General features: G+C 46.1%; 39 protein-coding genes and 1 CRISPR repeat array (1 of these 40 running past the window's edge). Of the genes, 28 read left to right on the plus strand and 11 right to left on the minus strand.

Annotation, left to right across the window (positions count from 1 at the left end; translation table 11 throughout):
* Window positions 1-592: 592 nt before the first annotated feature.
* Window positions 593-1,888 (plus strand): MDR family MFS transporter, encoded by a 1,296-nt coding sequence (locus tag JOC27_RS10095; protein ID WP_205007170.1) that lies wholly within the window; start codon window positions 593-595, stop codon window positions 1,886-1,888.
* A 100-nt stretch (window positions 1,889-1,988) separates the two neighbouring features.
* On the opposite strand, the gene JOC27_RS10100 is transcribed toward JOC27_RS10095, so the two are convergent.
* Together JOC27_RS10100 and JOC27_RS10105 are read right to left on the minus strand one after the other, a co-directional pair.
* Window positions 1,989-2,810, minus strand: a complete 822-nt coding sequence (locus JOC27_RS10100) for an ABC transporter permease (protein ID WP_205007171.1) — start codon at window positions 2,808-2,810, stop codon at window positions 1,989-1,991.
* Window positions 2,810-3,796 (minus strand): ATP-binding cassette domain-containing protein, encoded by a 987-nt coding sequence (locus JOC27_RS10105; RefSeq protein ID WP_205007202.1) that lies wholly within the window; start codon window positions 3,794-3,796, stop codon window positions 2,810-2,812. The genes JOC27_RS10100 and JOC27_RS10105 overlap by 1 nt, the downstream gene beginning before the upstream one ends.
* A 265-nt stretch (window positions 3,797-4,061) precedes the next feature.
* On the opposite strand from JOC27_RS10105, the gene JOC27_RS10110 reads away from it, so the two are divergent.
* From JOC27_RS10110 to JOC27_RS10120, 3 genes are all read left to right on the plus strand, one after another.
* The gene (locus JOC27_RS10110) at window positions 4,062-4,955 is read left to right on the plus strand and encodes an ROK family protein (RefSeq protein ID WP_205007172.1); all 894 of its coding nucleotides are present in this window, start codon (window positions 4,062-4,064) and stop codon (window positions 4,953-4,955) included.
* Window positions 4,956-5,280: 325 nt separating this feature from the next.
* Entirely contained in the window at window positions 5,281-6,237 is a 957-nt protein-coding gene (gene manA / locus JOC27_RS10115) for a mannose-6-phosphate isomerase, class I (protein ID WP_205007203.1), read from the plus strand.
* Window positions 6,238-6,254: 17 nt separating this feature from the next.
* A complete protein-coding gene (locus JOC27_RS10120) occupies window positions 6,255-6,641 on the plus strand; it encodes a hypothetical protein (protein ID WP_205007173.1) in 387 nt (128 codons plus the stop codon).
* A gap of 67 nt (window positions 6,642-6,708) precedes the next feature.
* On the opposite strand, the gene JOC27_RS10125 is transcribed toward JOC27_RS10120, so the two are convergent.
* Window positions 6,709-7,569 (minus strand): NAD(P)-dependent oxidoreductase, encoded by an 861-nt coding sequence (locus tag JOC27_RS10125; protein WP_205007174.1) that lies wholly within the window; start codon window positions 7,567-7,569, stop codon window positions 6,709-6,711.
* A 155-nt stretch (window positions 7,570-7,724) separates the two neighbouring features.
* Here JOC27_RS10125 and JOC27_RS10130 point away from each other — a divergent pair, with 155 nt between their 5' ends.
* On the plus strand, window positions 7,725-8,633 hold the full coding sequence (locus tag JOC27_RS10130; protein ID WP_205007204.1) for a U32 family peptidase: 909 nt from the start codon (window positions 7,725-7,727) through the stop codon (window positions 8,631-8,633).
* 174 nt (window positions 8,634-8,807) lie between these two features.
* Entirely contained in the window at window positions 8,808-10,043 is a 1,236-nt protein-coding gene (locus tag JOC27_RS10135; protein WP_205007175.1) for a peptidase U32 family protein, read from the plus strand.
* 143 nt (window positions 10,044-10,186) lie between these two features.
* On the opposite strand, the gene JOC27_RS10140 is transcribed toward JOC27_RS10135, so the two are convergent.
* On the minus strand, window positions 10,187-10,627 hold the full coding sequence (locus tag JOC27_RS10140; protein ID WP_239530247.1) for a DUF2383 domain-containing protein: 441 nt from the start codon (window positions 10,625-10,627) through the stop codon (window positions 10,187-10,189).
* Between the two features lie 113 nt (window positions 10,628-10,740).
* On the opposite strand from JOC27_RS10140, the gene JOC27_RS10145 reads away from it, so the two are divergent.
* Complete coding sequence (locus tag JOC27_RS10145; RefSeq protein ID WP_205007176.1) at window positions 10,741-10,920, plus strand: hypothetical protein; 180 nt, start codon at window positions 10,741-10,743, stop codon at window positions 10,918-10,920.
* On the opposite strand, the gene JOC27_RS10150 is transcribed toward JOC27_RS10145, so the two are convergent.
* On the minus strand, window positions 10,897-11,430 hold the full coding sequence (locus JOC27_RS10150; RefSeq protein ID WP_205007177.1) for a tyrosine-type recombinase/integrase: 534 nt from the start codon (window positions 11,428-11,430) through the stop codon (window positions 10,897-10,899). The two genes, JOC27_RS10145 and JOC27_RS10150, sit on opposite strands and share 24 nt — an antisense overlap.
* A gap of 188 nt (window positions 11,431-11,618) precedes the next feature.
* Here JOC27_RS10150 and JOC27_RS10155 point away from each other — a divergent pair, with 188 nt between their 5' ends.
* The 14 genes from JOC27_RS10155 to JOC27_RS10220 all read left to right on the plus strand — a co-directional run bounded on the left by JOC27_RS10155 (window position 11,619) and on the right by JOC27_RS10220 (window position 43,145).
* The gene (locus tag JOC27_RS10155; RefSeq protein WP_275587826.1) at window positions 11,619-12,209 is read left to right on the plus strand and encodes a DUF1819 family protein; all 591 of its coding nucleotides are present in this window, start codon (window positions 11,619-11,621) and stop codon (window positions 12,207-12,209) included.
* Between the two features lies 1 nt (window position 12,210).
* Complete coding sequence (locus tag JOC27_RS10160; protein WP_205007206.1) at window positions 12,211-12,795, plus strand: DUF1788 domain-containing protein; 585 nt, start codon at window positions 12,211-12,213, stop codon at window positions 12,793-12,795.
* 18 nt (window positions 12,796-12,813) lie between these two features.
* Complete coding sequence (brxC, locus tag JOC27_RS10165; protein WP_205007179.1) at window positions 12,814-16,365, plus strand: BREX system P-loop protein BrxC; 3,552 nt, start codon at window positions 12,814-12,816, stop codon at window positions 16,363-16,365.
* Window positions 16,366-16,383: 18 nt separating this feature from the next.
* The gene (gene pglX / locus JOC27_RS10170; protein ID WP_205007180.1) at window positions 16,384-19,914 is read left to right on the plus strand and encodes a BREX-1 system adenine-specific DNA-methyltransferase PglX; all 3,531 of its coding nucleotides are present in this window, start codon (window positions 16,384-16,386) and stop codon (window positions 19,912-19,914) included.
* A gap of 27 nt (window positions 19,915-19,941) precedes the next feature.
* A complete protein-coding gene (pglZ, locus tag JOC27_RS10175; RefSeq protein WP_205007181.1) occupies window positions 19,942-22,506 on the plus strand; it encodes a BREX-1 system phosphatase PglZ type A in 2,565 nt (854 codons plus the stop codon).
* An 18-nt stretch (window positions 22,507-22,524) separates the two neighbouring features.
* Window positions 22,525-24,555 (plus strand): protease Lon-related BREX system protein BrxL, encoded by a 2,031-nt coding sequence (gene brxL / locus JOC27_RS10180; protein ID WP_205007182.1) that lies wholly within the window; start codon window positions 22,525-22,527, stop codon window positions 24,553-24,555.
* Between the two features lie 311 nt (window positions 24,556-24,866).
* Entirely contained in the window at window positions 24,867-28,121 is a 3,255-nt protein-coding gene (gene cas9 / locus JOC27_RS10185; protein ID WP_205007183.1) for a type II CRISPR RNA-guided endonuclease Cas9, read from the plus strand.
* A complete protein-coding gene (cas1, locus tag JOC27_RS10190) occupies window positions 28,093-28,995 on the plus strand; it encodes a type II CRISPR-associated endonuclease Cas1 (protein WP_205007184.1) in 903 nt (300 codons plus the stop codon). The genes cas9 and cas1 overlap by 29 nt, the downstream gene beginning before the upstream one ends.
* A 4-nt stretch (window positions 28,996-28,999) precedes the next feature.
* Window positions 29,000-29,308 carry a CRISPR-associated endonuclease Cas2 gene (cas2, locus tag JOC27_RS10195; RefSeq protein ID WP_205007185.1) on the plus strand — a complete coding sequence of 103 codons (309 nt, stop codon included), beginning with the start codon at window positions 29,000-29,002 and terminating at the stop codon, window positions 29,306-29,308.
* 152 nt (window positions 29,309-29,460) lie between these two features.
* Window positions 29,461-33,296: a CRISPR direct-repeat array (repeat unit 36 nt; unit sequence ATCGTATCACATCAAGTTTTACAGGGGAAGTATGGC).
* A 209-nt stretch (window positions 33,297-33,505) separates the two neighbouring features.
* Window positions 33,506-34,966, plus strand: coding sequence for a TIGR02677 family protein (locus JOC27_RS10200; protein ID WP_205007186.1), 1,461 nt, complete (start codon window positions 33,506-33,508; stop codon window positions 34,964-34,966).
* 141 nt (window positions 34,967-35,107) lie between these two features.
* The gene (locus tag JOC27_RS10205; protein ID WP_205007187.1) at window positions 35,108-36,253 is read left to right on the plus strand and encodes a TIGR02678 family protein; all 1,146 of its coding nucleotides are present in this window, start codon (window positions 35,108-35,110) and stop codon (window positions 36,251-36,253) included.
* Complete coding sequence (locus JOC27_RS10210) at window positions 36,253-40,365, plus strand: TIGR02680 family protein (protein ID WP_205007188.1); 4,113 nt, start codon at window positions 36,253-36,255, stop codon at window positions 40,363-40,365. The genes JOC27_RS10205 and JOC27_RS10210 overlap by 1 nt, the downstream gene beginning before the upstream one ends.
* Entirely contained in the window at window positions 40,352-41,611 is a 1,260-nt protein-coding gene (locus tag JOC27_RS10215) for a TIGR02679 family protein (protein WP_205007189.1), read from the plus strand. The genes JOC27_RS10210 and JOC27_RS10215 overlap by 14 nt, the downstream gene beginning before the upstream one ends.
* 175 nt (window positions 41,612-41,786) lie before the next feature.
* Window positions 41,787-43,145, plus strand: a complete 1,359-nt coding sequence (locus JOC27_RS10220) for a D-serine ammonia-lyase (protein ID WP_205007190.1) — start codon at window positions 41,787-41,789, stop codon at window positions 43,143-43,145.
* A gap of 7 nt (window positions 43,146-43,152) precedes the next feature.
* Here the strand turns inward: JOC27_RS10220 and JOC27_RS10225 are convergent, their stop codons facing one another.
* Window positions 43,153-43,302, minus strand: coding sequence for a hypothetical protein (locus tag JOC27_RS10225; RefSeq protein ID WP_205007191.1), 150 nt, complete (start codon window positions 43,300-43,302; stop codon window positions 43,153-43,155).
* A 269-nt stretch (window positions 43,303-43,571) separates the two neighbouring features.
* Here JOC27_RS10225 and JOC27_RS10230 point away from each other — a divergent pair, with 269 nt between their 5' ends.
* On the plus strand, window positions 43,572-44,111 hold the full coding sequence (locus JOC27_RS10230; RefSeq protein WP_205007192.1) for a VanZ family protein: 540 nt from the start codon (window positions 43,572-43,574) through the stop codon (window positions 44,109-44,111).
* 278 nt (window positions 44,112-44,389) lie between these two features.
* Complete coding sequence (locus JOC27_RS10235) at window positions 44,390-46,504, plus strand: methyl-accepting chemotaxis protein (protein ID WP_205007193.1); 2,115 nt, start codon at window positions 44,390-44,392, stop codon at window positions 46,502-46,504.
* A gap of 187 nt (window positions 46,505-46,691) precedes the next feature.
* On the opposite strand, the gene JOC27_RS10240 is transcribed toward JOC27_RS10235, so the two are convergent.
* Window positions 46,692-47,924, minus strand: coding sequence for an aminopeptidase (locus JOC27_RS10240; protein WP_205007194.1), 1,233 nt, complete (start codon window positions 47,922-47,924; stop codon window positions 46,692-46,694).
* 120 nt (window positions 47,925-48,044) lie between these two features.
* On the opposite strand from JOC27_RS10240, the gene JOC27_RS10245 reads away from it, so the two are divergent.
* On the plus strand, window positions 48,045-48,143 hold the full coding sequence (locus JOC27_RS10245; RefSeq protein WP_205007195.1) for a YjcZ family sporulation protein: 99 nt from the start codon (window positions 48,045-48,047) through the stop codon (window positions 48,141-48,143).
* Window positions 48,144-48,276: 133 nt separating this feature from the next.
* Here the strand turns inward: JOC27_RS10245 and JOC27_RS10250 are convergent, their stop codons facing one another.
* Window positions 48,277-48,825 (minus strand): GNAT family N-acetyltransferase, encoded by a 549-nt coding sequence (locus tag JOC27_RS10250; protein WP_205007196.1) that lies wholly within the window; start codon window positions 48,823-48,825, stop codon window positions 48,277-48,279.
* 41 nt (window positions 48,826-48,866) lie between these two features.
* Window positions 48,867-49,925 carry a ribosome small subunit-dependent GTPase A gene (gene rsgA / locus JOC27_RS10255; RefSeq protein WP_239530248.1) on the minus strand — a complete coding sequence of 353 codons (1,059 nt, stop codon included), beginning with the start codon at window positions 49,923-49,925 and terminating at the stop codon, window positions 48,867-48,869.
* Window positions 49,926-50,412: 487 nt separating this feature from the next.
* On the opposite strand from rsgA, the gene JOC27_RS10260 reads away from it, so the two are divergent.
* The 4 genes from JOC27_RS10260 to pfkB all read left to right on the plus strand — a co-directional run bounded on the left by JOC27_RS10260 (window position 50,413) and on the right by pfkB (window position 55,261).
* The gene (locus JOC27_RS10260) at window positions 50,413-51,450 is read left to right on the plus strand and encodes a YkvI family membrane protein (protein ID WP_205007197.1); all 1,038 of its coding nucleotides are present in this window, start codon (window positions 50,413-50,415) and stop codon (window positions 51,448-51,450) included.
* Between the two features lie 264 nt (window positions 51,451-51,714).
* The gene (locus JOC27_RS10265; RefSeq protein ID WP_415641073.1) at window positions 51,715-53,055 is read left to right on the plus strand and encodes an Nramp family divalent metal transporter; all 1,341 of its coding nucleotides are present in this window, start codon (window positions 51,715-51,717) and stop codon (window positions 53,053-53,055) included.
* A 325-nt stretch (window positions 53,056-53,380) separates the two neighbouring features.
* Window positions 53,381-54,136 carry a DeoR/GlpR family DNA-binding transcription regulator gene (locus tag JOC27_RS10270; RefSeq protein ID WP_239530249.1) on the plus strand — a complete coding sequence of 252 codons (756 nt, stop codon included), beginning with the start codon at window positions 53,381-53,383 and terminating at the stop codon, window positions 54,134-54,136.
* Between the two features lie 180 nt (window positions 54,137-54,316).
* The gene (gene pfkB, locus JOC27_RS10275) at window positions 54,317-55,261 is read left to right on the plus strand and encodes a 1-phosphofructokinase (RefSeq protein ID WP_205007198.1); all 945 of its coding nucleotides are present in this window, start codon (window positions 54,317-54,319) and stop codon (window positions 55,259-55,261) included.
* Window positions 55,262-55,514: 253 nt separating this feature from the next.
* Here the strand turns inward: pfkB and JOC27_RS10280 are convergent, their stop codons facing one another.
* Entirely contained in the window at window positions 55,515-56,264 is a 750-nt protein-coding gene (locus JOC27_RS10280) for a DeoR/GlpR family DNA-binding transcription regulator (protein WP_205007199.1), read from the minus strand.
* Window positions 56,265-56,599: 335 nt separating this feature from the next.
* A protein-coding gene (locus tag JOC27_RS10285; RefSeq protein WP_205007200.1) for a PTS transporter subunit IIC crosses the window boundary here: on the minus strand, window positions 56,600-57,671 show its 3' portion. It continues 335 nt past the right edge of the window; only the last 1,072 of its 1,407 coding nucleotides appear in the window; its start codon lies off the right edge, out of view; it ends in the stop codon at window positions 56,600-56,602.

Here is a 57,671-nt window from a genome sequence, read left to right on the forward strand (position 1 = left end):
TAACTATTCGCAAGTTCGGTCCAACTCCTGATCTTCGGTCTAACTATTCACAAGTTCGGTCTAACTTTTGCCCGCTTCGGTCTAACTATTCATGGGTTCGGTCTAACTTCTGAAGTTTGGTCTAACTATTCACGAGTTCGGTCTAACTTTTGCCCGGTTCGGTCTAACTATTCGCAAGTTCGGTCCAACTCCTGATCTTCGGTCTAACTATTCACAAGTTCGGTCTAACTTTTGCCCGCTTCGGTCTAACTATTCATGGATTCGGTCTAACTTCTGAAGTTTGGTCTAACTATTCACGAGTTCGGTCTAACTTTTGCCTGCTTCGGCCTAACTATTCGTGGATTTGGTCTAACTTTTGCCCGGTTCGGTCTAACTATTCGCGGTTTCGGTCTAACTCCTGATCTTCGTTCTAACTCTTCACGGTTTCGGTCTAACTATTCATGGGTTCCGTTTACAAAAATCCTGACGCAATTTATCTGGGTAAAACTGAAGCGCGCGCACGGATTTTGTGTTAGAGTAGTTAAGGATTTGCGCGTTCCGGCTACCTGACCGGGAGTGCGCCTTTTTATTCTTTTGAAATGGGGATTTTTTGATGAAGTGGCGCGACTGGGATATTAATCTCAAAATACGATTGATTGGTGAAGGATTATTTAATTTACTGTTCTGGATGTTTTTCCCGTTTATGGCAATATATTTTTCTGAAGTATTTGGCCAGCGGACCGCGGGCTTATTGTTGACGCTTGCCCAATTATTTTCAGCAGCAATTGGGCTGATGGGCGGTTACTTCAGTGATCATTATGGAAGAAAGCGGATGATGGTACTTTCCGCGGCATGCCAAGCGGTTTGTTTCTGCTTTTTTGCCCTGGCGAACGCGCCGTGGTTTTCCTCACCTGTCATTACCTTTATAAGTTTTACGATGCTTGGTGTTTTCGGTCAGCTCTATCATCCAGCGGCAAGTGCGATGATTGCTGATATTGTCGCTGAACGGTACAGAGCGCGCGTTTTTGCTGTTTTTTATACACTGACCAACATTTGCGTGGTGATCGGTCCGCTGCTCGGTGGCTTGCTTTTTTTCAAACATCGTTTTCTTACACTCATCCTTTGTTTTGTGGTTTGCGCCGCTATTGCGCTTCTCTTGGCGAAAAAAACGCATGAGACAGCGCCGCTAAAGTCATCCGCACAGGCTGCGTTGCCCGACGGCCGATGGTATGACTATCTGGGCCAGCAACTTGCTGATATGAAAAAAATTGTGACGGATCGGCTGTTCGTGCTCTATATTTTAGCGGGGATTCTTGTCGCTCAGACATTTATGCAACTTGATTTACTGATTGCGATTTATTCAGCGAACCATGTGCCGAACCAGACGTTACTTGGATTCGGATCGTGGAATTGGACAATCGGTGGCAGCAGTTTATTCAGTCTAATGGTTTCGCTGAATGGCTTGATTGTTGCGCTATTGACGGTTGTTGTTTGCCGCTGGATGGAACGGTTCAACGAACGCGGCGTCTTCATGTGTTCTGCTTTCTTCTACGGGACTGCGATGATTCTGATCGGTTCCACAGTCAATGCCTGGATGCTGCTTTTAGCAGTCGGCATCATGTCATGGGCGGAAGTGATGACAGTTGGTGTGCAGGACAGTTTCATCGCCAAGATTGCGCCGTTACAGATGCGCGGGCAGTATTATTCATTCGCTGGGTTGCGCTTTTCGATCGGGCGCTCAATTGCGCCGTTGTCGCTGACGCTTGCGATATGGGTTGGCTATTTTCATGCATTCCTCGTGCTTGCCGCGATTGCTTTTGTCGGTATGGCGCTTTACGGTTATATTTTTACACAATATGAAAAGAGTGGCTTGCGGCAGCAACAACAAAAATGGGTAAGCCAGAACTAAGCAATGGCAGATAAGAAAACCAGGCTATGAATCTGAATCTAAGAAAAACTCCCGAAATCATCAAATGATTCCGGGAGTTTCTTGTTTTTGGTAGCAATTTTTACTTTCGGCGGTATAGGCGCATCGTGATTGGCGCGAAGACCGCGATGAAACAGGCGGAGGCGACAAAAACCCAGCTGATCGCTGCCCAATCGAATTGATTGTGCATCAATTCACGGACGGCGGTCGTCAGCAATGAAACTGGATTAATCGTGACCAAAGCGCACAGCCAGGAAGGCATCGTGACTGGATTCACAAGAATATTGCTGACAAAGGTAAAAGGAAGCAAGAGCGTCATGCTAATTCCCATCGTTGCTGCCGACGTCCGCATGACGAGACCGATGGTGGTAAACACCCAAGAAAGGCTGAAAGCAAAAACCAGGACAAGAACGATCGCCGCAGCAATCGCGATAATATCGGTTGTCGGGCGAAAGCCAAGAACCAGACCAATAATTAGCACAACAACGGACGCCATCGCGTAGCGGACCGCGTCAGCAAGCAGTCCACCAACGAGCGGGGCAGGACTCCAGACAGGCATCGAACGGATTCGGTCGTTGACCCCCTTGGCTATATCAGTATTGAGCGAGACGCCAGTGAAAACCGTTGTGAAAATAACGGTTTGAACGAGTATGCCCGGTATTAGAAATTGCAGGTATTGGCTTGTTGATCCAGCAAGCGCGCCACCAAATAAGTAAGTGAACATCAAGGTCATCAGGACAGGGAAAAAAGTGACGTCGAGCAATTGCTCGGGCTGATAACGAATTTTCAGCAGCGCGCGACGAGCGAAAGTCAGCGAAACGGCTAGCTTTCCGGGACTTCCGGGACGGTTTTCCGTTTGCAAAGTTTTTTGCAGCTTATCGCTTGAAAAATGAACAGACTCCATCAGGCCTTTACCTCCTCTTTCGGTTCAGCAGTTTGACCCGTTAGTGTCAAAAAGACTTCATCAAGGCTCGGCCGACCAAGCGAAAAGTCGGTGACTTCAATAGAAGCGGCGGCGAGTTCGCCAAGCGCGCGAATGGCAAGCTCAGGCTGCTGGATTTGGGCAGTCAGCAGCAACGGATCGGTTGCTGAATGAACCGGTGACTGAAGCACCGATGCGAGAATTTCCTGAGCCCTCGCGCGTTGGTCGGCCTGTTGCAGCCGGACATGAAGCATGCCGGACCCGATCGAGGCCTTCAATTCGCTGCTCGTGCCTTCGGCAATGATTCGTCCGTGATCAATGACGGCAATCCGATCAGCAAGCTGATCCGCTTCCTCCAGATATTGCGTGGTGAGCAGCACGGTTGTTCCCGAAGCAACAAGCGCGCGAACAATTTCCCAAATCTGATTGCGACTGCGCGGATCGAGCCCCGTCGTTGGTTCATCGAGGAAAAGCAGATCCGGTCGGACAACGATACTGGCGGCGATATCAAGGCGCCGCCGCATCCCTCCTGAATACTTTTTCGCCTGAACAGATGCGGCATCAGTCAAGCCAAAGGCTTCAAGTAGCTGATCCGCGCGCTTTTTGGCTTGTTTCGCGTTATAGCCCATCAACCGGGCGATCATGATCAGATTTTCTCTTCCTGAAAGTATTTCATCAACCGAAGCGAACTGTCCCGTCAGACTGATATGACGGCGCACGGCATCGGGTTCTTTCATTAAACGATGACCCATAATCAACGCTTCTCCAGCGTCTGGTTGTAATAAGGTGGCTAGCATCCGAATCGTTGTCGTCTTACCGGCACCATTTGGTCCAAGAAAACCATAGACCGTACCGCGCGGAATCGCCAAATCCACACCGTTCACAGCGACCTTTTTGCCAAATTGTTTAACAAGGCCGGAAGCAAGCACCGCATAATCGCTGCTTGACCCTTGCGGCATATCTAACATGTCACTCATCCTCCGTTCCACTCTGCCCGAATCGTTGGATCGATACAAGATTCGACAAAGCTCTCTTTTAGTATAAGAAAATAAATGAATCTGCTCAATTTTAACCACTTGATTCGTAGAAAAAATACTTGGAAAATCCTAAAGAGAGTTTTTGATTCTTTCCCGGGAAAAGTTGCGCCAATTTACTGTGCTTCACCGGTAATTTGATATAATAGGAAGAGATAACGCTTACATATATAGAGAACAGATAGGGTGTGATGGGAGCATGTATCTTGGCGGACTTGAAGCGGGGGATACGAATTTTGTCTGCGCCGTTGGTGACGCGGACGGCAATGTACTCGTTCGCGAGAGAATTCCAACGGCAGATCCGCAAACGACCATGGCGCAAGTCATTCGCTTCTTTGAAAATTTCAAAATTGTTTCGATCGGCGTCGGCACGTTCGGCTCAATCGACTTGAATAAAGAAAGTGCGACTTATGGTTCGATCACGGCGTCACCGAAACGAGGCTGGGCGCACTATCCGTTGTTTAAAAGTTTATCCGAAGCGGTGGGTGTCCCGATGGGCATTACGACTAATGGGAATGCGGCAGCGCTCGGCGAATTGCATAAGGGTGCGGCGCAGGGGCTCGATGGCTGCTTGTATATGACAGTAGGCACCGGGATCAGCGCGGGTTTGATTATGGAAAATCAATTTTTACATGGACTCACGCATCCGGAAATGGGGCACATTTTGCTCAGGCGGCACCCAAAGGATGCCTTTCAAGGGCTCTGCCCGCAGCACCGGGATTGCCTCGAAGGACTGGCTTCGGGACCGGCGATCGAAGCGCGTTGGGGGAAAAAGCTCACGTCGCTCGACGACGATCATCTGGCGTGGTCTATTGAGGCGACTTATTTGGCGCAGGCATTGATGCACTATGCGCTAATTATCTCACCGAAACGGATTATTCTTGGCGGCGCTGTGATGAAACAAAACCAGCTCTTTCCACTGATCCGTACTCAATTGCAGCAATTGCTTGCCGGTTCGATTGACTGCGCAGAATTGAAGGATCAAATCGATAGCTACGTGGTGCCGCCGGCGCTTGGCGAAAACGCCGGAATTATCGGCGCGTTGATTTTGGGGCGGGAAACATATCGGCAACGCAGCGGGAAAATCGCCTGAAGTTCTAGGGACCCATTGTGAAAAAAGCCTTCTGGATTTCGGAGCAACTTTTCGTGATTTCGGAACAACTATTGCTCGGTTTGGTGATACCTAAATATCGGTTCTAACAAGATCTATTGAAAATGGTCGTTCCGCGATCGCGGAACGTTCGGATTCAGTGTTCGAGTATCCAGACTGTCTTGATCTTCGGTCTAACTTTTTAATTTGAGGTTTTGGAGCAATGTTGAATCGATCATTTTTCTTCGCTTGGGGTCCATTTTTCAGAGAAGAAAGAATGCTATAATTGAAAAAGATAAATTTGCAGAGTTTAGGAGAAGTGACAATGATCAATCAGACACCGCTTTTTTTACAGCCAGCGCTTCATGAGAAAATTTGGGGCGGCACGCGTCTCCGCGATTTGTTCGGTTACGCGATACCGAGTGAAAAGACCGGCGAATGCTGGGGAATCTCAGCGCATCCGAACGGGCCTGCGATTATTAAAAACGGACCTTTTGCTGGACAGACATTGGCTCAGGTTTGGCAGAGCAACCGCGAACTTTTTGATAATTATAAGGGCGAAGACTTCCCGCTTTTGACGAAGATTCTCGATGCGCGTGAAGACTTATCCGTACAGGTGCATCCGGATGATGTTTATGCGCAGCAGCATGAACATGTGCCATTCGGCAAAACAGAGTGCTGGTACATTATTGATTGCGATCCAGGTTCAGAAATTGTTTACGGTCATACGGCGGCAACGCGCGCGGATTTCCGCCAGGCGGTCGCGGACAAGCAATGGGATCATCTGCTGCGGCGCGTCAAAGTCAAACCGGGCGACTTTTTTTATGTGCCAAGCGGAACGATCCACGCGATCTGCGGTGGCTGTCTGATTTTGGAGACGCAGCAGAGTTCCGACACGACTTATCGGGTCTATGATTATGATCGGCCGGGAACAGATGGCAAGCCGCGTGAACTGCATATTGAGCAGTCGATTGATGTGGCCAATTGTCCACATATTGACCCGAAACTTACCTATCACGTCCGCCAGGAAGCCGAAGCGAAATATACAGAACTGTTGCGTGAAGACTTGTTTACCGTGTCCCATTGGGAAATTCGCGGCGCTTCCTCGATGATCAAAAAGAACTGGCCGTTCCTGATGATCAGTGTTCTTGATGGATCAGGCAGCCTGCGGATTGGTGCGGAAGACTATTCTATAAAAAAAGGCGATCATCTTGTTGTTCCGGCAACGGTCGAACAGTTTTCACTCGCCGGCGAGCTGGACTTGATTGTTTCCAATCCGGTTTAAATCAAGGATAGCAGACGATGAAGAAAAAGCCACTCATTACATTTATTGGCGCGCTGGGTGAGCCAGTTCGGCAGACACGATCCGGTGTGCCGGCGCGCGTCGCGGTGATTCACAACACAATGGGCAGTGTGACGGAGAAAGATGTCGAGGCCGCGGAAAGAAGAATCGCGCAAAGCCGCATGGTTGTAATCTCGCCAAGCGCGGCACTCGGTGCGACCATTCAGGCCAGCGTTATTGCGAAAAAACATTGTGTGCGCGTGATTCTTGACCCGGCGCCGATGATGGGGCTCCATGAGAAAATTCGCCGCATTTTAGCACAGTTGCCGAAACGCGCGAGCAGTAGACAGAAAAGCCATGCGCCGGCAAAAAAATGGCGCAAGCGAAAACTGGCAGTCATCAAATAATCGACCGCATCTCAATAAAAAAGCACGGACCTAGAAAAGTCTGGGTCCGTGCTTTTTTGAATCGAACTTATTTTTTCAGGAATGCATAGATCGCGGCAATGTCGTGGCTGCCCATGCCGTATTGCTGTGCGAGTCCGAACATTGCTTTCAGATTATTGCTAAGCGGAAGCGCAAAGTGGTGCACATAGGCTTCTTCGCTAGCGAGTTCAAGATCTTTATAGATGCTGTCTACCTTGAATTGAGCGGCTTCAAAATCACCCTCAAGCAGCTTGCCCTTTTTCAGATTGAGCACGGGTGCCGCGTTTGGGCCGCTCGTGATTGCACGGATCAGCTCTTTTTTTTCAAGACCAAGACTTTCACCGAAAGCCACTGCTTCGGAAAAAGCAGCAATGCTTTGCGCAAGCAGCAAATTGTTGACTAATTTCATTGCCGTGCCCATGCCGTTGTCGCCTTTATGCTGCACTTCCTTACCCATCGTGAGCAACAGCGGGCGTACTTTTTCCAAATCATCCACATTCCCTCCGACAAAGAAAATCAATTCGCCTTTTTCAGCAGGTACCGTTGAACCAGCGACCGGCGCGTCGAGAAAATGGACACCGGCTGCCGCCGCGTCTTCAGCGAGGCGTCGTGATTGAGTCGGGCTAATTGTGCTGCTGTCCACCCAAAGACTTCCGGGTTTCATGCCGCGCAGCAGACCATCCGTACCATAGGCAACCGCGTCGACTGCCTGTGGATTGGCGAGCATTGTAAAGACAATCGCTGCCTGCTCGCCGACTGCACGCGGAGATTCGGCAAATTGCGCCCCGTTTGCCAAAAGCGGTTCCGCTTTGGCCTTTGTTCGATTAAAAACGACCAGTTCCTGACCCGCGTTCTGCAACCGCCCGGCCATGCGGCTGCCCATAATGCCAAGACCAATAAATCCAATCATTACACGTCGCTCCTTTTCATTCTCATTGGCAAGATCTCCATTAAGCATAGCATAGCTGTCAGTGAAATGGTGGGTGGACGCACCGGTCACGCATCTGTTTTTCCGCCGTGCTATAATAGATAAAAGATTGAAAAGAAAACGGAGGTTTTTCCTTGATAAATTTGATTGCGACGGCAGAGTCCTGCCAGCAAGCGGAAGCGCTACTGGATGCCGGAGCGGACACGCTCTTGGTCGGCAGTCATCCTTTTGGCCTACGGTTGCCGCATTCGCTTAATTTGAATGAAATCGAGACCATTCGGACGATGGCGCATGATCGTCAGAAAAAAGTGACGGTCGCTTGCAACGCGCTGCTGCATAACCAGCAAATTGACAAATTGCCGGCCTATTTGTCGCGTCTGGCCGAAATTGGTGTCGATGCCGTGACGGTCGGCGACCCGGGCGCCGTGTTCATTTTGGAAGAGCTGCAATTGCCGCTGCCCTATATTTACGATGCAGAAACACTCGTGACCTCTTCGCGGCAGATCAGCTTTTGGCTGAAGCGCGGTGCAGTTGGCGCAGTCGCCGCGCGCGAGTTAACACTGACTGAACTTAAGGCAATTCAGGCGAGCGTGGACAAGCCGGTCGAGGTGCTTGTCTACGGACCAACCTGCATCCACCAATCTGCTCGACCGCTGCTAACGAACTATTATCACTATGTCGGTCTGAAAGAGAGCGTCGCCAAAGATCGCCATCTTTTACTCCGCGATCCGAAAAATGAAGCGAGCCAATATCCGATTTATGAGGACGAAGACGGCACGCATATTTTTTCAACAGTCGATTTATCGCTGATGAGCGAGTTGCAGGAAGCCTATGACGCCGGCCTGCACACCTGGAAATTGGATGGTGTGCTGCTACGCGGCAATGCGTTTGTGGCGATTGTTCGGCTGTTCGCCGAAGCTGCGCGCGCGATCGAACAAGGCCATTTCATCGCCGCTAGCTTCTGCAATCGGCTCAGCACGCTGCAACCGCCGACGCGCCCAATTGGTACGGGCTTTTATTTGAAAGATCCGAAGGACGTTCATTGAATCGATTTTAATAAGTTAACCAATGTTTTAATTCAATGTTGCTTTCTTATCAAAAGGCTATGTGTGCTGGCGCCTCGCGGGTAGTGCTCGCGGCAGGCGAACACAAGGCAATAAACGATTAAAAACAACAGCAGATTAACGAACCCAAAAGTTAAAGAGTGAGGGAAATTCCGAATGAATGTTGGCATCAAAAAACCGGAAGTGTTGGCACCGGCCGGCAATCTGGAAAAGCTGAAAATGGCGATTCGTTACGGCGCCGATGCTGTGTATATCGGCGGTCAGGCCTATGGTCTGCGCTCACGTGCAGGTAATTTTTCTTATGAAGAGATGGAAGAAGGCGTCGCTTTCGCCCATGAACGCGGCGCGAAAGTCTATGTCGCCGCCAATATGGTGACGCACGAAGGTGACGAACAAGGTGCTGATCAATTTTTCAAAAAGCTGCAAGAAATTGGGATTGACGCGGTGATTGTCTCGGATCCGGGGATGATTATGATCTGCTTCGAAGCCGCACCCGGCCTGCCGGTCCATCTGTCGACGCAGTCATCAGCAACCAATTATAAAACATTGGAATTCTGGAAAAAGCTCGGTTTGGAGCGCGTGGTACTCGCCCGCGAAGTCGGACTCGAGGAAATTCGTGAGATGCGCCGTCATTCCGATGTCGAGATCGAGGCATTTGTTCACGGCGCGATGTGCATTGCTTATTCCGGACGCTGCACGCTTTCAAATCATATGGTTAACCGCGACGCGAACCGCGGCGGCTGCGCACAGTCTTGCCGCTGGAAATATGATTTATTCGAATTCGACAATGGCGAAACAAAAAGTCTGATACCCGGCGACGCCGAACCGTTTTCAATGAGCGCGGTCGATTTGTCGATGCTGCACCATATCCCGGAAATGATTGAGGCCGGCGTCGATAGCCTGAAAATTGAGGGACGGATGAAGTCGATTCACTATGTGTCGACCGTGTCCAACGTCTATCGCAAAGTCGTCGACAGCTATTGTGCCGATCCAGAGCATTTTACATTTGATCCGGCATGGGAAGAGGAAATATGGAAAGTCGCGCAGCGCGATCTGTCAACTGGCTTTTATTTCGATGTGCCGACCGAGCGCGACCAGTTATTCGGCAAGCCGCGCAAAATTCCGAAATACACGTTTGCCGCGCAAGTGCTGAGCTATGATCCAAAGACACATGTAGCGACGCTCGAGCAGCGCAATAATTTCGGCGTCGGTGAAGAGGTCGAATTCTACGGCCCAGGCTTCAGCCATTTCAAGCAGACCGTGCGCGACTTATTCGATGAGGACGGCCTGGCAATCGATCGGGCACCGAATCCGATGATGACGGTGACGATGACCGTCGATCAGCCGGTTGAGCCATTCTTTCTGATGCGCAAAGCCGCTGATAAGGATTAATAAGGAGCGCGTTCTGACGGATCGGCGGTTACGATTGCACAGGTCACACGCATCGCTCGAATCGTGGTTGCCTATCAAAAATAAAAGGGATGCCGCAAAGCTGGATTCGCTCCGCTTTGATGGGCATCCCTTTAAATTTGCGCTCAACCGCCGACTGGCTGGATCAGAAGACGTTGCAGCGTCTCAACATGCCGCCGGTCCTCGTCAAGAATCCGCCGCGCGAGGGCAAGACTTGAGGCAGACAATTCGCCACGCACCGTTTTTTCTGTCATTTCAATGCCAAGCTGTTCCCCTTCAAGAGCCTTTTTGATAATTTCATCCGAACGCGGTGCTACCCGCCAGCTAGCGATATAGCTTTGCACGGCGCCCAGAATGCCCTCACTCGTAACCGGTTCACCGCCCAGTTGCCGGATTCGGTCGGCAATTTCGCCCGCCTGCTCTTTCAATTCCTGATGGATACGTTGAAATTCATGTTTGACCGATTCGTCTTTCAGTTTTTCAATAAAATGATCGTAGGCATGAAGACCCATATATTGTCCCTTCAGCCATTCGTTTAACGCGTGAATTTCTGCTTTTTCAACCAATCGAATCCCTTCCTTATTAAAGGCATCGCACCGTCGATCAGGCGGCACAGTTTATTTGTTTAAGATGCCCTGAAAGAAGAGATTTCAGTAAAGGAGAGAGGGAGTGGGAAGAATTGAATAATATTATTTTTGTTACTTTTATTGGACTTGTTGTTAACGCAATCGATCAGAGGATCAAACGAGTGGAAAAGTGTATAAAAGCCATGAATTGTGGTAAAAAACCAAAATTCATGGCAACATTTTCGCTAAAAGGTAGCCCTACTTTTGATTCAACGCCAAGACGTGTTAATTAACTGTCGATTAACTTCCTCGTCATTGATGCCAAGATAAAATCGTGTTTCTTTCGGTGACCTGTGACCCAGTAAATACATTGTCTTCATGATATCATGATCACTGTCGATATAAAATCGCCAAGCAGCAGTTTTTCTAGTGGTATGACAGCTGATATGCTGTACACTTAGTCCTGCGTAATTGGCAGCCCATTTCAAGAGTTTGTGTATCCACTGTCTCTTAAATGGGAAAATCAAATCATCTTCATTTTTATCCTTCAAATATTCTTCCATTCTTTTTCTACAATTGTCGTTTAAGATAATAACCCGTTCGAGCCCTGTTTTCATTGTGCGAAGATGCACATAACCATTGACTATATTTTTTTTTCGCAGTGAAAGAATGTCCGAGACCCGTAATGCTGTTGATAAAGCAAATTCAAAATATAGAGTATAGACATTACCTTTCCGTCTAGTTCCTAATGCTTCGAAAATTTGGTCAATTTCCTTTTGCTCTTTAATTGGAACACTAGCCATACAAGCTTAACCACCAATATGTTCAGTCGTATTACATGTTCTAATTGTACCATAAATTATTTACCTTTTAGCGAAAATGTAGCTTTTCGATGTTTCTAAACATAAACCTTTATCAAAAAATTCTATTTTTTTATCTGATGAATAGTGCTATCAATTTTTGTAAGGAATGGATTAAATTGCCTATAGAAATGAATTATAGATCAACGATAAAATCACATTCATTTTTGTTCATTGAAATGAAGAACTTGTGCAGGCTGCGCATTCAAGGATTCAATGACGTTGAGTTAGAGGAAAAGATTCTTTGTGACGATCTATTCCAGGTAGTATCAGAATCACGCAGGAGAGAACTTAAATCAATCATTTTGAAACGAATGCATGTGCTTGATTTTTATCTAATAAAAAAACTTGTGATAAGTGATTTGGCAACAGGCAGGTTAATAGCTCTATATGCATTGATCTTAACTGATCGTTTATTCAGAGAATTCATGGTTGAAGTCGTAGCGGATAAACTTGCAACACGCGACGATCAATTGACTAACGCAGATTTTGACCATTTTTTCGAAAGAAAGAGGCAGCAGAGTGTGCGGGTGAATAGTTGGACTGATTATACATTTTACAAGCTTAGACAAGTCATGATTCGGATTCTGCTTGAATCTGGATTCTTGAGGGTCAATAAATCTACCAGGCATCTGATACGACCGATCATCGATCCGGATGTTCGTACACATCTAGCCGATTTAGGCCAACCGGAAATAACAACAGCTTTGGTAGGTGATTAAGATGCGGACACTGCAAGAAAGACTGGATGATCTGCTGCCGAAGATACAAAGTGCGGACTTCTTAAAAGGGCACGGGTTGACCAATCAGGCGAACTATTACATTTTTTCATATGATCCAAAAGACGAAATGATGGTCCGGGAGCATGTCCGTTATTTAGTGGATCGAATCAATGATGATCCGGCCACTGCCCGGCATGTTGTGGAATTTGACCTTTATGAAATGATGTTAAAAATCCTGAAAGAAAAAGGATACCTGGACAAGAACTTTGCGATGGAGGAGAAATACGGCAGCGGAAGGATCCTTGAGGCAACAAGACGCACCTTGCGATTAACGCAGGACGATGACCAAGTGATCAAATATATCCGAGAACACGTGTCGCCAGGCGAAATCATCTTGATTACTGGTGTTGGCAAGGCGTTTCCCATCATCCGTTCGCACGAAATATTGAACAACATTTTTAAAGCGTCTGATAATTCACCGGTTATCTTGTTCTTCCCAGGTTCTTATACCGGACAAGAGCTGGTGCTTTTTAACACGGTTAAGGATGACAATTATTACCGAGCGGTTCCGATTGTTCAGGATTAATTGAGGGGGATCTTGCAAATGCAAATACGAGAGATGTTCAAGAAAAAGATCGACCGCGAAATTGAGGGTGTTGTGAAGATTGGTCAGGAAGACGATGTGCGTGTCAGACAGGAACTCGATGAATATGTCGTCACCAACGAATTGGCCAGGCACCTCAGTCGCTTCTTTTCAACCTATAAAGACGGCATCAATCATCCGACGGAAAAGATCGGGGTCTGGATCTCCGGATTCTTTGGCTCCGGAAAATCTCATTTTTTGAAAATCCTTTCCTATTTGGTAGGAAACTGGGAAATCGAAGGCCGACATGCAGTCGATTTTTTTGAAGACAAGATCAATGATCCGATGGTGCTGGCTGATATGAAAAAGGCAGCGAGTGTTGAAACGGATATCATTCTTTTCGATATTGATGCAAAATCAGAATCCAATATAAAAATTAAAAAAGAAGCCGTCGTGAATGTCCTGAATAAAGTATTCAATGAAATGCAAGGCTTTTGTGGTTCCATTCCCTGGATTGCCGATCTCGAGCGGAAGATGACTCTAGATGGGAAATATGATGCGTTCAGAAAAATGTTCCAAGAAATCACCGGCCGGGCATGGGAAGAGGCACGGGACGACTTTTACTATGAAGAAGACGCCATTATCGAAGTGTTGAGTCGAGCAACGCAAATGAGTGAGGCGTCGGCGCGTGATTGGTTTGATCATGCTGAAATCGACTATACGATCAGTATCGATCGATTTGCCAAACGGGTAAAGGACTATATTGATCGAAAAGGGAACGATCATCACATCGTCTTCTTCATTGATGAAGCGGGTCAGTATATCGGCGACAACTCATCCGCCATGCTGAATCTGCAAACGATTGTCCAGGAACTGGGGCGGCAATGCCACGGACAGGCATGGGTTGTTGTCACTAGTCAGGAGGATATTGACTCAGTAGTCAAGGTTAAAGGCGACGATTTTTCAAAAATCATGGGCCGTTTCACCCGGTTCAGCCTGTCTAGTGCGTTTGTTGATGAAGTAATAAAGAAACGTATTCTGGGAAAAACGCCGAGAGCCGCGCTGCTTCTGAATAGCGTCTTTGATCATAAAGAATCCATCCTTAAGAATCTGCTGACCTTTTCAGATAAAGGTGCGGAAATGAAGAAATTCAGAGATGCTGAAGAGTTCGTGGCTGATTATCCGTTTATTCCCTATCAGTTCAGCTTGTTGCAGCATGTCTTCACTGGGGTCCGAATTCATGGCGCCTCGGGCAAGCACCTTTCTGAAGGAGAACGTTCTTTGCTCAGCTCATTTCAGGAAACAGCAGTTCACTATGCCGACCGGGAGGAAGGACTGCTTGTGCCCTTCTCTGCTTTCTATGATACGATCAGAAATCTTCTGGATTCAATCATTACCAATGTGATTATCCGGGCAACGAACAATGAACGACTTAATGCTGATGATGTGGACATCCTGAAGCTTCTGTTTTTGATCAAATATGTTAAAGAGGTTCCGGCGAATCTAGAGAATTTGGCGACATTGATGGTCCATTCGATCGACGAAGATAAAATAGAGCTGAAGAAAAAAATTTCCGTATCTATCGACCATCTGATTCATGAGACGCTTGTTCAGAAGAATGGTGATGCGTACGTTTTTCTCACCAATGATGAACAGGATGTCAACAAAGAGATTAAGAGCATGCATGTCGAGCGCTCAGAGGTTATCCAACAGATTGGAGAAGATTTATTTCATTCCATCTATCCAGCCAAAAAATATCGTTATTCGGCCCATTATAACTTCCCATTCAACACAATAATCGATGACCGTCCGGTAGGCAGTCAGTCGGCGGAGATTGGTTTGAAAGTGCTGACTCCGGATTATGACGCAGAGAATGATCTGAATGACATGCAGTTGAAAGCCCTGTCGATGCGTGAAAATAATGTCATTTTACATATGCCGATGGCAACCGATTACCTCGATGAAATGGAAGAAGTCCTGAAAATTCAGGCTTATCTGCGGTTAAAGAGCGGCATTTCTGCGTCGCAGACTATTGAAGATATCAAGTCCCGAAAAACGCGAGAAGTCACAGAGAGGAAAAGCCGTATCACTTTAGCTCTGAAAAACGCGTTGGAATCGGCGGAGATCTATGTCTATGGCGAACCTTTGTCTATTAAGGAGAAGAACCCTGTGGATCGGATTAATGAAGCTTTTCATTCATTGATTCGGAATCTTTACCACAAAATTGATTATGTGACCAGGTTTACTGACAGCAAAGAGGAACTTCTTCAACTCCTGAAGCAGTCGGAAGAACAACTGACAGCCTTTGATGATGCGGTACCGAACCATCTTGCGCTACAGGAAGTTGATGCCTATATTTCCCGAATGACGGCCCGACGTGAGGATGTGACGGTAAAGAATGTACTCAGTCATTTTGCTGAAAAACCGTTTGGCTGGCTAGACTTAGATACCAAAGCACTTCTCATACGCCTATATCTCGGCCAATCGATAAAACTGATGCTTGATCGCGTATATCTTCAGCCAACCGACAATAAAATTTTTGATGCATTCATACGCCGTGATCTGATCGATCGAGTGGTCGTGACGAGACGAGAGAAGATTTCCCCCGCCTTGCTGAAAACAGTAAAAGAGCTTTGTCAGTCACTGTTTGACCGTTCTTCTGTGCCGACAGATGAGGATGGGTTGATGCAGGAATTTAAACGATTGCTAGATCAGGAGCTGCAGCATCTTAACGGCATCCTTCATGTATACCAGGATCATTTTGAATATCCGGGTAAAGATGTGGTCACTTCCGGACAGCAAGCAATGCAGAGTCTGACAACGCTGCACGATGCCGGAACGTTCTATAAACAGGCATACAAACTAAGGGATACGCTTGAGGATTTTACAGACAAAATTAAAGATGTCAAAGGGTTCTTCGGCAACCAACGCGACAAATTTGATTCAGCCTACCGACTGATGAAAGTCTACGAAAAAAATAAAACATATATCACAGATAATGATCTGATCAAAGTAGAAAAGGAAATTGAGCACATCGTTGAAAATACGATGCCTTATGGCCAGATACAGAAATTACCAATTCTTTGCGATGCATTCCGCGATGCATTCATGAACCAAATTGAAAAGGAAAGCAAACCGGTCGAGACAAGTATCGACCATGATTATCAGGATGTTCTTGCTGAATTGGAAAAAGACCCAGTATCAAAAGAAAAATATTTGATGATATTCCGTCAAGAATTTGCTGACCTAAAAGACCGATTAGCCAAGGCAGACAGCATTATTGAAGTGATTGCCGGGCAAACGGAGAGTGACCGGCTTAAACTGCGCTGCATCGATCGAATCATGCAAGAGCGTCAAGACAAGGAAGAAAACCATGTCGGTTCACTACCGCCGACTGAGCCTACTATCCCGCCACTCGTAAAACCAAAACAGACGAAGACGATCAGCAAGCACGTGATTATGCGCGGAACACAGACGATCGCGTCAGAGGCTGATCTGGATAAGTTTATCGATGAACTGAGAAATAAACTGGAAGCAGAACTTGATGAGAACACGATCATCAAGCTTGTGTGACGGCGGAGGGCAAGCACGATGAGTGAAAAAACAGAAAACTACCAAATTGATAAAAAAATGATTAAGATCTTCGCTGCTTCAGCACGCATAAAACTCATTGCAGGTGTAACCCAAAAAGCCTATGAGTTTGGCATTACCGATCAGAAAATTCAGGATGCAGATTCTCTTAAGATTAATGACTTGCCGATGGATGAGGCGCAACAGAAGCAGCGAGAACATTTGGTTGAAAGAATAAAAGACTCAAGCTTAAATGAAGTCATAGAAGAGATCGCATATACCTGGTTCAACCGCTTTATTGCCCTTCGTTTCATGGAAGTGAATGACTATCTGCCTACTGGAATAAGAATCCTTTCTTCCATCGATGGGAAAGGTGAACCTGACGCGATGAGAAGTGCAATTATTGAACTGATTGCCGATGAATTAGAGTTAAATAAAAACCAAATATATCAGATGCAGGATGATCACGATGAGGATCACATGTTTAAATATATACTGGTAAAGCAGTGTAATCAGCTTGGAAAAATAATGAAGAGCGTTTTTGAACCCATATCCGATGAGACGGAACTACTGCTCCCTGATCGGCTATTAGCAACAACGGGAGTAATAACAGAACTCGTGGATGTTACAAAAATACCTGAATCAAATTGGAAGCATGTAGAGATTATGGGCTGGTGCTATCAATTCTATAATGCTGAAATTAAAGAACAGGTTGGTGGATTGAAAAACCACAGTGTTTCGAAAGAGGAACTGCCGATTGTGACCCAGCTCTATACACCAAAATGGATTGTCAAATATATGGTGCAAAATTCGTTGGGAAGAATGTATGATCAGGGAAATCCAGATAACCATTTGTCCCTGAATTGGGCCTATTACTTAAAAGATGATCATGAAAAACTGACTCCAAATCCGAAGTTTAATGGAATAGAAGATATTAAAATCTTTGATCCCGCCTGTGGATCAGGTCATATTCTGGTTTACGCATTTGATATGCTTTTTGGCATGTATGAGGAAGCAGGGTTTAGTACACGTGAAATTCCAGAATTAATCTTAAAAAATAACCTATTCGGTTTAGATATCGACCAACGCGCTGTGCAAATCACGCATATTTCACTTTGGATGAAGGCGTTGGAAAACACCCCCAGGATTCTAAATCGTCCTAAAGACTTAGAGGTTCATGTATATAGTGTTCCTGATTGTGACCCACCAGTTTCTGAAGAAGCATTGAACTTCTTTGCTGAAAATGATCAGGAAAAATCGATGCTCAAGGAATTGGAACACACTTATCAGGATGGCAAACAATTTGGCAGTCTACTAACAACCAAAGATTATCCTTTTGACGAATGGCTTGCGCGGTTCAATAACAAGAAGAACCGGCCACTGGATTTGTTTGAAAGCGAGTATTTGATTGAAATAAAAAAGAATCTCATACCTGTCATTAAAGCTGCCTCACTATTGCATCAAAAGTATCAGGTTGTCGTGACAAATCCGCCATATCATAACAAATATAATCCAATTTTAAAGAAATTTATGCAGGATTACTATAAGGATACCAAGTCTGATCTTTACTCTACTTTTATTTATCGAACACTGAATATGACGCAGAAAAACGGTTATGCAGCGCTCATGTCTCCTTTCACTTGGATGTTTATTTCTACGCATGAGAAATTGCGGCAATATCTATTGAGCCATGCCACAATCTCAAGCCTTGTCCAGTTGGAATATTCTGCTTTTGAGGAAGCCACCGTTCCAGTTTGTACTTTTGTATTACAAAATCAGCATGAACAAACCAAGGGTCAATACATTCGTTTAGCTGATTTCAAAGGGGCTAGTTTACAACCGATTAAGGTTAGAGAAGCGATCGAAAATTCATCAGCTTCTTATCGTTATACAGCTGATTCAACTTCCTTCTCCGACATCCCTGGTTCTCCAATTGCCTATTGGGCGAGTGATCAAGTGAGAAAAATTTTTCGGGAGAATCCAAGCTTAGGGGATACCGCCGAACCAAGGGTTGGACTTCAAACTGGAGATAATGATCAATTTTTACGCATATGGTATGAAGTTGAATTTAATAGAATTGGATTTAACTATAAGAGTCGAGAAGATGCACTTCAGTCAAAGTATAAATGGTTTCCATACAATAAAGGTGGGGCTTTTCGTAAATGGTATGGGAATATGGAATATGTAGTTAACTGGGAAAAAGACGGAAATTCAATTAGGAACCTCATTGATGATAATGAAAAAATGCGTTCTAGACCGCAAAATACAAGTTGTTATTTCCATGAAAGCACCACCTGGTCGAAAATCACTTCTTCATCTTTCTCAGTAAGATATAATCAAGCCGGGTCAATATTTGATGTAGCGGGGACTAGTATTTTTGGTGATCATTATATTCTTCTAATATTATTGGGCTTTTTAAATTCACGTGTTGCAAATCATTTATTAACTAATCTATCAGAAACATTAAATTTTGAAGTAGGAAATATAAAAAAATTGCCGATCATCAATGAAAAAAATGATATAAGCAAATTCATTTCAGAAAATATCTTTTTATCAAAATCCGACTGGGATTCTTTTGAAACGTCTTGGGATTTCAAGCAACATCCTTTTCAACAATTCCGTAATGGTGCGTCCACAATATCTGAAGCATTCAACAATTGGTCTCAGGAAGCGGATCGACGTTTTACAAGTCTGAAAGCTAATGAAGAAGAGCTTAACCGGATTTTTATCAATCTGTATGGTCTGCAGGATGAGCTGACACCTGAAGAGTCAGATGATGAGGTAACTGTGCGAAGGGTAGATCGTGAGCGTGACGTGAAGTCTTTCCTGTCCTATTGTGTTGGGATCATGTTCGGGCGATATTCACTTGACGAAGACAGGCTGGTTTTTGCCGGCGGGATTTTTGAACGCAATCGTTATCAAGCATATAAGCCGGATAAAGACAATGTAATTCCAATTACGGATGAAACTTACTTTGAGGATGATATCGTCGGCCGCCTCATTGACATTGTGAAACAGATTTTCGGTGAAAGGACACTGGAACAGAATCTTGATTTTATTGCTGAATCACTAAAGAAGAAGTCTGGGGAAACTGCACGGCAGCGAATCCGTCGATATTTTCTGAAAGAATATTATAAAGATCATGTTCAAATCTATAAAAAACGGCCAATTTACTGGTTGTTTGATAGCGGGAAAGAGAATGGATTTAAGGCACTGATCTATTTACATCGCTATGAACCAGGGCTTGTAGCCCGGGTACGTATCGACTATCTACATGCCATGGAACGGAAATATGAGGAAGAGATGCGTCGCCTCGATTTGCAGATGGAGGCAGAATTGCCGGAACGTGACAAGGTGAGGGCAAGAAAACAGAAAGAAAATCTGGAAAAGCAGCTGGAAGAATGCCGGCAGTATGACCAAGTAGTGGCTCATGTAGCCAGTCTGCAGATTGCACTGGATCTGGATAATGGCGTGAAAGAGAATTATATAAAATTCCAAAATATTGATGTACCTGGGAAAAAGGTTAGGGTCAATCTGCTGGCGAAGATCTGAAATTGGCGAAATTCGGGGAGATTTTTCATGAAACTAAGAGAAGTACAGCGTATCCTGAATGAAACATTCCATAAACCGCTTCGCTTTGGGCAAAAGCGGCATTTGGTATTCTGGTATGATCCAGAAGGTGAATTTAATGAGGATATTCATGATTTACAGATGGATCAGGTGCGAATCTGGGAATTAACTCCTAATAATTTCTTTACGACCAAATATGAGCTGGAGAAGCGGTACCCGGATTCTTCTTTTCTGATTTATGCGCGGATGGCAAAACCGGTACCCCAGGAAGATTGGCTCTTTGACCAGCTAAAAATGGGTGTAGAGTTCTCTGCGGATAAAACGATCGTTATTATGCGCGAATTAGGCATCTCCGACAATACACTGCGACAAACGTTTGAACATTATGCAAAGTTTTTTGCCAATAAACGCTATTTTACAGCATTTCATGCACTTGGTATTCAGGATTACAATGACAAAACCATCGATGTTGCCGTACTGGCCGTGCTGACTCATAACCCGCTCAATAAACTGGATGAAGTGATGAAAGTTTTGATTCGTGAAACGGCGATGAATGAGAGCCGTTCATGGGAAGCTATCGAAAAGTTTGGTGATACCGATGTTTTCTGGCAACTGGTGGAAAAAGCGTATGGCTATGCCCGGGATGAAAAGACTTTACAAGACCTTTTGATCTTCTTCACGCTGACCTATCTGGCATCCACAGCTCCGGATCTGAACCTTCCGGAAGGTTGGAAAACCTATCTGGCAGTGCGGCCGATGAACGTGGCGGTGTTGATGAACCAGTTCATGAACCAGCCAAAGGATCGGGGCGCATTCCAGAAATTGTCCGAATCCGTGGCAAAGACGATTCATTTGTCGAATCATTTGGCGACATGGGATGTGCGGTATTACCTCAACGCCGATGCCTTCAAAGCATTTGACCAGGCACTGATTCAGTACATTGAAACACAGCTGACGTCCGGAGTCAGGCAGTTTGGCCACTATCTTGAAATGATGAACAAGCGCCGAACGTTACACTGGTATCCAGATTACCGTAATGCTTATGAGGCTGTCGGTCAGGCGATTCGCCTTTTTCAGCTAGATGCAAAACATCAACAGTTTATCCCGGAATCTTCCGCTTATCAGCTGATTCAAGATTACATTAAAGATTATTATCAGTTTGATCAGGCGTACCGGAAATTTTATACAGCTTATGATCGCTGGCAGCAGGATGACAGCCTTGTCCCGCTGCGCCGGCATGTTGAACAAGTTTACAGCCAGAGTTATATGAGAGAGCTGGCCGTGAAATGGACACAAAGCCTGAACCGGCAGATGTCGGACAGATGGCCGATTACTGATATCCCGCAGCAAACCCGTTTTTATATAGAACACGTTCAATCGTTTGTGAATAAAGGCGAGCGAATTTTTGTTATCATCTCCGATGCATTTCGTTATGAAGCCGGTCAGGAACTGGTAGAACGACTGAATCAGGAGAAAAAGGGAACAGCGGAACTTGCATTCATGCAGAGCACACTGCCTTCCTACACAGCACTGGGTATGCCAGCGCTGCTGCCGCACCGGACACTTCGCTATCAATGGGATGCGGAGAATGATCCTGAGGTTTTACTGGACGATATGATGACGGTAGGGACACAGGCACGGAATCAGCTTTTACAGAAACGCGTGAAAGACAGTATGGTGATCCGTGCCCAGGATTTACGCGAGATGCGCCAGCAGGAAATGCGGCAGAAGTTTCAGCCATGCAAGGTTGTCTACATCTATCACAATCGTATTGATGCCAGCGGGGATCATCCCGCTTCTGAAACTGAAGTCTTTGCGGCCACGGATCAGGCGATCGATGAACTCATCATGCTCATTAATAAGCTCGTGAATAATGTCAGTGCCTCGGCTGTGATTGTGACAGCGGATCATGGATACCTCTATCAGCGGGATCCACTTAATCCAAGCGGCAAAATGCCTCGGGTCGGCGGGAAAAAATTGATCGTGAACCGGCGTTTTATCCTCAGTGAACAGGAGAAAGAAGCAGAAGGAACGCTTCAATTTTCAACAGAAGGGGAGCTGGCTAATGAACCGCCTCTGACGATTACCGTACCGAATGGTGACGAGCGTTTCATGGTAGCGGGCGGTGGTTCGAATTATGTACACGGTGGTGCAATGCCCCAGGAAATCATTGTCCCGGTTGTGACCTTCAAAAGTAGTCGCAAGACAGCTATGCGACAGGTCAGTGTCAAATTAATGAGTAGCACGCGGAAAATCACGAATATGATTAGCTTCCTGGATTTTTTCCAGACACAACCCATGGAAGAAAAAGTCCGTCCCCGTCGTTTGAAGATTTATTTTATCGATCCTGACGGAGAGAGAATCACTAACGAAAATCACCTTATGGCAGATCGCTCATCTGAAAAATCTGCTGACCGGGTTTATCGTGAGAAATTTGTGTTCAAAAACAGATCATATGACCGGCGTACAACTTACTATTTGATCATGGAGGATGAAGATCAATCAGTCGAAAAAGTGTACGACCGGATTCCGTTTACGATCGATATCGCATTTGCTGATGACTTCGAATTCTGACAGAGAAGGGTGACACATGTGGAAGATCTGGATCGAAAATTGTATGACACTTTTCCAGGTAAGGTCGTCCGCAAGGATCTGACGAAAAAGATTAAAGAAGGCGCTAATGTTCCGGTTTATGTGTTGGAGTATCTGCTTGGCATGTACTGCGCTACTGATGACGAAGAAGGCATCGAGGATGGTGTGCATCAGGTTAAAAAGATCCTCGCTGAGAATTATGTCCGGCCTGATGAGGCGGAAAAAGTGAAGTCGCAGATCCGTGAATCGGGTCACTTTACCGTGATCGATCGAATTACTGCTCGGCTTGATGCGCGTAATGACCTTTATAAAGCGGAGTTTTCGAATCTAGGTCTTTTCGATGTCGTGATTTCTGCCAAATATTTCAAGGATTACGATAAATTGCTAACCGGCGGGATCTGGTGCATTGTTCAGATGGCCTACTTCTTCGATGAGAATGATAAAACGTCAAGTCCATTTACAATCGAAAAGTTGACGCCTATTCAGATGCCCAGTATGGATATGGACGAGTTATTTGACCAGCGCGAACGGTTCAGTAAGGATGAATGGATTGACATTCTCATACGTTCAATAGGGATGGAACCGACGCAATTTGAGCAGGCAGTAAAGTGGCACTTGTTGGAACGCCTTGTGCCATTGGTCGAGAACAACTACAATCTCTGTGAACTTGGACCGAGGGGTACGGGGAAATCACACGTCTATAAAGAGATTTCTCCAAATTCGATTCTTGTCTCAGGTGGACAAACAACCGTTGCCAACTTGTTTTACAATATGGCGTCGCATCAGATCGGCCTTGTCGGTACGTGGGATACGGTCGCTTTCGATGAAGTAGCCGGGATCAAGTTTAAGGATCAGGACGGCATCCAGATCATGAAGGACTACATGGCGTCCGGATCATTCGCACGCGGACGCGAGGAAAAAACTGCTGCAGCGTCCATGGTGTTTATTGGCAATATTAATCAGAGTGTCGATGTACTCTTAAAAACGTCCAATCTCTTTGGACCTTTTCCAGATGGGATGGCTGGAGATTCAGCCTTCTTTGACCGGATGCACTTTTATTTGCCCGGCTGGGAAATTCCCAAGATGCATCCTGAATTTTTCACAAATAACTATGGCTTCATCACTGATTATCTGGCCTGCTTTATGCGTGAGATGCGTAAACGATCGTTCAGTGATGCCATTGATCATGATTTTCATCTTGGAAATAATCTAAATCAGCGCGATGTAATTGCCGTGCGTAAGACTGTTTCCGGCCTAATCAAACTCGTTTATCCTGGCGGTCAGTTCGATAAGGCAGAAGTTGAAGAGATTCTTCATTATGCGCTGGTCGGCCGACGTCGTGTGAAAGAACAACTAAAGAAAATCGGCGGTTTGGAATTTTACGATGTTAATTTCTCCTATATCGATAATGACTCGATGGAAGAACAGTTCGTCTCGGTTCCGGAACAAGGTGGGGGGAAGATCATTCCCGAGGGAATGGGTAAGCCTGGCCATGTTTACACAGTTGGTCGCGGGAAGACAGGGGTGATCGGGACTTACAACATCGAGACGGAGATGACGTCCGGAAACGGGAAGTTTGAACGTGCCGGATTTGGATCGGATTCAGCAGCGAAGGAAAGTGTCGACACAGCGTTCCACTACTTCAAATCGAATGGCAAGTCAATCAGCGGAAAAATAAGTACGAAAAAGAAAGATTACTTACTGCAGATTCAAGATATTTACGGTGTCGGTTTGAATGATCAGCTCTCTCTGGCAGCGCTTATTGCTCTGTGTTCTGTAGCTGTTGGTCGACCAGTTCAAAGCCAGCTCGTGATCCTAGGTTCTATTTCAATTAGCGGGACAGTCCAAAAAGTAGACGATCTAGCCAGTATCCTGCAGGTCTGCCTCGATTCTGGGGGCAAAAAGGTCTTACTTCCGATGCTAGCTGCTGCAGATCTGGGAACTGTTCCTCCGGAAGTCTTTGCCAAGTTCCAGATTATTTTTTATCAGAGTGCTGGGGATGCGGTATTTAAAGCCTTGGGTGTGTCGTGAATCAAATCATTACTAGAGGAAAGCGCAATAAAAAATGTTGAAAATAGCCGAAAAGATATTGACAAGATGTCCTATGAATCTTACATTATAAGTAAGCGATTTGGGGAAATCGCTGTATCACAAGCATCGTATCAGATCAAGTTTTGCAAGGTTTGTATGGTAAAGCATTAAGCTGTGGCGTTAGGGATCGCCTCCCGAAAGGGAATTCCCTCAATTAAGTGACTAGGCCTTGGGTTTAGTCATTTTTTTGTATAATTCATGACTGAATTTTAAAAATATATAAAAATAAATTTCAACTGGAGTTGATTTTTATGAAATATAGTATCGGACTTGATATAGGCATTTCATCAGTTGGATGGTCGGTGATCAATCTGGAAAAAAAGAGGATCGAGCGATTGGGCGCCCGTCTATATGATGCGGCAGAAAATCCAAAAAATGGATCATCTCTCGCTGCGCCTAGGCGTGATGCGCGTTCGGCAAGGCGGCGCCTCAGACGGCGACGTTATCGTGTTGGTAAAGTGCGCCAATTTATTGTCGAGCGCGGATTATTGACAAGCAGTCAGACTGATCAACTTTACGACTGGAGGGAAGAAGATCTTGATATCTGGTTGGTTCGGGTAAATGCTCTTGAACGTCTGCTTACCGATCGCGAATTTGCTAGAGTACTGATACATATTGCCAAGAACAGAGGTTATAGGTCGAATCGGAAGAGCGAGTCAAAGTCTGGTGAAAACGGGCAGGTACTCTCGGCTATCAAGGCAAACAAAGAATTAATGGAGCAAAAAGGTTACCTGACGGTGGCCGAAATGCTCGTTAATGAGCCGGAAAAGTTTGCCGGACGGAAGCGGAATCGCGGCGGGGAATATACGCATGTCATCGCTCGTTCGGAACTGGAACATGAGATTCGTCTTATTTTTACCAAGCAACGTGCATTCGGAAATCGGTTTGCAACAGAGGTAAATGAGACTACATATATAACGATTTGGGGTGCACAGCGTCCGGTCGCAACGAAGGATGATATATTCAAGAAAATCGGTAACTGTACTTTTGAAAAAGGAGAAAAGCGGGCACCGAAAGCTTCCTATGCATTTCAATATTTTCGCGCTTTGGACAAACTGAATCGGCTACGAATACTGTCAGTACGTGAGCTTTCACGAGGGCTTACAAGTGAGGAAAGGGATCAAATTTTGCCTGCTTTGTTTGATCATGACAAGCAGAAATACTCCGATCTGAGAAAAATTCTGAAACTAAGAGATGACCAGAAGTTTAATGAACTTTTTTACGACCCAGGTAAATCTTTAAAAGATAATGAAAGTAACATCTTTCTATCTCTAGCTGAACAATATAAGATTCGTAAAGTGATTAAAGATGCGCAGGGGAAAGGTGCACTGCTTCAATACCGGCCGGTGGATCTGGATACAATTGCGTACGCGCTGACAGTGTTCAAAGATGATCAGGATACGAAAGATTATCTTTCTAATGACTATGTGAATGAAAATGGGAAGCAACTCGTCAATTTGGCTAATCGAATATTTGATGAGGAACTGATTAATGGGTTATTAAGTCTCTCATTCTCTAAATTTGGTCATTTATCACTCAAGGCACTTCATAAACTAATTCCTTATATGGAAAATGGCTTATCTTATTATGATGCGTGCAAAAAAGTCGGTTATCATGACAATGAGCAGGTCGGGAAGGATAAGCAGCATCTTCTGCCTGTGATTCCCGCAGACGAAATTCGTAATCCGGTTGTGGTGCGTTCCTTGTCGCAGACGAGAAAAGTGGTCAATGCAATCATCAAGCGGTACGGATCACCAACTTTCATGTACATTGAATTGGCAAGGGAAATGGGCCGTCCTTACAATGAGCGCAGAGATTTAGAGAAACAATATAATAAAAATCGTACAGTGAATGATCAGGCCAAAGTAAATATTCAAGAACTGTTTCCGGCGGTTAGTGATCCCCGTGGCCATGATATATTAAAATTCAAGCTATGGCAGCAGCAAGATGGTAAATGTGCCTACTCATTAGAACCGATTCCTGCAGAAAATATCTTTGAACCAGGGTACGCGGAAGTCGATCATATCATTCCCTATAGCCGAAGCTTTGATGATAGTAATTCCAATAAGGTGCTTGTGCTTTCAAAAATGAATCAGGCAAAGAAGGACAGAACGCCCTTTGAGTGGTTCGGCGGTGATGAACATCGCTGGAAACAATTTGAGTCCTATGTCAATGCACTTAAAGTCAACCGGAAGAAAAAATCATTATTGACAAAGAAAAATATGGACAATGAAGAGGAAGAGACGTTCAAATCTCGTCATTTGAACGACACGAGGTATATTACTCGATTTTTTAAAAATTTTGTGGAAAATAATCTGATGTTTCGAGAGGTAGAAGGTGTCAAACAACATGTTTTTACAGTTAACGGTGCCTATACGTCTCTGATGCGGAAACGCTGGGGATTCAACAAGAATCGAGAGGAAAGCGACCTACATCATGCTGTAGATGCGGTTATTATTGCCGTCAGTCAACCGTTTCGCTATGAGGTCAGTACGTACTTCAGACATCGTGAAGTCAGCCTTCATCAATTCATGAAAAGAACAGGAGATTATTTTCCTGAACCATGGGAAGGTTTTGTTAAGGAACTCAGAGCCCGGATAATGCAGGATCCTGAGAAATTAAAATTAGCCTTGGAGAGTTTGGATCTGGAGAGCTACGGTTCCGATTTCATTGACGACGTCAAAACAATCTTCATTTCCAGAATGCCAAAGCGGTCAATTAAAGGGCAGATTCATGACGAGACACTGCGACGCAATAGAGGAAATACCGAGGATGGATTCATAAGAGTCGTCACTCGTACGCGGCTTGAAAACATTACTTTTGATAAAAATGGTGATTTCCCGATGTATGGCAAGGAATCCGATCCCAAAACTTATCAGGCTATTAAGCAGCGCTATCTTGAGTATGGGAAGGATACTAAAAAAGCATTTATTGAACCACTCTATAAACCTGCAAAAGATTTAAGCAGAGCCTCTATTATTCGGTCTGTGAAAATTGAAGAAAAAAAGAATCAATTAGTACTGTTAAGGGATAAAGCTGTTGCATTTAATTCAAGTATCGTCAGGACAGAGGTATACCAGAATAAGGAAACAGGCAAATTTTATTTAGCACCTGTCTATGTGTCGGATGTATTGGCGGGGAGAGAACCGAAGAAGTTTATAACTCCTCATAAAAATTATGATAATTGGTTAGAAATAACAGATGATTATCGTTTTTTATTTAACATCTTTCCGAATGATGTTCTTCATATAAAAATGAAAAGAAAAAAAGAAGCAAAAACTTTTTTGGGAAATTTAGTAGAATGGCAGGAAGGCTATTTCTATTTTAAAAAAGTGCATTCAGCAACTGCTCAGATCGGTATTATTGACCATATGAAGAGTTTTAAAGATGAAATAGGCTCTCAAAATTTGTTGATCTTAGAAAAATACCAAGTTGATCCACTAGGTAATTTGTCAAAAGTACATGGGGAGAAACAATATGGCATATCGTCACTTAGTCATTCGTAATCCTTCTAGACTTTCAACAAAAGATGAACAATTGCTGATTCATCAGGATGAAACCATACGTATTCCATTGGAAGACGTATGTACAATTACCCTGGAAGATCCGGCAATAACAATTACTAGTGCATTACTGAGTAAATGCACGGAATATCAAGTAGAAGTTATTTTGTGCGATCATAAACGAATGCCAAGTGGAGTAATACAGACATTTAATCAGCACTCGAGGCAAAAAGAAGTGTTGGAGCTTCAGCTTAAGTTACCAAAGCCACTTATCAAGCGGATATGGCAGAAGATAGTTATTCGTAAGTTGGAGAATCAGGCGCATTGTCTGCAACTTTTAAATAAAGGCGAAGAGGCCAATCGTTTGTTTGCGATTAGTCGGAGCGTTGAGTCCGGCGATCGTAGTAATCGTGAAGCTTATGGGGCAAAAGTATACTTTACTTCCGCTTTTGGCGACGGTTTCCAGCGTCGTGAGGAAAACACACGGAATGTTGCTCTGAATTATGGATACAGTATCATGCGTTCGCTGGTTGCAAGAGCGCTTGTTCGATACGGATTTAATCCATGTTTTGGTGTCTTTCATGATAGTCAGACAAATGCTTTCAATCTGGCTGATGATTTTATGGAACCGTTACGTGCTTTTGTTGACGTCATTGTCGCGATGAATGTAAAAGAAGATGACCATTGGGGAGCAGAAATTCGGCAAAAATTGTTTGAAATATTGAATATCGAAGCTATATGGAATGGTGAAAAACAGAGCATTACAAATGGGGTTGACAAGATGATAAAGAGCTATGCAACTGCATGCCGGCAAACAGATGCCTCTCTTTTAACTCTTCCAGAACTTGTAAACATCAATACTCATACATATGAGTAAGTTCATGAGAATTCTCGTGTTTTTTGATCTGCCGGTTACTTCTATTCGTGAACGAAAAGCATATAGCCGCTTCCGTAAATTTCTATTAAAAGATGGGTATACAATGCTTCAGTTTTCTGTATATACGCGGATATGTAATGGCGAGGACGGCGTACAGAAACATATGAAACGTTTAAAGGATCATCTCCCGGGTGTGAATGGCGCTATACGCTCTATGAAAATAACAGAAAAACAGTTTGAAAATATGGATATTTTACTCGGAGAAGATACACCTGAGGAAAAATTAGGAGCAAATAAAACAGATTTTTTTTAGATCTAGGGGTTGCCTTTTTAGCGGCCACATTTTTTTTGCTAATAAAATGAAAAAAATTAAAGAAAACATCAAAAAACAGCGCATATTTGCACTGTTTTTTATAAGTAGAAATCCCTTGAAATGGGGATGTATCAAGGGATTCAGGGGCATGTATCGTATCACATCAAGTTTTACAGGGGAAGTATGGCGAATTTGAAAATCATACGCTCACCATCTCAATCGTATCACATCAAGTTTTACAGGGGAAGTATGGCAATTGATTCATTGTTAAACCTCCTGAGTTATCGTATCACATCAAGTTTTACAGGGGAAGTATGGCCCAAACAAAGAGTACGAAAGCTATGATACAATCGTATCACATCAAGTTTTACAGGGGAAGTATGGCCGTGTATAGGGCGTGTCTGCGGCGCCTAAAATCGTATCACATCAAGTTTTACAGGGGAAGTATGGCAATCTCTTTATCATATTCAACATTCCAATGATCGTATCACATCAAGTTTTACAGGGGAAGTATGGCAAAAAGTGACGCGGCGACACACGTATGATTATCGTATCACATCAAGTTTTACAGGGGAAGTATGGCGCTGTTAGTGCAGCTACCGCAGTGATGACAATCGTATCACATCAAGTTTTACAGGGGAAGTATGGCGTCTTGTCATTAAGTTCTTCCTCCAAATCTATCGTATCACATCAAGTTTTACAGGGGAAGTATGGCAAGGAAACCTATGGGCAAAGGAAAAAGAGAATCGTATCACATCAAGTTTTACAGGGGAAGTATGGCAATTGATTATTGATGCAGCTTCAGGACTTGATCGTATCACATCAAGTTTTACAGGGGAAGTATGGCCAACTCGGCAGCTTATCGGCGCGCCCCTCTATCGTATCACATCAAGTTTTACAGGGGAAGTATGGCCACGATTTTGAAGGGTCGTCCTTGTTTTGATCGTATCACATCAAGTTTTACAGGGGAAGTATGGCCCAAGTTTACTTCAAACGGGAATGGGGCATATCGTATCACATCAAGTTTTACAGGGGAAGTATGGCGCCTACTGTTTGGCTCCCGGCAGCAATACAATCGTATCACATCAAGTTTTACAGGGGAAGTATGGCGTAGTCTAATAACTTCTCTCCGTACATCGGATCGTATCACATCAAGTTTTACAGGGGAAGTATGGCTTCAACCAACATATTGTGCGTTGTTTCTGCATCGTATCACATCAAGTTTTACAGGGGAAGTATGGCTGGCAAGCGCAGGTACTCTTCTAACGTCTCATCGTATCACATCAAGTTTTACAGGGGAAGTATGGCTCACGAATGATTGGCATTCGCTATTTGGTAATCGTATCACATCAAGTTTTACAGGGGAAGTATGGCAGCAGTTATCAAGGTTGAACCATGGACTAATCGTATCACATCAAGTTTTACAGGGGAAGTATGGCCATTCTTTGCATCGATATGCCCCGTTTTCAATCGTATCACATCAAGTTTTACAGGGGAAGTATGGCGTATCCAATTCCGAATACAGATCGTTCAAAATCGTATCACATCAAGTTTTACAGGGGAAGTATGGCTATTTTACTTGATGATCTACCATGTGTAAAATCGTATCACATCAAGTTTTACAGGGGAAGTATGGCGCCCAGGTACTTCCAGTCGTAAATCCGTCCATCGTATCACATCAAGTTTTACAGGGGAAGTATGGCATGCTGAACACTGGAAGGAATGCGCGTCAGATCGTATCACATCAAGTTTTACAGGGGAAGTATGGCTGAACATGAAATACGAAACGAGGTGCGCTAATCGTATCACATCAAGTTTTACAGGGGAAGTATGGCAAGAGAAGGACTCACCGCTGTAATATTTCATCGTATCACATCAAGTTTTACAGGGGAAGTATGGCCTTGTATTGCTTGTGAGCGCGCTTGTATTGATCGTATCACATCAAGTTTTACAGGGGAAGTATGGCTAATTCGCACGTGATTCCCGCAACCGCATTATCGTATCACATCAAGTTTTACAGGGGAAGTATGGCAAAGGCATTAAAACATTGCAGGGACGGTGAATCGTATCACATCAAGTTTTACAGGGGAAGTATGGCTGCGCGGTCTTTATTCCAAAATATTTATTAATCGTATCACATCAAGTTTTACAGGGGAAGTATGGCGTGATTGGTGATGGGGCGTTCGGTATTCCGATCGTATCACATCAAGTTTTACAGGGGAAGTATGGCACTGAACTTAATTGACTTGATCTTTTTCGGATCGTATCACATCAAGTTTTACAGGGGAAGTATGGCTGAGTAAACCGCATGGATCTTTTTAACCTGATCGTATCACATCAAGTTTTACAGGGGAAGTATGGCCCCGTATGTGGCAACCATTTAACAAGCGAAATCGTATCACATCAAGTTTTACAGGGGAAGTATGGCAGATAGTTGGTGTATATGGTTCTATATCATATCGTATCACATCAAGTTTTACAGGGGAAGTATGGCCTTAAATCCGCACTGTAATCATTAAACTTATCGTATCACATCAAGTTTTACAGGGGAAGTATGGCATGAAGGTATGGAGTTAATTGAAGTAAAGAATCGTATCACATCAAGTTTTACAGGGGAAGTATGGCCGAAGTTTTGTGATAAATGCAATAAAAAATATCGTATCACATCAAGTTTTACAGGGGAAGTATGGCCTCTTTTGTCGCATGGAATGATTTTCCGGCATCGTATCACATCAAGTTTTACAGGGGAAGTATGGCCGGGGGCGATACATGAATTTCCATAGATTCATCGTATCACATCAAGTTTTACAGGGGAAGTATGGCTTGGATTGTGTGCGATTTTCTCCCAAAATTATCGTATCACATCAAGTTTTACAGGGGAAGTATGGCCGATTTGTACGTGTCTAACCACAGTTTTTATCGTATCACATCAAGTTTTACAGGGGAAGTATGGCCATCTAATTGAAGATATTTACAATGATATTATCGTATCACATCAAGTTTTACAGGGGAAGTATGGCAAGCATATCGGCAGGCAGTCAGCAAGGTGCATCGTATCACATCAAGTTTTACAGGGGAAGTATGGCTGGCTAGGTCAAGCCAATAATACGGGATTAATCGTATCACATCAAGTTTTACAGGGGAAGTATGGCTTGTAGTGACGCCGATCAATGGCGATGGCATCGTATCACATCAAGTTTTACAGGGGAAGTATGGCCATCTTTTCATCTGACGACCTATTGAAGGATCGTATCACATCAAGTTTTACAGGGGAAGTATGGCTTCTTATGCATCAATGATCTCGCGGATGAATCGTATCACATCAAGTTTTACAGGGGAAGTATGGCTCAATGGGGTTTGCTACAACCTGTTCCAGAATCGTATCACATCAAGTTTTACAGGGGAAGTATGGCTCAATAAGAAATATAAACAAAAGACAATTAATCGTATCACATCAAGTTTTACAGGGGAAGTATGGCGCCGACAATAACCGTATGGCCAACCTTTCCATCGTATCACATCAAGTTTTACAGGGGAAGTATGGCTTAATGGACCCCGATCCAATATCAATGTATATCGTATCACATCAAGTTTTACAGGGGAAGTATGGCCTGAGGCTGCGTTCTGCCATCGCCATCGGATCGTATCACATCAAGTTTTACAGGGGAAGTATGGCGAGTGCAGTTTGTTTTTACTCTTAATCTTATCGTATCACATCAAGTTTTACAGGGGAAGTATGGCATAACTATGGCATCATCAAAGTAGAAGGAGATCGTATCACATCAAGTGGCTGAAAGTGTGGAAGATGCAAAAGCTCATGATCGTATCACATCAAGTTTTACAGGGGAAGTATGGCTATCACTGATCATTCGTTTTGCGATCTCTAATCGTATCACATCAAGCTTTACAGGGGAAGTATGGCTGTGAGTGCGTGAATTGAAATATCACTGTTATCGTATCATATCAAATTTTACATGGAAAGTATGATCAAGGGAAATTATGCCTGATCTAAGTGGCCAATGTACTACATCAAGCCTCGCTCCCCCTATTTTTTGCGATCATAAAAGCATTAAACTCCCCATCCCCCACCGACACTTATTACCAATTTATTAATCGCCTATCTTACCCAAAGTCTATTATGCTAAAATAAAAATAGCTGATTTGCCAAACAATACAAAATTATCTGAGGGATTATTTATGGACGTGACGCAGTTTCAGAAAATAAAAGAAGCGTCTTATCTGACGGCGGAAAATGCGGTTCGCTATCGGATCATTTTGCGCTTCTTTTATATTGAGCATGAGCGGATGAAGGATTTGCTTTATCCGGCAGATGTGTTTCGTTTCGTTCGGTCGGTCAAGGGCATGGAAGATTATACAGAAACGATGCTCGAGCAAGACTTAGCGACGCTCGTCAGTTGGAAGAATATCATCCCGCGGCAAGAGATGAAGGAACCGAAATCGATCGAAGAGTATAAGCGGAAGAGGTTTCGCTATCAGGTGACGCCCTATACCGTCGAATTTGAGAGACTCCTTGCCGAGCTTGAAAAAAAAGGCGAAGCTTTTGGCGGTCAATTGGAAAAGTCATCATTTGAACGGTTGCTGAAGGCACTTGTTGCACTGCCGACGATGACGAAAGAAAATGCCTATGAGGGTTGGCAGGATCTGCTACACCATTTTAAACAGATCAAAACGAATACTTCCGATTATATCGGTTATTTGAATAGTGAGCGGATGGAATCGTCGATGCAGACGGAGGCGTTCCTTGTCTATAAAGATCAATTTATCCACTATTTGCGTGATTTTATTATTGCGTTGCAGCAGACCGCATTGAAAATTCAGAGCGCTTTGCGTGCAACGGATTCTGCGTTGTTGGCAAAAATAGCAGAAGCTATTCTGGTGCATGAGCGGGCGATCCCTCGCGTTGGCGGCGAGCAATTAGACGAAAAGGCGCTATCAGAAGATTTTTACGCAACGTGGCGCAATATCCAGTCCTGGTTCATTAGCAATGAAACAGGGGAGAGCGAGTATTTGTCATTGCAGCAGCAGACGAATGAAGCGATTCGTCGAATGACGCGTTTTATTCAACGCTTTGGCGAACGGTTGCAGCAGCGGCGCAGCCGTAAGAAAGACTTTCTGCAAATCGCTCGCTGGTTCAATGATTGCGCAACTCTAGAGGAAGCCCATCAGCTATCAGCAACGGTTTTCGGTGTCTTCCATACGCGCCATTTTGTTGCCGAGCCGAGTGCGACAAGCGATATCTATGCTGATCTTTGGCAGGAGAAGCCGAGTGAGACAGTGATTACGCCGCGGGTTCAGGGCTACCGTGAGAAGACCCGTCCTGCTGCGTTCAAAGTGCATCAAGAGGAAAAGCGCGCCGCGCAAGAAGAATTTTTGAAAAAAAGAGAACAGCTTAAGGCGCGGCTTGCCACGTATATCCACGAAGGAAAGATCGTCTTGTCGCATGAAACTTTTATTGACAAGGAAACGCGCAAATTACTGCTCTATTGGCTGGCTAAATCGCAACTTCAGGAAAGGCATTTGGTGCAGACTGAATTTGGGCAGAGAGTGACCGTTCGAGTCGATCCAGAGCGTCGCGTGCAAATTCATTCTGAGGATGGTGTGCTCGACATGCCGGATACGATCTATGTTTTTCAGTAGACAATCGTTGCCTTGAACCAGGCGATATTTTAATTATATTAATGAAGGAATTTTCTGGTCAAAACTTGGAAAGCATTGACCGTCTGCTGTTATAGGCTGAGTCAGATTGGGAAGCATTGCATAAGAAAGGAGATGAAAAACATGGCGACTGCCAGTGAGGAACAGATTCAAGAAGGGCTGACCTGTCTTTTTGAAAATTATTGGATTCTGCGGGCAGATAATCCGGAACGTTACCATCAGTTGCGACGAATGGAAAAGGATTTAAAGCGCGTCCTCGATGACCGGTTCGGTCTGCGTCTTCATGTTCATACGCAATTTATCAAGCTAGAGAAAATTCCAGTGGAACCCAAAAGTTGGATGGGGATCACCGACTTTCAGGACGTGATGGATTACACGTTGTTTGCCTGCGCTCTGGCATTTCTCGAATCGAAAGAGCAGAACGATTATTTTCTGCTCAGCCATCTTGTTGAAGAACTGAATGAAAATTATCCCGATCGGGAGGCGCTCGACTGGACCAATTATCGACATCGGACGTCCCTTGTTCGCGTCGTCACGCAGCTACTCAAGCTGCATTTGATGGATCGAATTGAAGGCGACATCGGCCGTTTCGCCCAAAATGAACAATTTGAAGCGTTGTACCGGGTGACGCTTTATGCCCGTTATTTCATGCGCACTTATCCCGAGGATATCTATCAATACAAAGATTGGCACGCACTGACTCATGAAGACAACGATCGGTTGGAGGCTCACGGTCGTCGCTGGGAGGCCTATCGCCGCCTGATGATGGAGCCGGTCGTGACTCGCACATCGGAGAACAGCGAACAGCTTTTTAATTATTTTCGTGTACAGCGCCGATCCATTGAGGACTTTTTTGAGCGGACCACGCCGTTCAGCTTTGAATTGACGCGGGACGCGGCGATGCTGACGCTGAGTGAGCGCAAACAAAGCTATACCTATTTTCCGGCCCAACCTGTGATACATGATATCTTGCTGCAGTTAGCCGCGCAGATTCGGTCGCAGGATCCGGTACGTGACGCCTACGGCCAAGCGACACTATCCAGACAGGAATGGCTGTCGCTGATTCAAAATGTGCAGCAAACCGCTGCAGCCGGCTGGTCGAAAGAATTCCGAGAAATGACAACGGACCGGCTCGCCGATCGGCTGCTTGATGAAGCCTGTGCTTGGCAGCTCGCGGAGACGCGCGGCGATCAGGTGATTTTGCTACCAGCGCTCGTGCGCTTTTCTGGGCGTTATAGCGATGACTTTCAGAAGAAGGAGGGAAAATAATGAATGAGGAAAAATGGGAATTGAACCGCGCCGGACTGATCAATTTCTGGTATTATGACGTCGCCGTCTTTGATTTTGCCGATGGCAAGATGCTATTGCGCGGTGCCAACGGATCGGGTAAGTCGGTGACGATGGCCAGCCTTATCACTGTACTATTGGACGGGAAAAAGACTCCAGATCGGCTGGATCCGTTCGGTTCATCGGCGCGAAAAATGGAAGACTACTTGCTCGGCGAAGAAGATGTGTCCCATCGTCAGGAGCGGACCGGCTATCTCTATTTAGAATACAAACGCAAAGGACTCGACCAATACATAACAACAGGCATGGGCATGCAGGCGCGTCGGCACAAGTCGATGGCAACCTGGTATTTTGTGTTGACCGACAATCGTCGTGTGGGAAGAGACATCCAGCTCTACCGCAAAGCATCTGCGCATGAGATTGTGCCGCTGACTCGCCAGGAATTGAGCAATCGGATTGGCAGTCAACTGATTGCCAGTCAGGCGGAGTATATGCGCCGCGTCAATGAGCTGATTTTCGGTTTCGATAATACCGACATTTATGATGATCTGATTAAACTGCTGCTTCAATTGCGGCGGCCAAAGCTGTCAAAGGAATTCAAGCCGACGGTGATGTACGATATTTTGCAGCAGTCGCTGCCGGCTTTGAAGGAAGACGATTTGCATTCGGTGGCTGATACGCTTGAACAGATCGATCAAGCACGCCAGCAACTGGCACAGGCAAAAGAAGAACTGCGGTTGATGCGCGAACTGACGGGGAGCTATCAGAAGTATCGGACGTATTGCACGAGTGAACTGGCTTATCATCTGAATGAAACCTCAAGCAAAAATGCAGCCAATCAGACACAGTGGAAACAGGCAGCAGCTCAGCGTCAGCATTTGTCCGAGCAGTTGGCTTCCGATCAGGCAGCATACAGCCGTTTGGAACAGAAAATCGAAGTCCTGAGCAAGGAAAGAGACGATCTGAGTCAGCATGAGGTGTTCCGGCTTGTCCATGAACAGGAAGAGTTACGAAAGAATATGAGTAAAACCCAAATGAAAATCAGTCAACAGGAAGACAAGCTTTTCCGCAAACAGAGGCAGCTGGACGATTTGAAACGGAAGATCGACGCGCAGGAGATGGAATTAGAGACGCTGAATAAAGATAGCGCCGATCTGCGTATTGAGATGAGTGATTTGGCTGTTGCCGCGCATTTTGCCGAACACACGGCGTTGTTAGCAGACGCCGCGCATCTCGAGAATGGGGATATATTTACCTATTGGAAAAAAAGCGTCAAGGATTTCATGACGCATTTACGCGAGATTCAGGCACTGCTGACGCGTTACGAGCAGAAACGTGAAGAGATGCGCCGGGAGGATAGCCGGCTCGGTGATCAGATTCAAAAAATCGCGGCAATCGAGCTGGAGATTCGTCAATGGCAGCAGAATTTTAGCGCAGAGAAGGAACGGCTACAGATCGCGCTACAGGAATGGCGGCGCTCGCTATCGTTTCCAATTGATGACGCGCAGTGGGCACAATTTTTACAAAACCTTGAAGGCCTTTATAGCGAGGTGACGCTGTTTGACGAGGCCCTGCTCCCGGTACGCGAGGCGTTGCAGGCAGCGGAAAAAGTGCTGCAAATGCGGGATGCGGCGCTTGCTGAGAAAGAGCGGACGGAGAAGGAAACTCAGGAACAGTTAAAGGCGGAGAAAGCAGAGTGGCAGCAGAAAAAAGATCCGGAGCCGGCGCGCTCGGCAGAAACTGCCGCCTACCGTGCTTCTCTTGCCAAACGCGGGATCGATGCCCGGCCACTCTACGCGTTGATTGACTTTGCGCCGAAAACACCGCAACCGATCCGTGACCATTTGGAAGCGGCATTGCTTGATGCCGGCTATCTTGATGCACTCATCTGCACGCAGGATCTGGACGTTGTTGCCGACCGTCAGCTTAAACCCGATCCAAAGTTTATGACACAAACGCTGAGTGACTATCTTGTTCCCGATTGTCCAGAGGGTACATCGATTCCAGTCGAACTCGTCCAGGCGGTGATCGATTCGATTTTGCTTGATGGTGAGCAGGCACTCATTATTGATGAGCAGGGACACTATCGCCTGCCCTCACTTGAAGGCCGCGCTTCGGATCAATACCAGGCAGCCTTCATTGGTAAAGCGAGTCGTGAGGCCTTCCGCACACGTGAAATCGAACGACTCGATCAAGCCATTACCGCGTCGGTTGACCGTCAGGCAGCACTTGCCGGTGAACGAGCGGAATTGGCGAACCAGCTGCGGCAGTACAGCGCGGAGATGACGGCGCGTCCGTCCGACAGTGATCTGAAATTTGCCTGGCAGCAGCGGACCGCGAAGGAAAGTGAACGCGATCAGGAAACGCGCTATAAAGAAAGTATCGAAGCAAGGTTAACCGGGCTTAAGCAGGAGACTGCTTTTTTGAAAAATAAATTGAATGAGGACACGGCAACCGATGATCTGCCGTTGGAACTGGATGCGTATCGCGCGGCGGAAAAGGCGGCGTTCGACTATCGCGAGGCGCTCTCTGCTTTTATCAATCTGGCCGATCAACGGCGCCGTATTAAGCAATTGATGGTTACCTTGAACGAACAGAAATTAGCAAGCCAGGAAGAATGCGATGAGTACTTTCAGGAAAAAAGCGAACTGCAGGCGTCGGAGGAAAAGCAGCGACTAGCTGCCGATTCAGTGGAACAGCAGCTGAAACTGAAAAATGCTGATGAAGTGCGCCAAAGGCTGGCACAGGTCATAAGGGAATTGGAGGAAGGGCGTAAACGTGTGCCGGAACTTTCTGGAACGCTTGCGACGCTCACCGGGAAAATCACGCAGCTGGAGGCGGATGAACAGCGATTCCAGACACGAAGCGCGTTCTTTGCTCAGTTGCGTGATGCCTGGATTGACACGTTCCGGAATCTGCAAACGATCGATCGACCGGATCCAGCGTCGTTGCCCAAAGATCTCAGCGGGCTGATTGCTGATCAATTGAAAAATTTCAAGCTAGATACTGATCGGAAGAAACGGCTAGCAGATGACTTCGAGACGAAATTTCGCAACGAGCAGGGCATGCTGCTTGACTATCATCTTCAGATAAACGATAGAAAGATGGCTGATGAGAAAGAGTGGATGGCTGCGGAGGTGCAGACTGACCTCTTGCCTTATCTGGAACAGTGGCGCGAGAAAACGCATCAGCTTGTCTTCGAATGCGATTACCGCGGTGCCCGTGCCACGCCTTCGTTTGTTATCGAACAGCTTGATCGGCTGATCAATCAGCAATCGGTGATGCTGGAAGCGCGTGATCAACAACTGTTTGAAGACATTATCTATCATTCCGTTGGCGTGACACTGCGCAGCCTGATCGACCGTTCGGAAAAATGGGTCAAACAAATGAACGAAATACTCAGCAACCGGAAGAGCTCGTCTCATTTGAAGCTGCGGATTAGCTGGAAACCGCGCGCGGCAGAGACGGAAGAGGAACTTGATACGCAAGATCTCGTCGATCTACTGCGCCGCGATTCGGAGCTTTTGGCTTCCGATGATTTGGAGAAAATGATCCGCCATTTCCGGGCGAAAATCGAGGCATGCAAGCTGCGCGTTCAGGATGAGACGAACACATTGACGTTAGATCAAGTCTTGCGCGAAGTGCTTGACTACCGGCAATGGTTCACTTTTCAAATGGATTATCAGAAAAATGGCGAACCGCGTCGTCCACTGACCAACCAACGCTTCTATACGTTCAGTGGCGGTGAAAAAGCGGTTGCGATGTATCTACCGCTTTACACGGCAGTTTATGCCCGCTATATGGATGCTAGTAAAAACGCGCCGTACATCATCGCGCTTGACGAAGCATTTGCCGGCGTCGATGAACTCAATATTGCGGAACAATTCGCAACGGTTGAGCAGCTTGGTTTCAATTATATGATGAACTCACAGGCATTGTTCGGCGATTATGAAACGGTGCCGGCGCTTAATATTTATGAACTGATTCACATGGAAAAACAAGATTTTGTCACGGTGATTGCCTACAATTGGAATGGCAAAGCGCGCGAGTTGTTGGATCAGCCAGCGGAGGCGGTTGTCCTTGACAACGAATGAAGCGGCGCTCTATTTTCGCGCCAGAAGTGTCTTTGCCAAATTGTTTCGTCAAGCGAAGAAAACCTATCATACGTATGGCGAACTCAAGGGAACGTTTTCGATTGGCGAGCTCACCGCGGCTGAAAAAAGCCAGCTTGCTTTATTTCTCAGCAAGCCGCTTTATGAATGGGAAAAGAAACAGCGGTTGCGTTGGTCGCTTTTCGAGACAGCCTATCAATCATCAAAATTTGTTGACACGCCACTGCTTGCGGCGATGGAACAGACGCTTGGTCAGCCGTTCACGACAAAAATACAGGATACGGCGAATGAGGCGGCCAAACAAAGAATTTTCCTGGAAAAATTGGCGGCATTGCCGCATCTGCGGTTCATGGCGTCACTTGAGGCGGCGCGTCAACTCTACGAATGGTATACCGAAGATCCGGCAGCGTGCATGGCTGGTTTTTCCTTAATCAATCATGCGCTCGACCAGCTCCCCAAAGAGCCGACGCGGTTGCCCTTTTTTGCACATCAGTTGACCGGCGATCCCCATGCCCTCGATCCCAGCAACCGGATCGGGAAGGCGTTCATCGCTGTCCTGGAACGTAAGCGAGAGACGAATGGTGCTTTTTTATCACGCACGGAATATACGACCGATGTCTTGCTCGACTTCAATCTTGTGCGCGACGATATCATGAATTTTGTCGCGATCAATGGCTTATTGGCGAAAACAGATGACGCTGTCCACCCGATGTGGCAGGCAGCGGTCGATACAGGCGTCAGCTGGAATGTGCCCGTTCGTCATTTGCTGACAGTTGCTTCCGTCTTGCCCGCTTTCGGTCGCTCCGTTTATCTGATCGAAAATTCCGGAGTCTACAGTGCGCTCCTTGATGCCCGACCTGACTTGCCGCTTGTCTGCACCAACGGCCAACTGCGTCTCGCCGTCTGGATGTTGCTTGATAAGCTCGCAGCTTCGGGCGCACTTTTGTACTATTCGGGCGACTTCGATCCCGAAGGTGTGCAAATGGCTGACCAGATTCTGAAGCGCTATCCGGATCAAGTGCGCCTGTGGGCGATGAGCGCGGCGGATTATATTGAATCGAATCCACGTTTGCCCATGAACGGGCACCGTATGAACAAATTGAAGACTATTGAATCCCAGGCGTTGCACGATTTAGTGATTCAAATGGCGGCGAAGAAGAAGGCCGGTTACCAAGAAGCGGTGTACAGCCGTCTGCTCGCAGAAGTGCGCCAGACAAATGGCATGTGAAATGAACATCTTTGACATGAGCTATTTGAGCTCCTATGACCGCTTTCACAAAAAGAACGGATTCAGCGCCAGTGCTACGTGTTAGCAGTTTCAGGGGAAAACACAGTTAGTTTGCATGTCTTTTTTTATATTGAGGTGTGTTAGAATAGAAAAAAAGTTGAAGGGGTAGTTGGCGATGCGTGCTCAAATCAGCGGTAAACCGCTGGATGATTGGCTACGGGAGTATCCTGTTCTCAAACGTGTTGTGGCGCGGCAGGAGGTCTGCTGGTTGAACCCAGATTACGGGCAGCCGGCGGAGTCGTCTGCGTTCGATCCGGCGGAGATTGCTGCAGCGGATCGGCGCTTGAGTCGGTTCGCACCGTATATCAAAGTGGCGTTTCCAGAGACCGCGCCTGCGCAGGGGATTATTGAATCGCCGCTACTCGAAACGGCGGCGTTGCAGGAGAAGCTCGCGGCAGAGGTGGGGACGGTTATTCCGGGACGCTTGCTGATGAAGGCAGATAATCTGCTGCCGATTTCCGGATCAATTAAGGCGCGGGGCGGTATTTATGAGGTGCTGAAGACGGCGGAAACGTTGGCGCTGCGGGCTGGATTGCTGACTGAATCCGATGATTACGCCCGGCTTGCGAGCGACGCGTGCCGGCGCTTTTTCAGCGGCTATTCAATCGCTGTCGGGTCGACGGGCAATCTCGGGCTGAGTATCGGCATCGTCGCAGCGAAACTCGGTTTTCGAACGACGGTGCATATGTCACGTGATGCGCAGCAGTGGAAGAAAGATTTGCTTCGGGAAAAAGGGGCACTGGTTCGTGAATATGCGGCCGATTATAGCGTTGCTGTGGCGGCAGGGCGGCAGGCGGCGGCAGCTGATCCGCGCTGCCATTTTATTGATGATGAATCCTCGCACGATTTATTCGCCGGTTACGCAGTCGCAGCAGAGCGGTTAAGAGCGCAGCTGGATGAGGCTGGACTTATGGTGGATGCCGACCATCCGCTGTTTGTCTATTTGCCGTGCGGGGTCGGCGGCGGTCCAGGCGGTGTGGCGTTCGGCTTGAAACAAATTTTAGGTGATGCGGTGCATCCGTTCTTCGTTGAACCAGTTGCGTCACCTTGTTTTCTGCTCGGTCTCTTGACCGGTTTGAACGAACAAGTGTCGGTTTTTGATTTCGGTTTGGACAATCGGACAGCTGCGGATGGACTCGCTGTGCCGCGCCCTTCGGCTTTTGTGGGCAAGACGGCGGGCTCGCTTGTCGCCGGATGCATGACCGTGACGGATCGCCAGCTGTTTCGCGGGCTCAAGTGGCTCGCTGATAGTGAAGCGCAGCAAGTCGAACCTTCGGCAGCGGCGGGGCTTCTTGGGCCGGGTCTCTTGCTCGGTACGGATGCAGGCCGCCGCTTTATCGAGGCAAACGGCCTCAGCGGAAAAATGAATCAAGCCGCGCATCTATTCTGGGCGACCGGCGGCGGAATGGTGCCGCAAAAAATCCGGGCCGCCTATTTAGAGCAAGCGAACCGGATCGCTGGGTTAAACGACTAACGAGACCTCAGTCTTCCTTTTTATCGTGAACATACTCATTTGGAACGCCGGAGTGGCCGGAATTGCTATTTTTTTCCCTGGCCAACCGGCCGTTTCTATGTTCTCCGGTATGATCACGATTTTTAAACTGGTGCGTGAATTCTTGTTCTTTATTCATGTCGCGCCTCCTTTTTCATCTTTTAGCTTGAACATTCCCTTCATATCTATTCATGGTTCGGAAGGCCAGCGGTATCGCACTTTGCGATCTTTGATGGAACATAAATCTATCCTTAAAAAATTTATTGATCGAAATTTTTTTCGGTGTGATAATATAGAGTTAAGTTTTTGTAAATATTTAAAATTTGTTAATGAAATGATTAACTAGCTAATTCTAGGCGGCGTCAATGAGACGTGACGCGAGACATCAACGAATAGAAGGAGTGCCACATGCTGAGAAACAAGCGAGCGTTTTGGTTCTGGACAATTATGATTGTCGGTATGCTAGCCATTATTTATAAAGGATCGGCGACACCCTATTCCCAGCAGGACATTCAGCCGTTCTTAAAAGCGCATTTGCTGTGGACGTCTGAGACATTTCCACATATTTCGTTCAATTATGGTGGGGAATGGATCACGTCGACGGACCCCTACGCATTCTTTGAATTCGTCGTTCGCAAGGCGAGCCATATATCGGAATATTTTTTGCTGACGTTTATGCTTATCAATTTGTTTATGACCACTGTGATGCCGCGCGGTCTCTGTTATTTGAGCGGCCCGGCGATTGCTTTTTGTTACGCGGTTTTTGATGAGTGGCACCAGACGTTCGTCGCTGGACGAACCGGCCATTTGATTGACGCATGCACCTTTGATCTGACTGGCATGATTCTGGCGATGCTTGTGATTTTTCTTCTCGATGTCTATTACCGATTCTTTTATACAAGCAGCAAACCTGACTTTTACGCGCACGATCGGGCGATGCACGGCTGATCAAATTGGTGAATTTTGTGATAAAGAAAGCCGATGATTTTTTCAAAAGATAAGAATGTATAAGATTTTGCGCGAAAAATGCAGCGAAGGTCGCGAGACGCCCGCAGCAGGCGAGCATCCGAAGCACAATTGAAGAAAAATTAGGACAGGGCGCGGCCTAATCTTTGTTAACATTTAGCGAAAATATTCCGATACTAGGAACATAGTGATAAATAAATAGACGGATAACCGGCAGCAAGAAATGAAGTTATTCATATGAGCGGGGTGGGCTTTTATTCATGAAAATGCATGTCAAAAGCAGCAGGAAGAAACCAGTGACAGATGCCGCGGCTGATGAAAAAGAGGAGAAGACGGCAAGCGCTGCGTCAAGATTCCAGCGCTACAATTTGCTGGAAAAATTCTTTTCCCAGAAGGCTTTGCTAAATCGAAGTCTGAAAGAGCAGATGCTCATTCCTTTTATTACGACAATCGTTGTTGTCGGCTTAATCGGCGGGCTGTTCAGCTATTTCTATGGCGAAAAGATGACTAAGGATCAGCTGATTCAATCGACCCAGCAGCAACTGAAAGCGACGAATCGTAGTTTTGATACGTATTTTAGTGACGCTGAGGCAAATGTCCGTCAATTCGGGGCGAGTCCTTTATTGAACAATCCGAAAAAAAACACAGCGTCGATTAATACGATGTTTCAGAACTTATTGGACGCGAACACGAAGTATCAGGCGATTACATATGGCGCGGCAAATAAGGATACCATTCGCGCGCCACTTTACTTTTTCAATCAGGGTTATGATCCGACGAAAGAAGAATGGTATCAAGAAGGGCTCCATGCAAACGGTAATTCATACTGGACAAGCCCGTACAACGACCCCGTGTTAAAACAGCAGGTTGTCAGTGTCGTGCAGGAAGTGAAAAGCAATGGCACGGTGCGCGGCGTGATGAAAATGGATTTGTATATTCAAAACATTGTTAATGAAGTCAGCAATGCAAAATACGGAAAAACCGGTTATTCTGTTCTTCTGGATAAAAATGGTAATTATATCGCTTCACCGGATAAAAAGGATATCGGCAAGAATGTGATCCACCAGGATTTTTATAAGCAATTAATGAAGATGGGTAAAAATGGTCTATTTTACGCGCCAATTGATGGACAAGAGAGGTTAATTAGTTTCGAACGCAACCAAACGACCGGTTGGGTGCTCCTCGGCATCATTAATAAAGGCGAGATTAGTCAAAATGCCAATCTAATTGCGCTGCCATCGGCACTGACTGTAATCATCATTTTAATTATTGCTGTCCTGCTCACGAATTATTTGCTGAGAAGGATAATTGTCCGTGTGCGCACCATTCAGCAGGCTTCCGAACGGGTGCAGCACGGAGATCTGACTGTTGCCATTCCAGTTGTCGGCAATGATGAATTGGCCGGACTGATGCGCAGCATTAATGAGATGGCCCGTGAAAATCGAAAGGCGTTCCAGCAAGTTAATACAGTTTCCGATCAAATGAAAGCCGCTTCAGAAACCCTTGTCGCCAGCGCCGAAGAAAATGTGGCTTCGGCGAATGAGATCAGTGCAACGGTGACGCAAATCTCCGCAGGAGCAGCTAATCAGTCGGCAGCGCTCGATGAGAATCAGAATTCGATTGACACACTTGTACGCGAGTTCAAAATGATGAAAGAACACAGCGACGAGGTTCTGCAAGGATCGGTGCAAATGAGCACAACGACGAAAAACGGGCAAAAGATCATGAGTCAGCTGGCTGAACAATCAAAGGCCTCATCGGATGCGACGGAACAGATTATTCAAGCGGTTCAGGAACTTGAGCAGCGCGCGCAGAATATTACGCAGATCGTCACGGTACTTGATGGAATTGCACGGCGGACCAATCTGTTATCGCTGAACGCGAGTATCGAAGCCGCTCACGCTGGCGAACACGGCAAAGGGTTTGCGGTCGTCGCCGAAGAAATTCGCAAATTGGCCCAGCAAACGAATAGCTCGTTGAAACAAGTCAGCGAGACGATCAAAGAAGTGACGGAAAAGACGGCAAACGCTGTTGCCCTTGGTCAAATGACAGGCGAGATGCTGCAGAGCCAGGGTCAAGCCGTCCGCGAGTCTGACGAAGCCTTTAAGGAAATTGACCAGACGATTGACCAAAGCGTTGCTGGCATCGAGAAAATTGCTGAATCGATTCGTTCCGTTAATGGACATATCGTCCAGATTAGTCAAGGCTCGCAAACGATTGCTTCGACAAGCGAAGAAACAGCGGCGAGCACGGAGGAAGTCAGCGCTTCCATTCAGGAACAGACTGCAGCCATGGAAGAATTAAACCATCTGGCTGAGGATCTTGAAAAGCAAGCAGAGACTATGCGCGCAGCGATCAGACGCTTCAAAATTTAGTCGAGATAAAAGCTGCCTCGAAACAGATTCAGTTTCCGAGGCAGCTTTTTTGGTAGTGAAGTTAGGGAAAAACGCCGTTCAGGCGTTTTTTTTGCATTCTGTAGTATAGCATCTGTAACAACTAAGGCTCAGCCATGTCCTTAGGACATTGGCTGAGCCAAGTTTTTCTAATCGCTGTATCAAAGAGTCAAATCGCCCAATCGCCGTTGCGGAAAATGGCGATGCGCGCACCAGAAGGCAGTTCGCCGTCGATTTCCAGCTCAGCGGAACCGACCATGAAATCGACATGGGTCGTGCTCGAGTTCGCTCCTTTTTCCTTCAGTTCTGCTTCGCTCATTTGTCGTCCGCCGCGGTAATTGAACGGATAGGAAGCGCCAATCGCCAAATGGCAGGAGGCGTTTTCGTCGAAGAGGGTGTTATAGAAAATTAAATGGGTTTCAGAAATCGGCGAATGAAAAGGAACGAGCGAGACTTCACCGAGAAAATGTGAGCCTTCGTCTGTCTCGATGATCTGTTTCAATGTCTCGTAGCCCTGTTCCGCCTGATAATCAATAATCCGTCCATCTTTAAAGGTAACCGAGAAATGGTCGATTAAATTGCCGGCGTAATTCAGGGGTTTTGTGCTAGCTACTGTACCGTTGACACCGGTCGCCAGCGGCATCGTGAAAATTTCCTCTGTTGGAATGTTCGGCTGAAACGGGACGCCTTGACTATTGGTCATGCCGCCGCCGACCCAGAGATGTTCCGCCGGCAGCTCAAGCGACAAATCGGTGCCTGGTGCGCGGTAGTGCAACGCTTTGAAACGTTTTTCATTGAAATAGTTCAGCTTTTCTGAGAGATTATCGCGATGCTTCTGCCAGGCTACCGATGGATCGTCCTGGTTGGTACGGGTGATGGTGAAAATTTGTTGCCAAAGTGCTTCGATACGTTCGTCTTCTGGCAGATCAGGGAAAATTTTTGCTGCCCAAGCTTCGGTCGGCACAGACACGATTGTCCAGCTGACCACAGCGCCAATTTTGGCATCCATGAATTTTTTGTTGGCAGTCGCATTGGTTTTCTGCCAGGTCGCAATCCGCGCTGGATCAATACCTTTTAGCAGTTCGGGATTCGGCGAGTAAATATAGAGAAAGGCAGCGTTGGCGTCGACCAATTCCTGATAGGTTTGCTTCTGCCAGTTTGGATAGGTTTCGAATGCAGCGTCCGGCGCGCTTTCGAAACGAATGCGGGTCGTCGGTTCATCGGACCATTCGACGAACACATTTTTTGCGCCAGCCTCATAGGCTTTTTTCACTGCCAGTCGAACAAATTCAGGGGATTCAATTGGCGCGAAGATCATGACATCCTGATTTTTTTGAACATTTAAACCGAATTGAATCGCAATCGATGCATAATTATCCAATAATTTTTTGAAATTTTCCAAACTAAAGCCTCCAAATCAAACGTATAGGATTTTCCCTCATTGTAGCACAAAAAAATGGGCGAACGTCATCATTAGATGCGCATAGGATGATAGGGATAAAATTTGGGAGGTGATGGGATCATGGGTGCTGAAGCAGGTTTCGGCCTCAATTCAGGATTCGCACTAGTCGTTGTTTTATTCATTTTGCTGATCATCATCGGCGCGTCTTGTATTTATTAAAAAAAACCGTTTGAATCTCATGCTGTTTTTATCCCAAAGTGACAAGGAACAGGTATAGAGTGCGATTTCTGCGCGAAAAATGAGCCCGTTCAATAATCGGATTAAGCAGACCATGAAAAAAAACAGGCTGGATTCAAGCATCCTGCCTGCTTTTCGATTGAGCACATGAATACACATCGGCCATTATTTGTTTTTTGGCCGTAATCAGTCTCGGGAGCGTCCAATTTGTGCCGTTGGTCATAATTTTCAAAGGAACTGCGCGCATCTTGGCGGTATGTTGCATCAACGGTTGATTATAGCCGAACGAATGAGCGATGAAACCGCAGCGTTCGTAAAATTGGATCCGGCGCCGCGCAAGCAAATTTTTTGGCGCTTCGACCTCAAGCAACCAGTCACCGGCCAAGCGCTGCAGCAATTCGTAGAGCATCATTGTGCCGAGACCCTGGCCACGGGTGGATGGGTCAACGGCAAAATGCTCGAGAAAATAAAAATCGGAGAAAGTCCAATAGGCGAAAAATCCTGTCAGCTTCTGATCGGTGTTTTGTACTTTTAAAAGATGATAATTGGACTGCACGAGCAATTCCCGTGCAGCATTGGCGCTGCGCAGTTCTTCGCTTGGGAAAGAACGCGTCATTAACGCGTAAATTTGATCGAAATCATCGCTTGCTGCTTCTCGGAGCAAAACATCACATCCTTAAAATAGTTGATGTTGGCGTATTGAATTCAATGACGCCGCATCTGTTTGCTGATTTTCTTCCAGCGCTCTTTTTCGGCGGATAAGGCGCGCTTATCGATTTTGCGTTTGAGGAAGGCTTGTTCACGCTGTAATTTCTGATAACTCGTCCAACGTCCGAGATCAAGGGCGCCTGATAGGAGCGCTGCTTGAACGGCGCAGCCGGGCTCGCTTTGATGGCTGCAATCGCTAAAATGGCAGTTTTGGGCCAGTTGGTCAATATCGGCGAAACTTTGGCTGAATGCTCCATCCGAAGCAGTCCAAAGCTGCAATTCGCGCATGCCGGGGGTATCAATGATGATCCCGCCGGACGGGAGTAGAAGGAGATCACGGCTTGTTGTTGTATGGCGCCCACGTGTGTCACGCTCACGCACCGCATGCACTTTTTGCACCGCTTTCCCGCAGAGCCAATTGGTTAACGTTGATTTGCCAGCACCGGATGAGCCGAGGAAAACAGCTGTTTCTCCAGGCTTGAGACAGGCGAGCAGTTCCTCTCGCCCGCGGTTTTGCAACGCACTGACAGCATAAATTGGCACACCAAAAGCGACAGATGCTGCTCCTGCGATTTCTTCCGAGAGATCGCCGCATGTATCAGCCTTGCTGAGCACAATCACCGGATTTGCGCCGCTTTCCCAAGCGGTCGTCAAATAACGTTCGAGTCGGCGCAAATTAAAGTCGCGCCCAGGCGCCATGACGAGGAAGGCGATATCGATATTGGCGGCAACAATTTGCTCCTCGGTTGACAAGCCAGCCGCTTTCCGCGAAAAACAACTGTAACGCGGTAGCAACTGTTCGATGATTGCAAATGACCGATCGGGACAAAAGGTAGCAAGAATCCAGTCGCCGATTGCTGGAAAATCGCTCCGCTGTCTGGCGCTGTGCCGCAGTTTGCCGGATATTTCGGCGCGTACCGGTCCGCTTTCTGTCATAATTTTATATTGGCCGCGGTATTCAGAGATCACGCGGGCAGGAAATGTTTTTTCAGGAAGGACGGGCAGTGATTGTTTTTGCTGCATCACGGCCCATCCATAATTTGTTAGTTGATCCAATTGAGATTCCTCCGGTTAAACGATTTTTGTGTGAAAAGTGCGCAAAAAAAAGACCGCCCGCACGGTCCGCTCTCACTCTCTAAACGCAAATAAAGAACGGGATCAGTGCCTGCGCGCTGCCCGTCCTTTTTAATCGTTAACCGAAGAAATTCAGTCGTTCGAAGGGGACAGGCAGCATCCTGCAATCAGCTTGTCTCGATTGGTCATCGTCATAATGCCTCTCCCCTTTCAAAATAGAATACTCCTACAGTTTAGAGATTTAGGCGCGAAAAGTAAAGAGGTTGATCAAAGTAGTTGTTAAAAGAAGTGGTTGTAAAAAAATGAGAAATGGTCGTCGATGTTTCAATCTCAACTTTCATGGGTCGATATCTGTGCCGCATGATCGAATGCAGGGCTTTTGCACACCAATCTCCGTGAAAGAACGGCATGAGCGGGACAAGCGGCGCATACGATCAGAGGAGCGATTAAACTTTCTGGAGGCGGGACGATGAATAAGCAAATAAGGATTTTGCAAGTCGCCGCGACCTATATCGGAACCGTTGTCGGCGCCGGCTTCGCCTCCGGACAGGAAATCATTCAATTCTTTACGCGATACGGCGAATGGGGGACAATTGGCGCCGTGATCAGCGCGCTTCTGATGGCTTGGATGGGAACAAAAATGATGGTTTACGCCCATCGGATTCGGGCTTATTCGTTCAATGAATTGCTGGATCATCTATTTGGCGAGAAAATCGGCAAGGTGATTGAATTATTGCTGTTTCTGATCATCTTTGGGATCACAGGCGTGATGCTTGCCGGTTCAGGCGCTGTTTTCCATGAACATTTGGCGGGCGGGCGGCAGACAGGCATGCTGCTCGTCCTATTGGTCAGCAGCTTTTTCCTGGTGCGCGGTGTGCGCGGTCTGCTTTGGATCAATTCGCTCGTTGTTCCGGCTTTGATTCTCTATGTCAGCTTCACTTTTGCGGCGAATCCTCAGGCACTTGTGTTTTCTATGCCTGATGCATGGAACAGTCCGAGTTTATTGTCTGCAGTCCGCTATGCCGCGTTCAATTTATTAACTTCGCTTGTGGTGCTTGTGCCGCTCGCCAATGATATTAACGATGAACGTGTGCTGCGCGTCGGGGGATGGCTCGGCGGTATCGGACTCGGTTTGCTTTTGATCATGGCTCATCTTCTGCTTTTGGCGCATCCGCAGACGCTCCTCTATGAAATGCCGATGGCTGAGCTCGTCCGACCGCTCGGCACCGCCATGCACGGCGGTTTTGCACTCGTCATTTTCGGCGAGATTCTGACCACGTTTGTCGGCAATGTTTTCGGCCTGTCTCGTCAGCTCCACAGCGCTTTCCCTGAGCGGCTGAGTCCGGGCAAAGCGCTGATCCTTTTGGTTGTCTTCGCCTACTTGCTTGGACAGGCGGGGTACACGTCCCTAATTAGCACGTTGTATCCGCTCTATGGCACGCTTTGCGCCTTTATTTTTCTCTATTTATGCTTTGTTCGATTACCGTTTGATCGGAGAGCCACATAGGAAACGTGTTCAATTAGATAGGAACAATAAGGCGGCGCAGTGAACCGCTTTTTTTTTTATGATCTTTGTGAAAAAGTGTAGCAATCGTTAGCACTCATTGGAAAAATTTAAATGACTGGAAATATATTTTTTTCATTGGAGAGCCGATTACGGTGAGAAATTTGTTTTCTTACGGTTGAAAAAGTGGGCAAAATATCGTAAGTTAATAACAGAGTATGTTGTACGTAGGAAACAAATGTTCATAAAGAGAATGGAGAGGATGTAATGTCTGATCGGCAGAGCGGCCGAATGCACGTGCCACTGGCAAGCGAAGCAGCCGAGGGTGGTCCGGAACCGGCGGCGCTCAGAACGAAGAAAGAAGCCAGTCAGTCGCAATCCTTTCAGGGAGCGCTTGGAACGAAAACAGGTTGGCGGCAGTTTCTGCCATTTATGGGTCCCGCATTTATTGCCGCGGTCGCTTATATTGACCCCGGAAATTATGCAACGAATATCCAAGCTGGATCTCAGTTTGGTTACAAACTTCTATGGGTTGTCATTGTTTCAAATATTATGGCTATCGTCGTGCAAAGTCTTTCGGCAAAACTTGGCATTGCGACATCGCAGAATCTGCCGGAAATGATTCGACAAGAATGGCCAAAAGGTGTGTCGCTGTTTTACTGGATTCAAGGCGAGATTATGGTGATGGCGACGGATTTGGCTGAATTTATCGGGGCCGCGCTAGGATTTCACCTCGTTTTCGGGTTGCCGATGATTCCCTCCGCGCTTCTGACAGCGGTATGCGCGTTGGCGATTCTGATGTTTCAGATCAAGGGGTTTCGGCCGCTGGAAATGGTGATTGCCAGTATGGTGTTTATCGTTGTGATTGCATTCAGTTGCGAGCTTCTGCTAGCGATGCCGCAATTCTCAGCGCTCGCCAGGGGGCTTGTGCCAACGTTTCAAGGGACGAACAGTATTTTGCTGGCCGCTGGTATCCTCGGCGCGACCGTGATGCCACACGCGATTTATATGCATTCGGGGCTGACCTGCCGGCGCGTGATTGGGCAGACGCCGGCGGAACGGAAGAAAATTTATAACTTTGAACTTATCGATATTCTGATTGCGATGATAATCGCTGGAATCATCAACGCGCTGATGCTAACCGTTGCCGGCTCAACATTTTTTGGCAGGGAAGTGATTGCGGATTTAACGGTGGCGTTTCACGGTTTTGGTCATTACTTAGCGCCAAGCGCCGCGCTGCTTTTCGGTGTCGGTCTGCTTTCTGCTGGATTGTCCAGTTCATCGGTTGGTACGCTCGCTGGTGATATCATGATGCAGGGTTTTGTGCGCATGCAAATTCCGGTCTTTATTCGCCGGGTCTGCACAATGTTGCCGCCGATTATTCTGATTCTCTCCGGAGCGAATGCGACGAAGGCACTTGTTTTGAGCCAGGTTATCCTTTCTTTCGGTATTGGTCTGGCGATTATTCCGCTGATTCTTTTTACAAGCAATAAGCGAATCATGCGTAATCTCGTCAATCACAAAATAACAACAGCCGTTTCATGGCTGATTACACTCGTTGTTGTTCTGCTAAATATTTTCCTGCTTATCCAAACCTTTGCCGGTTAATCTACCGGAATACATACCAAAGCCCGCGGCTTGCGGGTATTTTTATTTGCAAAAACTTGTCATTCTATGCGAAGAGCGCTCGAACCGCCGCATTGCGCTCAATCCAGCCCCCATGGCCTGAAAGGGCGACAGTTTATTCGTCTGCGTGAGCAGTCTCCTAGAACGCTTGCGAACCAGAATTTATTGTCGCCTTTAGCTGGCTTTTTTTCTGTTTTAATTTAATTGTAAGCGGTTGCTAAATGTTCATTAAAGTGCTATATTGTTCATAAAGAACAAATGAGAAAAATAATGAAAAGAACAAGTAAACATTGAGGGGTGAACACTATTGATTCTAAAGGAGGAACGCTATCAACAAATCATCAAGATGGTTAACGAAAAAGAAACGGTGACGGTCAATGCATTGGCCGATAAGCTTGGTGTTGCAAAGATGACGATCCGCCGCGATTTGGATGATTTAGAACGCAGAAGAATACTCTTGCGCATCCATGGCGGCGCGCAGAAAATTAGCTCGCCCTATAAAGAACTGTCGCATAACCAAAAACGAAGCCTTCATGTCAGTGAAAAACAGCATATTGCACAAAAATGCGCCGCACTCATTCATGAAGATGAAAATGTGTTTCTTGGACCGGGCACGACAAACGAGATGATTTTTGATTATCTCGATCATATTCAGCATTTGGATATTGTCACCAACGCGATGACAATATTCGAGCGGTTTAAAGAGGATAGTCGTTTTGATTTGCTCTTGATTGGTGGTAGGTATCGTCGGCGCTCCGGTACGTGTATCGGCTATTTTGCCAATAAACTGTTGAATGAAATCAAAGTGAGCAAGGCTTTTATTGGTACAAACGGGATCAGCGGCTCATTTGTCACAACGGCGAACGAAGAGGAAGGCAATGGGCAACAAGTGATTTTAAATAATGCGGCTGAGCGTTATGTTGTTGCGGATCACAGCAAGATTGGCGTTGAAGCCTTTTACCGGTTCTACGAAGTTGAGCGATTGACAGCGATTATTACGGATCCAGGAATCGATCAAGGCATTGTCGACGAATACAGAAAAATGACCCGGCTAATTTATTAGCCGCAGGGATCTGGATCCCGAGACACGTGCCAAAGCAATTCTCTAATAGGTAAAGATTGTATAAGATTTTGCATAAAAATGCAGCGCAGGTGCGAGACGCCCGCGGCAAGCGAGCAGCCGAAACGTAATTTTTGGCTTCGTCAAATTTTTCTTATAAAAATTAACAGAGGGTGTATAGCGATGATCGTAACGTTGACTTTGAATCCGGCAATTGATATGAATTACAGACTGGATCACCTGGTAATCGACCAGGTGAATCGCTGTGATAAAGTGATTAAGACCGCGGGTGGTAAAGGGCTGAATGTCACGCGTGTCTTAAAATGCGCGGGCGAACCGGTTCTTGCGACAGGATTTCTCGGCGGAAAAACCGGTGAATTTATTCAAGAAGAACTGAATGAATCAGCCATTGAAAATAATTTTGTGCCGATCTCCGGTCGCACACGCCATTGCCTGGCGCTGATGCATGAAGGTAACCAGACTGAAATTTTGGAAAGCGGACCGGAAATCACGGCTGATGAAGCGTCTGCTTTCTTACGTCATTTTGAAAAATTACTTGATCAGGCAGATGTTTTTACCGCTTCCGGCAGTGTGCCGAAAGGACTCCAACCGGATTTTTATGCAAAATTAATTCGTTTGGCAAAGAAAAAGAATAAAAAATTTCTGCTGGATACAAGCGGTGAGAGTCTCTTGGCTGGAATCGAAGCTGGGCCGACCTTGATCAAGCCGAATGAATTTGAATTGGCTGGATGGATCGGTCATGAGCTGTCTACTGATGAAGCGATTATCGACGCGGCCTTTAAACTTTCTGAAAAAGGAATCGACTATGTTGTGGTGTCACTAGGTGCAAGGGGAGCAATTGCTTGCGTGAATGGAACGGCTTATCAAGTCACCTTGCCAAAAGTGAAGGCAGTAAATCCGGTTGGATCCGGTGATTCGATGCTTGCCGGACTTGCCCTAGGGATCAGCAACGGATATTCGGCAGAAAAAACATTGGCTTATGGCGCATGCTTCGGGACACTGAACGCGATGGAGGACCGAACTGGATTTATTGATAAGGACAAAATTGATCAAATGGTGGCGCAAATCAAGGTTTCCAAAATTGCAATTGGGACAACGCGTCACTGATTGAACCAGCCTCCGATGCTCCGACACACCATTCGAATTGCCGCTTTACCAATTCATGGCTGATTTAAGGCGCAACCACTTAAAAATTCAGGTATTAAATAGAACGACGCTTTTGATCACAATATAAAAAAGGAGCAAGGCATCTATTAATTGTAGCTGTCTCGTTCCTTTTTTCTACCCTTATACGTTTTTCAGTGGGTTGGCCGTGACAAACGAGCGACCGAAAATCCTATTTCTCTTTTAGGCTGCACGTTTAGAGAACTTTGGTAAACCGTTCGTAATACTGTCTTTGGACGTCGGTAATCCTGCTGTCTGTGATAATGGCGTCGATATTTTTCAACTTATAAAAAGTATAGAGCGCACTGATTTCTAGTTTTGAATAATCGCAGACGATATACCGCTGTTCCGCATTGTCCAGAATGAGCTGGTTGCTCAGTCCCTCATCTTCATACGTTGTCGTGACGTTGACATCTGCTAGGCCATTGGTGCCAATGAACGCTTTGGCTACTTTTATCCGGCTGATCATGTCGTTTGCAAATACCCCGTAAAACGTATCGGTGCTGTGCCGGTAACGACCGCCAACCAAAAGCAGTGATTGGAAGCCCTGCGCCTGGAGTCGGTTAAAAATGGATAGAGAATTAGTAACGATTGTAATCTCGATTGCCGGCAAAACGTCGACAATGTATTCAATCGTTGTTCCGCTTCCGAGAAAAATGATGTCTTGCTCATGAATTAATGCCGCACATTTCTTTGCAATTTCGCGTTTTTCTTCAATATGTATTTTTGCTTTTTTTTCATGGCTGATGACGGTATAAGAGGAAAATCCAGCCTTTTTGGCTCCGCCGTGCACGCGAACGAGCTGGCCGCTGTCTTCAAGATCTTTTAGATCGCGTCGAATCGTCATTTCTGTGACTCTGAGGTCCTTTGCCAGTTGGACAACTTCAACGATTTTTGTCGCGTCTAGCATGGAGAGAATAGCTTCCTGCCGCTTTGTTTTCAACATACTGATTCGCTCACTCTCTTATCGTGATTCTCAGCTAAATACTATCATTATCGCTAAGGGCTGTCCAAAAGTAAGGCTTGACGCACGGAGAATAGAGCGTCACCTTGGAATGGATCCGCTGATGCCTGTTCGAACATGAGAAAAATTGGCCTAGCCAAATCCTCTTTTGCAGCCCATGTGCTTCGCTGTCTCCCATGTCCTGCTGTTCCCAGAAGGCGTCAGAGCACTTCCACTGCAATTTTCGCATAAAGGTCGTGAGTATTATAGCTTATAAATAAACAGGAACGGCCTCTAATAGGAGGTCGTTCCTGTTATTCATCATTTAGCGAGTAAGCTTATTGTGCTGCTTTAGCTTCTGCATAAGCACGATTCCGTTTTTTCATTTGGAAAGCATACCAGATGAACAGCAGGACATAGCCAGCACAAGCAGCGAGTGCGTAGAGAATGTAGGCACCGCCTTGGCCTGCTGCGTGACCAACAAGGTAGCCAAGGAATTTTTCGATAGGGCCTTCCATTGTTGTCTGAGAAATCATTTGACCTTGATGAACGCCAGCTGGGAAGGCACCAACAACTTTCGCTGTGTGTGTAACAAACGGAGCAGCCAGTGTGCCAGCCCAAAGGAAGATAGGCAATTCAAGAGCGCCAATGACAATCATACGAATAATCTTACCACGTGTGACGACAAGCAGAGCTGGCGTAACGCCCATGGCGATGATACCGCCGAGCGGGAGCAGGTGGTTGCCTGGAAGAATCAATGCTTCGCCGAGCATAATCGGTGCGAGTACGTTTGCTGCTGCCCAGATTTCTGCGCGGCCTGCGATGAATGGCCAGTCCAGACCGATGTTAAATGTGCGGCCTTTCAGATATTTCGTTGCAACAGCTGAAATCCCTTGAGAAAGTGGTTCTACCGCTTTGATAAACCAGTTGCCGATTTGTGAGAACAATTCGAGACAGGTACCAGCAGTGAATGCGAGAACGAAAATGGCTTTAAAATCCTGATGGGCCATCAGACCGATAAAGACACCGAGATAAATACCAATCGCAAAGTTGCTGCCCCAGAAACCGATCTTCTTATTCAGTTTCGCTGCATCAAAGTCGAATTTATCGAGCCAAGGGAAAATAATATCAAAAATATTGTTCAGGACCATAATAATCGGGTTCATCATATAGTTCATGTGTGTCGTTGTCATTGGGTTATTGTCATTGTGCATCAAATCGTTAAATGTCGGTTTCATCAAATCAGAGTTGATAATTTTCATGCTACCGATACCTAGGACAAGGACCGCCGCGATGAACAGGTTGGCACCTGAGAAAATACAGAACAGGCCAACAAATGCTAAGTGCCAAACATCGAAAATATCAACGTCAAGCGTATTCGTCTTTTTCAAGAAAATCATAACAATATTT

It is taken from the genome of Sporolactobacillus spathodeae (assembly GCF_016908935.1).
Taxonomy (GTDB): Bacteria; Bacillota; Bacilli; order Bacillales; family Sporolactobacillaceae; genus Sporolactobacillus; species Sporolactobacillus spathodeae.

Excerpts from the sequence above, each read along its gene's own strand:
- JOC27_RS10280 (WP_205007199.1), bottom strand. The coding sequence starts at position 56,264 with ATGTTGAAAACAAAGCGGCAGGAAGCTATTCTCTCCATGCTAGACGCG.
- pfkB (WP_205007198.1), top strand. The coding sequence starts at position 54,317 with ATGATCGTAACGTTGACTTTGAATCCGGCAATTGATATGAATTACAGA.
- JOC27_RS10265 (WP_415641073.1), top strand. The coding sequence starts at position 51,715 with ATGTCTGATCGGCAGAGCGGCCGAATGCACGTGCCACTGGCAAGCGAA.
- cas2 (WP_205007185.1), top strand. The coding sequence starts at position 29,000 with ATGAGAATTCTCGTGTTTTTTGATCTGCCGGTTACTTCTATTCGTGAA.
- JOC27_RS10205 (WP_205007187.1), top strand. The coding sequence starts at position 35,108 with ATGGCGACTGCCAGTGAGGAACAGATTCAAGAAGGGCTGACCTGTCTT.
- JOC27_RS10135 (WP_205007175.1), top strand. The coding sequence starts at position 8,808 with ATGAATGTTGGCATCAAAAAACCGGAAGTGTTGGCACCGGCCGGCAAT.
- JOC27_RS10160 (WP_205007206.1), top strand. The coding sequence starts at position 12,211 with ATGCGGACACTGCAAGAAAGACTGGATGATCTGCTGCCGAAGATACAA.
- JOC27_RS10230 (WP_205007192.1), top strand. The coding sequence starts at position 43,572 with ATGCTGAGAAACAAGCGAGCGTTTTGGTTCTGGACAATTATGATTGTC.
- JOC27_RS10260 (WP_205007197.1), top strand. The coding sequence starts at position 50,413 with ATGAATAAGCAAATAAGGATTTTGCAAGTCGCCGCGACCTATATCGGA.
- pglX (WP_205007180.1), top strand. The coding sequence starts at position 16,384 with ATGAGTGAAAAAACAGAAAACTACCAAATTGATAAAAAAATGATTAAG.
- JOC27_RS10150 (WP_205007177.1), bottom strand. The coding sequence starts at position 11,430 with ATGGCTAGTGTTCCAATTAAAGAGCAAAAGGAAATTGACCAAATTTTC.
- JOC27_RS10220 (WP_205007190.1), top strand. The coding sequence starts at position 41,787 with ATGCGTGCTCAAATCAGCGGTAAACCGCTGGATGATTGGCTACGGGAG.
- JOC27_RS10210 (WP_205007188.1), top strand. The coding sequence starts at position 36,253 with ATGAATGAGGAAAAATGGGAATTGAACCGCGCCGGACTGATCAATTTC.
- JOC27_RS10235 (WP_205007193.1), top strand. The coding sequence starts at position 44,390 with ATGAAAATGCATGTCAAAAGCAGCAGGAAGAAACCAGTGACAGATGCC.
- JOC27_RS10245 (WP_205007195.1), top strand. The coding sequence starts at position 48,045 with ATGGGTGCTGAAGCAGGTTTCGGCCTCAATTCAGGATTCGCACTAGTC.
- cas1 (WP_205007184.1), top strand. The coding sequence starts at position 28,093 with ATGGCATATCGTCACTTAGTCATTCGTAATCCTTCTAGACTTTCAACA.
- brxC (WP_205007179.1), top strand. The coding sequence starts at position 12,814 with ATGCAAATACGAGAGATGTTCAAGAAAAAGATCGACCGCGAAATTGAG.
- JOC27_RS10125 (WP_205007174.1), bottom strand. The coding sequence starts at position 7,569 with ATGATTGGATTTATTGGTCTTGGCATTATGGGCAGCCGCATGGCCGGG.
- JOC27_RS10225 (WP_205007191.1), bottom strand. The coding sequence starts at position 43,302 with ATGAATAAAGAACAAGAATTCACGCACCAGTTTAAAAATCGTGATCAT.
- JOC27_RS10120 (WP_205007173.1), top strand. The coding sequence starts at position 6,255 with ATGAAGAAAAAGCCACTCATTACATTTATTGGCGCGCTGGGTGAGCCA.
- JOC27_RS10155 (WP_275587826.1), top strand. The coding sequence starts at position 11,619 with ATGAATTATAGATCAACGATAAAATCACATTCATTTTTGTTCATTGAA.
- cas9 (WP_205007183.1), top strand. The coding sequence starts at position 24,867 with ATGAAATATAGTATCGGACTTGATATAGGCATTTCATCAGTTGGATGG.
- pglZ (WP_205007181.1), top strand. The coding sequence starts at position 19,942 with ATGAAACTAAGAGAAGTACAGCGTATCCTGAATGAAACATTCCATAAA.
- JOC27_RS10110 (WP_205007172.1), top strand. The coding sequence starts at position 4,062 with ATGTATCTTGGCGGACTTGAAGCGGGGGATACGAATTTTGTCTGCGCC.
- JOC27_RS10100 (WP_205007171.1), bottom strand. The coding sequence starts at position 2,810 with ATGGAGTCTGTTCATTTTTCAAGCGATAAGCTGCAAAAAACTTTGCAA.
- JOC27_RS10200 (WP_205007186.1), top strand. The coding sequence starts at position 33,506 with ATGGACGTGACGCAGTTTCAGAAAATAAAAGAAGCGTCTTATCTGACG.
- JOC27_RS10095 (WP_205007170.1), top strand. The coding sequence starts at position 593 with ATGAAGTGGCGCGACTGGGATATTAATCTCAAAATACGATTGATTGGT.
- JOC27_RS10105 (WP_205007202.1), bottom strand. The coding sequence starts at position 3,796 with ATGTTAGATATGCCGCAAGGGTCAAGCAGCGATTATGCGGTGCTTGCT.